The sequence below is a fragment of the Nonomuraea sp. ZG12 genome (assembly GCF_052068115.1).
GTDB lineage: Bacteria > Actinomycetota > Actinomycetes > Streptosporangiales > Streptosporangiaceae > Nonomuraea.
Genome location: NZ_JBQHCW010000005.1, coordinates 56,776 through 112,538 on the forward strand (window position 1 = coordinate 56,776; position 55,763 = coordinate 112,538).

At 71.4% G+C, this 55,763-nt stretch carries 52 protein-coding genes (2 of these 52 only partly in view); 28 read left to right on the forward strand and 24 right to left on the reverse strand.

What is annotated here, in order from left to right; translation table 11 throughout:
• Positions 1–106: the 5' portion of an ABC transporter permease gene (locus ACTMTF_RS16925; protein ID WP_441111516.1), read on the reverse strand. Its footprint begins 887 nt before the window's first position; the window shows 106 of its 993 coding nt (coding positions 1–106); its start codon is at positions 104–106; its stop codon lies beyond the left edge, outside the window.
• A complete protein-coding gene (locus ACTMTF_RS16930; protein ID WP_441111517.1) occupies positions 103–1,545 on the reverse strand; it encodes a sugar ABC transporter ATP-binding protein in 1,443 nt (480 codons plus the stop codon). Before ACTMTF_RS16930 ends, ACTMTF_RS16925 begins: the two co-directional genes overlap by 4 nt.
• A gap of 218 nt (positions 1,546–1,763) precedes the next feature.
• Between ACTMTF_RS16930 and ACTMTF_RS16935 the strand changes: the two genes are divergently transcribed.
• The 9 genes from ACTMTF_RS16935 (at position 1,764) to ACTMTF_RS16975 (ending at position 10,657) form a co-directional block, all read left to right on the forward strand.
• Positions 1,764–2,918: an ROK family protein gene (locus tag ACTMTF_RS16935; protein ID WP_441111518.1), complete on the forward strand. Its 1,155-nt coding sequence runs from the start codon at positions 1,764–1,766 to the stop codon at positions 2,916–2,918.
• Positions 2,919–3,167: 249 nt separating this feature from the next.
• A complete protein-coding gene (locus ACTMTF_RS16940; protein ID WP_441111519.1) occupies positions 3,168–4,166 on the forward strand; it encodes an inositol-3-phosphate synthase in 999 nt (332 codons plus the stop codon).
• On the forward strand, positions 4,163–5,089 hold the full coding sequence (locus ACTMTF_RS16945; RefSeq protein ID WP_441111520.1) for an SCO3242 family prenyltransferase: 927 nt from the start codon (positions 4,163–4,165) through the stop codon (positions 5,087–5,089). Before ACTMTF_RS16940 ends, ACTMTF_RS16945 begins: the two co-directional genes overlap by 4 nt.
• Entirely contained in the window at positions 5,086–5,955 is an 870-nt protein-coding gene (locus tag ACTMTF_RS16950; protein WP_441111521.1) for a sugar phosphate isomerase/epimerase family protein, read from the forward strand. The genes ACTMTF_RS16945 and ACTMTF_RS16950 overlap by 4 nt, the downstream gene beginning before the upstream one ends.
• Entirely contained in the window at positions 5,906–6,397 is a 492-nt protein-coding gene (locus ACTMTF_RS16955; RefSeq protein WP_397007008.1) for an EboA domain-containing protein, read from the forward strand. Before ACTMTF_RS16950 ends, ACTMTF_RS16955 begins: the two co-directional genes overlap by 50 nt.
• On the forward strand, positions 6,394–7,242 hold the full coding sequence (locus tag ACTMTF_RS16960; protein ID WP_441111522.1) for a TatD family hydrolase: 849 nt from the start codon (positions 6,394–6,396) through the stop codon (positions 7,240–7,242). The genes ACTMTF_RS16955 and ACTMTF_RS16960 overlap by 4 nt, the downstream gene beginning before the upstream one ends.
• A gap of 5 nt (positions 7,243–7,247) precedes the next feature.
• The gene (gene eboE / locus ACTMTF_RS16965) at positions 7,248–8,363 is read left to right on the forward strand and encodes a metabolite traffic protein EboE (RefSeq protein WP_441111523.1); all 1,116 of its coding nucleotides are present in this window, start codon (positions 7,248–7,250) and stop codon (positions 8,361–8,363) included.
• Positions 8,363–9,721: an alkaline phosphatase family protein gene (locus tag ACTMTF_RS16970; protein ID WP_441111524.1), complete on the forward strand. Its 1,359-nt coding sequence runs from the start codon at positions 8,363–8,365 to the stop codon at positions 9,719–9,721. The genes eboE and ACTMTF_RS16970 overlap by 1 nt, the downstream gene beginning before the upstream one ends.
• Positions 9,722–9,754: 33 nt before the next feature.
• Entirely contained in the window at positions 9,755–10,657 is a 903-nt protein-coding gene (locus tag ACTMTF_RS16975; protein ID WP_441111525.1) for an SDR family NAD(P)-dependent oxidoreductase, read from the forward strand.
• Between the two features lie 81 nt (positions 10,658–10,738).
• Here the strand turns inward: ACTMTF_RS16975 and ACTMTF_RS16980 are convergent, their stop codons facing one another.
• Positions 10,739–11,164 carry a MarR family winged helix-turn-helix transcriptional regulator gene (locus tag ACTMTF_RS16980; RefSeq protein ID WP_397007016.1) on the reverse strand — a complete coding sequence of 142 codons (426 nt, stop codon included), beginning with the start codon at positions 11,162–11,164 and terminating at the stop codon, positions 10,739–10,741.
• Between the two features lie 83 nt (positions 11,165–11,247).
• Here ACTMTF_RS16980 and ACTMTF_RS16985 point away from each other — a divergent pair, with 83 nt between their 5' ends.
• Positions 11,248–12,066 carry an SDR family NAD(P)-dependent oxidoreductase gene (locus ACTMTF_RS16985; protein ID WP_441111526.1) on the forward strand — a complete coding sequence of 273 codons (819 nt, stop codon included), beginning with the start codon at positions 11,248–11,250 and terminating at the stop codon, positions 12,064–12,066.
• Between the two features lie 72 nt (positions 12,067–12,138).
• On the opposite strand, the gene ACTMTF_RS16990 is transcribed toward ACTMTF_RS16985, so the two are convergent.
• Positions 12,139–13,074 (reverse strand): SDR family NAD(P)-dependent oxidoreductase, encoded by a 936-nt coding sequence (locus ACTMTF_RS16990; protein ID WP_441111527.1) that lies wholly within the window; start codon positions 13,072–13,074, stop codon positions 12,139–12,141.
• Positions 13,075–13,175: 101 nt separating this feature from the next.
• Between ACTMTF_RS16990 and ACTMTF_RS16995 the strand changes: the two genes are divergently transcribed.
• Positions 13,176–14,030: a helix-turn-helix transcriptional regulator gene (locus ACTMTF_RS16995; protein WP_441111528.1), complete on the forward strand. Its 855-nt coding sequence runs from the start codon at positions 13,176–13,178 to the stop codon at positions 14,028–14,030.
• A 23-nt stretch (positions 14,031–14,053) separates the two neighbouring features.
• Here the strand turns inward: ACTMTF_RS16995 and ACTMTF_RS17000 are convergent, their stop codons facing one another.
• The 7 genes from ACTMTF_RS17000 to ACTMTF_RS17030 are packed head-to-tail and all read right to left on the reverse strand — an operon-like array spanning position 14,054 to position 20,766.
• Positions 14,054–14,881 (reverse strand): SDR family NAD(P)-dependent oxidoreductase, encoded by an 828-nt coding sequence (locus tag ACTMTF_RS17000; protein ID WP_441111529.1) that lies wholly within the window; start codon positions 14,879–14,881, stop codon positions 14,054–14,056.
• A gap of 32 nt (positions 14,882–14,913) precedes the next feature.
• The gene (locus ACTMTF_RS17005; RefSeq protein WP_441111530.1) at positions 14,914–15,321 is read right to left on the reverse strand and encodes a MaoC/PaaZ C-terminal domain-containing protein; all 408 of its coding nucleotides are present in this window, start codon (positions 15,319–15,321) and stop codon (positions 14,914–14,916) included.
• Positions 15,322–15,783 (reverse strand): MaoC family dehydratase N-terminal domain-containing protein, encoded by a 462-nt coding sequence (locus tag ACTMTF_RS17010; RefSeq protein ID WP_441111531.1) that lies wholly within the window; start codon positions 15,781–15,783, stop codon positions 15,322–15,324.
• Positions 15,783–16,973, reverse strand: coding sequence for a lipid-transfer protein (locus ACTMTF_RS17015; protein WP_441111532.1), 1,191 nt, complete (start codon positions 16,971–16,973; stop codon positions 15,783–15,785). Before ACTMTF_RS17015 ends, ACTMTF_RS17010 begins: the two co-directional genes overlap by 1 nt.
• Before the next feature lie 10 nt (positions 16,974–16,983).
• Positions 16,984–18,075: a CaiB/BaiF CoA transferase family protein gene (locus tag ACTMTF_RS17020; RefSeq protein WP_441111533.1), complete on the reverse strand. Its 1,092-nt coding sequence runs from the start codon at positions 18,073–18,075 to the stop codon at positions 16,984–16,986.
• On the reverse strand, positions 18,068–19,591 hold the full coding sequence (locus ACTMTF_RS17025) for an AMP-binding protein (protein ID WP_441111534.1): 1,524 nt from the start codon (positions 19,589–19,591) through the stop codon (positions 18,068–18,070). Before ACTMTF_RS17025 ends, ACTMTF_RS17020 begins: the two co-directional genes overlap by 8 nt.
• Before the next feature lie 23 nt (positions 19,592–19,614).
• Entirely contained in the window at positions 19,615–20,766 is a 1,152-nt protein-coding gene (locus ACTMTF_RS17030) for an acyl-CoA dehydrogenase family protein (RefSeq protein WP_441111535.1), read from the reverse strand.
• A 154-nt stretch (positions 20,767–20,920) separates the two neighbouring features.
• On the opposite strand from ACTMTF_RS17030, the gene ACTMTF_RS17035 reads away from it, so the two are divergent.
• Entirely contained in the window at positions 20,921–22,081 is a 1,161-nt protein-coding gene (locus tag ACTMTF_RS17035) for a TetR/AcrR family transcriptional regulator (protein ID WP_441111536.1), read from the forward strand.
• A 61-nt stretch (positions 22,082–22,142) separates the two neighbouring features.
• Here ACTMTF_RS17035 and ACTMTF_RS17040 read toward each other — a convergent pair whose 3' ends face one another.
• From ACTMTF_RS17040 to ACTMTF_RS17050, 3 genes are all read right to left on the reverse strand, one after another.
• A complete protein-coding gene (locus ACTMTF_RS17040; RefSeq protein ID WP_441111537.1) occupies positions 22,143–23,036 on the reverse strand; it encodes a TIGR03564 family F420-dependent LLM class oxidoreductase in 894 nt (297 codons plus the stop codon).
• Positions 23,037–23,190: 154 nt separating this feature from the next.
• A complete protein-coding gene (locus tag ACTMTF_RS17045; RefSeq protein ID WP_441111538.1) occupies positions 23,191–23,793 on the reverse strand; it encodes a histidine phosphatase family protein in 603 nt (200 codons plus the stop codon).
• Positions 23,794–23,854: 61 nt separating this feature from the next.
• Positions 23,855–25,087 (reverse strand): PEP/pyruvate-binding domain-containing protein, encoded by a 1,233-nt coding sequence (locus ACTMTF_RS17050; RefSeq protein WP_441111539.1) that lies wholly within the window; start codon positions 25,085–25,087, stop codon positions 23,855–23,857.
• A gap of 59 nt (positions 25,088–25,146) precedes the next feature.
• Between ACTMTF_RS17050 and ACTMTF_RS17055 the strand changes: the two genes are divergently transcribed.
• Positions 25,147–25,542, forward strand: coding sequence for a DNA-binding protein (locus ACTMTF_RS17055; RefSeq protein ID WP_397007046.1), 396 nt, complete (start codon positions 25,147–25,149; stop codon positions 25,540–25,542).
• The gene (locus ACTMTF_RS17060) at positions 25,539–26,174 is read left to right on the forward strand and encodes a transcriptional regulator (RefSeq protein WP_441111540.1); all 636 of its coding nucleotides are present in this window, start codon (positions 25,539–25,541) and stop codon (positions 26,172–26,174) included. The genes ACTMTF_RS17055 and ACTMTF_RS17060 overlap by 4 nt, the downstream gene beginning before the upstream one ends.
• A gap of 18 nt (positions 26,175–26,192) precedes the next feature.
• Here the strand turns inward: ACTMTF_RS17060 and ACTMTF_RS17065 are convergent, their stop codons facing one another.
• A complete protein-coding gene (locus ACTMTF_RS17065) occupies positions 26,193–27,089 on the reverse strand; it encodes a LysR family transcriptional regulator (protein ID WP_441111541.1) in 897 nt (298 codons plus the stop codon).
• 134 nt (positions 27,090–27,223) lie between these two features.
• Here ACTMTF_RS17065 and ACTMTF_RS17070 point away from each other — a divergent pair, with 134 nt between their 5' ends.
• Together ACTMTF_RS17070 and ACTMTF_RS17075 are read left to right on the forward strand one after the other, a co-directional pair.
• Positions 27,224–28,411: a CaiB/BaiF CoA transferase family protein gene (locus ACTMTF_RS17070; RefSeq protein WP_441111542.1), complete on the forward strand. Its 1,188-nt coding sequence runs from the start codon at positions 27,224–27,226 to the stop codon at positions 28,409–28,411.
• Position 28,412: 1 nt separating this feature from the next.
• Positions 28,413–29,888, forward strand: coding sequence for an SLC13 family permease (locus tag ACTMTF_RS17075; RefSeq protein ID WP_441111543.1), 1,476 nt, complete (start codon positions 28,413–28,415; stop codon positions 29,886–29,888).
• A gap of 33 nt (positions 29,889–29,921) precedes the next feature.
• Here ACTMTF_RS17075 and ACTMTF_RS17080 read toward each other — a convergent pair whose 3' ends face one another.
• The 4 genes from ACTMTF_RS17080 to ACTMTF_RS17095 all read right to left on the reverse strand — a co-directional run bounded on the left by ACTMTF_RS17080 (position 29,922) and on the right by ACTMTF_RS17095 (position 33,032).
• Positions 29,922–30,071, reverse strand: a complete 150-nt coding sequence (locus ACTMTF_RS17080; RefSeq protein WP_441111544.1) for a hypothetical protein — start codon at positions 30,069–30,071, stop codon at positions 29,922–29,924.
• Positions 30,072–30,297: 226 nt separating this feature from the next.
• The gene (locus tag ACTMTF_RS17085) at positions 30,298–31,860 is read right to left on the reverse strand and encodes an FAD-dependent oxidoreductase (protein WP_441111545.1); all 1,563 of its coding nucleotides are present in this window, start codon (positions 31,858–31,860) and stop codon (positions 30,298–30,300) included.
• Positions 31,861–31,927: 67 nt separating this feature from the next.
• Entirely contained in the window at positions 31,928–32,563 is a 636-nt protein-coding gene (locus ACTMTF_RS17090; protein WP_441111546.1) for an acyl-CoA-like ligand-binding transcription factor, read from the reverse strand.
• Positions 32,564–32,630: 67 nt separating this feature from the next.
• Complete coding sequence (locus tag ACTMTF_RS17095; protein WP_441111547.1) at positions 32,631–33,032, reverse strand: nuclear transport factor 2 family protein; 402 nt, start codon at positions 33,030–33,032, stop codon at positions 32,631–32,633.
• 87 nt (positions 33,033–33,119) lie between these two features.
• Between ACTMTF_RS17095 and ACTMTF_RS17100 the strand changes: the two genes are divergently transcribed.
• The 5 genes from ACTMTF_RS17100 to ACTMTF_RS17120 all read left to right on the forward strand — a co-directional run bounded on the left by ACTMTF_RS17100 (position 33,120) and on the right by ACTMTF_RS17120 (position 38,025).
• A complete protein-coding gene (locus ACTMTF_RS17100; protein ID WP_441111548.1) occupies positions 33,120–33,947 on the forward strand; it encodes a helix-turn-helix domain-containing protein in 828 nt (275 codons plus the stop codon).
• Positions 33,948–33,986: 39 nt separating this feature from the next.
• Complete coding sequence (locus ACTMTF_RS17105; RefSeq protein ID WP_441111549.1) at positions 33,987–34,985, forward strand: hypothetical protein; 999 nt, start codon at positions 33,987–33,989, stop codon at positions 34,983–34,985.
• 14 nt (positions 34,986–34,999) lie between these two features.
• Positions 35,000–36,265, forward strand: a complete 1,266-nt coding sequence (locus tag ACTMTF_RS17110) for a sensor histidine kinase (RefSeq protein ID WP_441111550.1) — start codon at positions 35,000–35,002, stop codon at positions 36,263–36,265.
• Entirely contained in the window at positions 36,262–36,903 is a 642-nt protein-coding gene (locus ACTMTF_RS17115) for a response regulator (RefSeq protein WP_441111551.1), read from the forward strand. The genes ACTMTF_RS17110 and ACTMTF_RS17115 overlap by 4 nt, the downstream gene beginning before the upstream one ends.
• Before the next feature lie 129 nt (positions 36,904–37,032).
• Positions 37,033–38,025, forward strand: a complete 993-nt coding sequence (locus tag ACTMTF_RS17120; protein ID WP_441111552.1) for an aldo/keto reductase — start codon at positions 37,033–37,035, stop codon at positions 38,023–38,025.
• A gap of 35 nt (positions 38,026–38,060) precedes the next feature.
• Here ACTMTF_RS17120 and ACTMTF_RS17125 read toward each other — a convergent pair whose 3' ends face one another.
• Entirely contained in the window at positions 38,061–38,702 is a 642-nt protein-coding gene (locus tag ACTMTF_RS17125; RefSeq protein ID WP_441111553.1) for a MarR family winged helix-turn-helix transcriptional regulator, read from the reverse strand.
• Positions 38,703–38,857: 155 nt separating this feature from the next.
• Between ACTMTF_RS17125 and ACTMTF_RS17130 the strand changes: the two genes are divergently transcribed.
• Positions 38,858–39,403: a carboxymuconolactone decarboxylase family protein gene (locus ACTMTF_RS17130; protein WP_441111554.1), complete on the forward strand. Its 546-nt coding sequence runs from the start codon at positions 38,858–38,860 to the stop codon at positions 39,401–39,403.
• 111 nt (positions 39,404–39,514) lie between these two features.
• On the forward strand, positions 39,515–40,132 hold the full coding sequence (locus ACTMTF_RS17135; RefSeq protein WP_441111555.1) for a MarR family winged helix-turn-helix transcriptional regulator: 618 nt from the start codon (positions 39,515–39,517) through the stop codon (positions 40,130–40,132).
• 42 nt (positions 40,133–40,174) lie between these two features.
• On the opposite strand, the gene ACTMTF_RS17140 is transcribed toward ACTMTF_RS17135, so the two are convergent.
• Positions 40,175–40,483, reverse strand: coding sequence for a catalase-related domain-containing protein (locus ACTMTF_RS17140; RefSeq protein WP_441111556.1), 309 nt, complete (start codon positions 40,481–40,483; stop codon positions 40,175–40,177).
• Positions 40,484–40,500: 17 nt separating this feature from the next.
• Between ACTMTF_RS17140 and ACTMTF_RS17145 the strand changes: the two genes are divergently transcribed.
• The 5 genes from ACTMTF_RS17145 to ACTMTF_RS17165 all read left to right on the forward strand — a co-directional run bounded on the left by ACTMTF_RS17145 (position 40,501) and on the right by ACTMTF_RS17165 (position 44,015).
• Positions 40,501–40,722 carry a hypothetical protein gene (locus ACTMTF_RS17145; RefSeq protein ID WP_441111557.1) on the forward strand — a complete coding sequence of 74 codons (222 nt, stop codon included), beginning with the start codon at positions 40,501–40,503 and terminating at the stop codon, positions 40,720–40,722.
• The gene (locus ACTMTF_RS17150) at positions 40,719–41,435 is read left to right on the forward strand and encodes an MOSC domain-containing protein (RefSeq protein WP_441111558.1); all 717 of its coding nucleotides are present in this window, start codon (positions 40,719–40,721) and stop codon (positions 41,433–41,435) included. The genes ACTMTF_RS17145 and ACTMTF_RS17150 overlap by 4 nt, the downstream gene beginning before the upstream one ends.
• Positions 41,436–41,563: 128 nt before the next feature.
• Positions 41,564–42,094 carry a hypothetical protein gene (locus tag ACTMTF_RS17155; RefSeq protein ID WP_441111559.1) on the forward strand — a complete coding sequence of 177 codons (531 nt, stop codon included), beginning with the start codon at positions 41,564–41,566 and terminating at the stop codon, positions 42,092–42,094.
• Positions 42,095–42,197: 103 nt separating this feature from the next.
• On the forward strand, positions 42,198–42,836 hold the full coding sequence (locus tag ACTMTF_RS17160; protein ID WP_441111560.1) for a TetR/AcrR family transcriptional regulator: 639 nt from the start codon (positions 42,198–42,200) through the stop codon (positions 42,834–42,836).
• 69 nt (positions 42,837–42,905) lie between these two features.
• The gene (locus tag ACTMTF_RS17165) at positions 42,906–44,015 is read left to right on the forward strand and encodes an aldo/keto reductase (protein ID WP_441111561.1); all 1,110 of its coding nucleotides are present in this window, start codon (positions 42,906–42,908) and stop codon (positions 44,013–44,015) included.
• A gap of 61 nt (positions 44,016–44,076) precedes the next feature.
• Here ACTMTF_RS17165 and ACTMTF_RS17170 read toward each other — a convergent pair whose 3' ends face one another.
• The 3 genes from ACTMTF_RS17170 to ACTMTF_RS17180 all read right to left on the reverse strand — a co-directional run.
• The gene (locus ACTMTF_RS17170) at positions 44,077–45,141 is read right to left on the reverse strand and encodes a serine hydrolase domain-containing protein (protein ID WP_441111562.1); all 1,065 of its coding nucleotides are present in this window, start codon (positions 45,139–45,141) and stop codon (positions 44,077–44,079) included.
• A gap of 87 nt (positions 45,142–45,228) precedes the next feature.
• Positions 45,229–46,923: an ABC transporter ATP-binding protein gene (locus ACTMTF_RS17175; protein ID WP_441111563.1), complete on the reverse strand. Its 1,695-nt coding sequence runs from the start codon at positions 46,921–46,923 to the stop codon at positions 45,229–45,231.
• On the reverse strand, positions 46,916–55,763 hold the 3' portion of the coding sequence (locus ACTMTF_RS17180; RefSeq protein WP_441111564.1) for an amino acid adenylation domain-containing protein. It continues 1,841 nt past the right edge of the window; only the last 8,848 of its 10,689 coding nucleotides appear in the window; its start codon lies off the right edge, out of view; it ends in the stop codon at positions 46,916–46,918. The genes ACTMTF_RS17175 and ACTMTF_RS17180 overlap by 8 nt, the downstream gene beginning before the upstream one ends.

A 55,763-nucleotide genomic window follows, 5' to 3' on the forward strand; every position in this document is an offset into this window, starting at 1 on the left:
CCAGCACCCAGCCGATCAGGATCACCCCGGCGAGCGCCAGGAAGACCACCCGGGTCGGGTCGGTGAGCGCGGACAGCCGGGCCCCGCGTCCGGGAATCGCCGTCATGCGACCTCCCCGGCGGCCAGGTGCATGATGGCCTCCTCCGACGCGCCGGCCGGCAGGGCGCCCGCGACGCGGCCCTCCCTGAGCACGATGATCCGGTCGCTCATGCCGATGAGCTCGGGCAACTCGGAGGAGATCATCATGATCGCGGCGCCTTCCCCGGCGAGCTCGCGCATCAGATCGTGGATGGCCGCCTTGGCGCCGACGTCGATGCCGCGGGTGGGCTCGTCGAACAGCAGCACCTTCGGGGCGACGGTCATCCACTTGGCGAGGACGACCTTCTGCTGGTTCCCCCCGGAGAGGTAGCGGACCTCCTGCTCGGGGCTGGGCGGCCTGAGCTGCACCCGGTCCAGCAGCTCGCGGATGCCGTCGCGGCCGCCACCGCCGCCCACCGCGCGGGCCACCAGGAGCGCGTTGTCGCGTACGGACTGGCGGGGGGCCAGGCCCTCGGCCTTCCGGTCCTCGGTGACCAGGCCGATCCCGGCGCGCACACCCTCGCGGACCGATCGGGGGCGCACCGGCGTCATCTCGCCCCTGGTGAACGGCTCGGCGCCGAACAACGCCTTGGCCAGCTCGGAGCGGCCTGATCCCTGGAGCCCGGCGACGCCGAGGATCTCTCCCGCGCGCAACTCCAGGTCGATGTCGTGTAATCGGTCGTTGCCGCCGCCGCTGACCCGCAGGCGGGTCTGTCCGGGTGACGTGGAGCGGGGCGGGAAGTAGCTGCTGAGGTCGCGCCCGACCATGAGCCTGATCAGGTCGTCGGAGGTCACGTCGCGGGTGGGGACCGTGGTGACCAGCCTGCCGTCCTTGAGGACGCTGACGGTGCCGGCCAGGTCGAACACCTCGCGCAGCCGGTGGGAGATGTAGAGCACGGCGATGCCCCGCTCCTGTAATCGCCGCACCAGCCGGTACAGCAGCGCGACCTCGTGCTCGGCGAGCGCCGCCGTCGGTTCGTCCATCACGACGATCCGGGCGTCCAGCGACAGCGCCTTGACGATCTCGACCACCTGCTGCTGGGCCACCGACAGGCGCTTGACCGGCCGGCGGGGGCCGAAGGAGTCCTCACCGATCTCGGTGAGCAGCCGGGCGGTCGCCGCGTCCATGGCGGCCCGGTCGACGATGCCGCGCCGTACGGGTTCGCGGCCCAGGAAGACGTTCTCGGCGACGCTGCGTTCCGGCAGCAGGTTGAACTCCTGGTAGATGATCGCGACTCCGGCACGCTGGGCGTCGAGCGGGTGCCCGAACGACACGCGGCGGCCGTCGATCTCGATGGTGCCCTCGTCCGGTGCGTGGACCCCGGTGAGGATCTTCATGAGAGTTGACTTGCCCGCGCCGTTCTCTCCCACCACCGCGTGGACCTCGCCCGCGGTCACCGCGAGATTCACGCTTTCGAGCACCCGGACACCGAGAAAACTCTTTCCGATGCCGGTCATGCTCAGCATCCCGCCTCCTCCCCTGCCGAGGCAGGGGGCGAGGCGGGATGTCCGTGGAGGTGGGGGGTGTGACGGACGTATGAAATACACATCCGACGGTTATCAGCCGAATATCGGCTAATGTCCTCCATGTTTCGGGATGGTAAATCCGTCATATGACGATGGTCAAGCAAAAGTGAGTTAGAATTCGCCGTAACCCTCGACCCGCGGACGGAAAGGGGTCGGAGTTGGCAGACTCGCCAGGGGCACTGCTCTCGATCCTGCGCGACGGCCAGGCCCGCACCCGGGCCGAGCTGGTCCAGCTCACCGGCCTGGCACGATCGACCGTCTCGCAGCGGCTCGACGCGCTGTTGCTCCAGCGCTGGATCGTGCCCGCCGAAGACACGATCTCCTCGGGAGGCCGGCCCTCCACCGCGTTCGCCTTCAACCCGCTCGCCCGCATCGTGCTCGCCGCCGACCTCGGCGTCACCCACGCCCACCTCGCCATCACCGACCTGCACGGCGCGATACTCGCCGAACACGCGGGCGACCTCGCCATCGACAAGGGCCCCGAGCCCTGTCTCGGCTGGCTCCTTGAGAACTTCACCAAGCTGCTGGCCGAGTGCGGCCACGGCCTGGCCGACGTCTGCGGGCTCGGCGTCGGCCTGCCCGGTCCCGTCGACCACCAGAGCGGCCGTCCCGTCAACCCCCCGCTGATGCCCGGCTGGGACGGCTTCTCCGTCACCACCTGGCTCGGTTCCCGGATCAGCGCTCCCGTGCTGGTCGACAACGACGTGAACATCATGGCGCTCGGCGAGCACACCGCCGCCGGCCCGCAGGCCGGTCACCTGCTGTTCGCCAAGGTCGGCACCGGCATCGGCTGCGGCATCATCGCCGACGACCGCCTGCACCGCGGCGCCCGGGGTGCGGCGGGCGACATCGGGCACATCGGCGTGCCCGGGTCCGAGGTGGTGTGCCGCTGCGGCAACATCGGCTGCCTGGAGGCGGTCGCGGGCGGCGGCGCGCTGGCCGCGCGCCTGCGCGGAGAAGGGCTCCAGACGGCCGACGCGCGCGATGTCGTACGGCTGGTCAGGGCGGGCGACACGCGGGCCATCCGGCTGGTGCGACAGAGCGGCCGGGAGCTGGGCCTGGTCCTGGCCTCGATCGTCAACTTCTTCAACCCGTCCCAGATCGTGATCGGCGGCGACCTCGCCGACGCCGGCGAGCACCTGATCGCCGGGGTCCGCGAGGTGATCTACGGCCGCTCCCTCCCCCTGGCCACCCAGCGCCTCGACATCCGCCCCAGCGCTCTGGGCGCGCGAGCGGGTGTCACCGGCGCCGCCGCCATGGTCGTGGACCACGTCCTCGCCCCCGACGCCGTGGACCAGTCCGTCCAGCGCTGACCGCCGCGCCCTGCCGTTCCGCTCTCCCGCAACCGACTTTTGGCGGAAATCGGCACATGTAAGTATCTCTAACGACAAAATGCTCTTTACTTCCGGCAAAAGCGGGTCTATACACCGAATATCAACATATGTCCGGAGGTGCCCGTGACCGTTGGTGTCTGGCTTGTCGGCGCGCGCGGTTCCGTCGCGACGACCGTCGCGATCGGAGCCGCCGCCATCAGGTCGGCGTTAGTCCCGTCCCAAGGCTGTGTGACCGAGTTACCCGGCTTCCCCGGCACTCTCCCTCGCATCGCCGATCTGGTCTTGGGCGGCCACGACATCACCGACATCTCACTGCGCAAACGGGCCGAGCGGCTCAGCGAATCCGGCGTCGTCCCGGCCACCCTGCCCGCCCGGCTCGGCCGGGATCTCGACGCCGCCGACGCGGAGATCAGGCCGGGCGGCGTCCCGGTGGCCCGGCTCATCGAGGACCTCGTCGAGTTCCGCGAACGGCACCGCCTCTCCCGGATCGTCGTGATCAACGTCTCCTCTACGGAGCCTCCCGCCGTCTCCCGCCCGGAGTTCGAGGACCTGGCCCTGCTGGAGGCCGCCGGCGCCGACATCCTCCCGTCGAGCAGCCGCTACGCCTACGCCGCCTTCCGCGCGGGCTGCGGCTACGTGGAGTTCACCCCATCCCCCGGACCGACGCTCCCCGCGCTCACGGAGCTCGCCGCACGCGAGTCCGTGCCCTACGCCGGACGGGACGGCAAGACCGGCGAGACCCTGGTCAAGAGCGCGCTCGTGCCGATGTTCGCCGCCCGCTCGCTGCGGGTCCGCTCCTGGTCCGGCCTGAACCTGCTCGGCGGCGGCGACGGGGCGACCCTGGCCGACCCGGCCGCCCGCGCGAGCAAGGAGATCTCCAAGGCACGCGCCGTCCCCGCGGTGCTCGGCGAGGAGGTCGAGGGACGGACCCACATCGACTACGTCGCCGACCTCGGCGAATGGAAGACCGCCTGGGACCACGTGACCTTCGACGGCTTCCTCGGCACCCGGATGTCCTTGCAGTTCACCTGGCAGGGCTGCGACTCCGCACTCGCCGCCCCCCTCGTCCTCGACCTGGCCCGCCTGGTGGCACGGGCACACGAGAAGGGCCATGTCGGCGTGCTCCCCGACCTGGGCTACTTCTTCAAGGATCCACTCGGCTCCAGCGAGCACGGCCTGGCCACGCAGTACGAACGGCTCCGCGCGTTCGCCGGGGAGCTGACGTGAGGGCGGGACCGGACGTGCGGGCGTTGCTGGAGCTGGTACGGGCGCCGGCGGCGGTGTCGGTGCCTGGGGACACCATGGCGGGGGCGGCCAGTGCGCGGCGGCCCGCGGTGTACGGGCTGGCGCTCGCCTCGACGCTGCTGTACTGGGCCGGGATGGCGCTCAACGACTGGTCCGACCGGGAGGTCGACGCCGTCGAGCGGCCCGAGCGGCCCATCCCGTCGGAGCGGGTCACGCCCACCGCCGCGCTGGGCGTGGCGGTGGGCCTGACGGCCGGGGGCCTGGCCGCCGCCGCGCTCGCGGGCGGGCGTCGGAGCCTGACGCTCGCGGGCATGCTGGCGGGCTGCGTCTGGTCCTATGACCTGCTGTTCAAGGGGACGGCCGCCGCCCCGGCGGCGATGGCCGCCTGCCGCGCCCTCGACGTGCTGCTCGGCGCCGGGGAACGAACCCGACGGGCCGCGCCGATGGCGCTGGCGATCGGCGCGCACACGTACGGGATCAGCGTGCTCGGCCGCGCCGAGGTGAAGGGCGCCGAGCGCGGCACCGTCAACGCCGCCCTCACCGCCACCGCCACGGCCGCCACCCTCACCGCCTTCGCCTGCCTGCGCTCCCGCCAGGAGACCCGGGGGCGTGCCGGGAGGACGGTCCGCCACCAGGCGACCCGAGGCCCGGCGGAGGGTGTCGGCGCGGTGGTGGCGGGGGTGCTGCTGGCGGGGTACGCGGGGGCCGCCGCGCGTACGCAGGCGGGACTGCGCGCCGATCCGAGCCCGGAACGCGTGCGGGAGGCGGTGCGGACGGCGATCCTCGCCCTGATCCCGTTGCAGGCGGCGGTGATCGCCGGACAGGGGCGGCTCGCCCAGGCGACCGCACTGCTCGCCGCCCTCCCGGCGGGCCGCGCACTCTCCGCCCGGCTGGCGACCTCATGACCGCCCTGAACTGGTCGTACTGCACCAACGGGTTCTCCGGGCACCGGTTGCCGGAGGCGTTGGAGGTGCTCGCCGAGCTCGGGTACACCGGGGCGGCGATCACCCTGGATCACGGCCACCTCGACCCGTACGCCCCCGGCCTGCCCAGGGAGGTAGCGGCGATCGGCGAGCTCCTCGGCCGCCTGGGCATGAACGCCGTCGTCGAGACCGGCGGCCGCTACACGCTCGACCCCCGGCGCAAGCACCATCCCACGCTACTGGACGACGCCGCCGATCTCCGGATCGACTATCTGACCAGGGCGATGCGAGTCGCCGCCGATCTCGGCGCCCCGGTGGTGCACCTGTGGAGCGGCGCGAACCCGGCGGGCCTGCCCCCGGACGAGGCGTGGGCGCGGCTGGCCCGCGGCTGCGAGCGCCTGCTCCATGAGGCCGAGCGCAGCGGCGTGGTGCTCGGGTTCGAGCCCGAGCCGGGCATGCTCGTGGCCGACCTCGCGGGCTACGAACGGCTCCGCGACTCCCTCGGCGGCCCCGAAAGGCTCGGGCTGACGCTCGACATCGGGCATTGCCGCTGCGTGGAGCCGTACGACGTACCGGAGTGCGTCCGCCGTGCCCTGCCGTACCTCGTGCATGTGCAGATCGAGGACATGCGCCGGGGCGTGCACGAGCATCTGGAGTTCGGCGAGGGCGAGATCGACTTCCCGCCGGCGCTCGCCGCGCTCGACGGCTACCGGGGACAGGTCGCGGTCGAGCTGGGACGGCACGGCCACGCGGCGCCCGACGTGGCCAGCCGATCGATCGACTTCCTGAGGAGGGCGCATGAACGAATGGACCACCTGGGCCGTACGGCAGGCGCGGGAAGACCCTGAGTCGGTGCGCCGCCTGTTCCCCCAGGCCGAGCGGAAGGGCGGGCCGGAGGCGCGCCCGGCGCTGCTGGCCCTGCTGGACGCCGAGACGATCATGACGCTCTACCGGGACGGCGACGCGGGCGAACGCCTGTCGATCCTGCGCGCGCTGCCGGACCTCGATCTCGGCCCGGCCGCGCTGCCGATCGTCGAGGACGCGCTGCGTACCAACGACACCCGGCTGATCGCCGCCGCGCTGGGCCCGTACGGCTCGCGCTGGCTGGACGATCACGCGTTCCGCCAGGGCGTGCTCAAGTGCGTGTTCATGTCGATCCCCCTCGCCGAGGTGGCCGGCCTGGACCGGCGCTACGACGCCGAGCTCGCCCGGATGCTCGCCGACCACGCCGCCGAACGGCGGGCGGCGGGCCGTACAGTCCCCGAGGACGTGCTGGAGAGGCTCCGATGAGAATCTTCGACCCCCATATCCACATGACGTCACGGATCACCGACGACTACGAGCGCATGTACGCCGCGGGCGTGCGCGCCGTGGTCGAACCCGCCTTCTGGCAGGGCCAGCCGCGCACCAACGTGGGCAGCTTCCTGGACTACTTCGACGCCCTGCTGGGCTGGGAGCCGTACCGTGCGGCGCAGTACGGCATCCAGCACCGCTGCGCGCTGGCGCTCAACCCGAAGGAGGCCGGTGACCCCCGGTGCGCGGGTGTGCTGGCGGAGCTGCCGCGCTACCTGCTGAAGGACGCGGTGGTCGCGGTCGGCGAGGTCGGCTACGACTCCATGACCGCGCGCGAGGAGGAGGTCTTCGAGGCGCAGCTCACCATGGCGGCCGAGGCGGACCTGCCGGTGCTGGTGCACACGCCGCACCGGGACAAGACGGCCGGCACCCGCCGCACGCTCGACGTCGTGGCGGCCTCGGGCCTGCCGCCCGAGCGTGTCCTGGTCGATCATCTCAACGAGCTGACGGTCGGCATGGTCGCCGATTCCGGCTGCTGGATGGGTTTCTCCATCTACCCCGACACGAAGATGGACCCGGACCGCATGGTGGCGATCCTCAAGGAGTACGGCACCGCGCGGATGCTGGTGAACTCGGCCGCCGACTGGGGCCGCAGCGACCCGCTGAAGACCAGGCAGGTCGCCGACGCCATGGCGGCCGCCGGGTTCACCGCCGACGACGTCGAACGGGTGCTGTGGCACAACCCGGTCGCCTTCTACGGCCAGAGCGGCAGACTGGCTCTCGATGATCACCCTGCCGAGGCCCCCGCCGAGTACGCGGGCAACACGATCAAGCGAGGCTGACGCCGATGCGCCTGCTGCATCCGGACGGCTCGCTCGTCCATCTCGCCTACTGCACGAACGTCCATCCCGCCGAGGACCTACCCGGCATCCGTGCCCAGCTCTCCGGCTTCGCGGCACGGGTGCGCGACCTGCTCGGCGTCCAGCGGCTGGGGGTGGGGTTGTGGCTGCCGTACGACGCGGCGCACGCGCTGCTCGCCGATCGCGCCGAGCTGGTACGGCTGCGCGGCCTGCTCACCGATCTCGGGCTGGAGGTCGTGACGCTCAACGGCTTCCCCTATCGCGGCTTCCACCAGGAGGTGGTGAAATATCGGGTCTACTCCCCCGACTGGGCGTGCGCCGACCGCCTCCACTACACCCTCGCCCTGGCCGAGATCCTCGCCGCCCTGCTTCCGGACGACGTCACCGAAGGCACGATCTCCACGCTCCCCCTGGCCTGGCGTACCGGCTGGACGGACGCCAAGGCGGACACGACGGCGCGCATGCTGACGGAGCTGGCGCGCGGCCTGCGCGAGCTGTCCGAGCGGGCGGGCAAGGTGATCAGGGTCGGGTTCGAGCCGGAACCGGGCTGCATCGTGGAGACCACCGCCCAGGCCGCACGTCACCTGCGGGACGTGGACCGCGACTTCCTCGGCGTCTGCCTCGACGCCTGTCATCTCGCCGTCGGCTTCGAGGACCCGGCGGTCGAGCTGGACCTGCCGATCGTGAAGCTCCAGGTGTCGTGCGCGATCGAGGCCCCGCCCGGTACGCACGCCGCGCTGGCGTCGTTCGACGAGCCGCGCTTCCTGCACCAGTCCCGCTCCGCCTCCGGCTTCACCGACGACCTGGCCGAGGCGCTGGCGGGCGGCCTGCCGTCCGGGGAGACCTGGCGGGTGCACTTCCACATGCCGCTGCACGCCGCCGCCCCGCCGCCGCTCACCACCACCTCGCCCTATCTGCGCGGGCTTCTCGGCACGCTGCTGGGCGGTGCCACGCCGCGCACCCGGCACCTGGAGGTCGAGACCTACACCTGGTCGGTGCTGCCCGCCGAGGGCGGCGGCAACGGAAACCTCGCCGAGGGCATGGCCGCGGAGCTCGACTGGACCCGGCGGGAACTGCTCGCCCTCGGACTGAAGGAGCTTTGATGACCCCCGTCGTCGTCATCGACGTGGTCGGCCTGACGCCGCGTCTTCTCGCGCACATGCCCAACGTGTCCGCCGTCGGGGCCGCGGCCACCCTGCGGCCGGTGCTGCCCGCCGTCACCTGCTCGATGCAGACCACCCTGCTCACCGGCGCGATGCCGCGCGAGCACGGGATCGTCGGCAACGGCTGGTACTTCCGCGACCTCGGCGAGGTACTGCTGTGGCGCCAGCACAACGCCCTCGTCCAGGGCGGCCAGCTCTGGGACGCCGTCCCGGGTCTGAAGACCGCCAACGTCTGCTGGTGGTACGCGATGGGCGCGGCCAGCGACCTGCTCGTCACGCCGCGCCCGATCTACCACGCCGACGGCCGTAAGTCGCCCGACTGCTACACCCGCCCGCCGTCGCTGCACGACGACCTGGAGTCGCGTTTCGGCACGTTCCCGCTGTTCAGCTACTGGGGGCCGACCGCGGGCATCGCCTCCTCGCGGTGGATCGTCTCGGCCGCCCGGCACATCCTGCGCGAGGAGCGCCCGGGGCTGCTCATGGTCTACGTGCCGCACCTCGACTACGACCTCCAGCGGTACGGCCCCGACGGCCCCGAGGCCATCGCGGCGGCGAAGGAGGTGGACGCCGCGCTCGCGCCGCTGCTCGCCGAGGACGCCACCTTCGTGATCCTCTCCGAGTACGGCATCACCGCCGCCGCGCGGCCGGTCGACGTCAACCGGGCCCTGCGCCGGGCCGGGCTGCTGGAGGTGCACACCCAGGCCGGGATGGAGTATCTGGACCCGTGGGCCTCCCGCGCGTTCGCCGTGGCCGACCACCAGATCGCCCACGTGTACGTACGCGACCCGGCCGACGTGGACCGCGCCCGCGACGTCTTAGGAGAACTGCCCGGGGTGGACGAGGTGCTCGACGGCGGCGGGAAGGCGAGATACGGCCTGGACCACGAGCGGGCGGGGGAACTGGTCGCGGTGGCCGAGCCCGACGCCTGGTTCACCTACTACTACTGGCTCACCGACGACCGCGCGCCCGACTTCGCGCGGCTCGTGGACATCCACCGCAAGCCCGGCTACGACCCGGCCGAGCTGTTCATGGACCCCGCCGATCCACTGGTGAAGGCCCGCGCCGGGCTGGCGCTGGCCCGTAAGAAGCTCGGCTTCCGATACCTGATGAACGTGGTGCCGCTGAACCCGGCGCCCGTGCGCGGCAGCCACGGCCGCCTGCCCGACGACCCCGCCGACGGCCCGGTGCTCCTCGGCCCCTTCGACGGCGACTCCTACGCCGCGACGGAGGTGAAGGAGCTGCTCGTCACCCTGGCGAAGCAGGCGACGGCGGAGCTCGGCGCGCGGCGGATGTCCTGAGCCTCGCACCCCTCGGCGGATTCGCTTCGGGTCATGACCGCCCCCTGGGTGCTTCCGGGACTCGAAGTGTTTTACTGGGCTCGAGTCTCGAAGCATCCAACAGGAAGCGGATCGCTCATGCACGCCTACTCGAACACCACAGCCTTGGTCACCGGTGCCTCGAAGGGACTGGGCGAGGCCTACGCGCGTGAGCTCGCGCGCCGAGGTGCCGACCTGATCCTCGTCGCCCGCTCGGCCGATGTGCTCCGCGATCTTGCCGAGCAGATCCAGGCCGCGCACCACGTCAGGGTCGACGTGATCACCGCAGACCTCTCCGACCGCAACTCCCCGCAAGCAGTGGCCGATGAGATCAAGCGTCTCGGCCTGAGGGTGGACCTTTTGGTCAACAACGCCGGGCTGGGATCGCTCGGCCCTTTCATGAGCCGCCCTCTCGAACCCAATCTGCAGTCGATCGACGTGAACATCACCGCCATGGTGAGCCTGACCTACCTTCTGTGCGCCGACATGCTCAAACGCGGTCATGGCGGGGTCATCAACATCTCTTCCGCGGCCGCCTTCCAGCCCATGCCGTATCAGGCGAGTTACGCCGCCACCAAAGCGTTCGTGCTCTCGTTCACCGAGGCGCTCGCCGAAGAACTCCGGGGCACCGGCCTACGCGTGATGGCAGCGCATCCGGGGACCACCGACACCGAATTCTTCAGCCGTACGACCGCCTCCATGGACCCGAAGGCGGACACCCCGGAGAGCGTCGCGGCCAACACGCTCGACGACTTCGCCCGCGGCCGGCCCGCCTCCTATCCCGGTCGCGCCTCCCAGCGTGCCTGGACCCTGATGTCGCGCGTGCTGCCCCGGACCACGGCCGCCCGGGTCGCCGGCGACGTCAACCGCAAGTTCGGTTTCGCCGACGTCAGCGATCTCGACCCCGCCCCGTCATAGGACCGCCGGGGTCCCGGTCGGCCGGCGACGCCGGGCGAGCGGGCTCCGGCGCGAGGAGCCGGCCGGGCTCGCCGGGATCTCTCACCGCTCGGCGGGTGGGAGCGCCTTGTCCAGGAGGTTCATCAGCTGCAGCAGGTCTTCGGGGCCGAGGCGGGCGAACGGGCTCGTGGCCAGCGTCTTCGCGATCACTGCGGCCCGTGCGCGCCGCCCGCTCTCGGTCAGTGTCAGCACGCGTGAACGGCGGTCGTCGGGGTCGACGGACCGCTCGACGAACCCCCGGTCGACCAGCTGGTTCGTGACGAAGCTGAGGTTGGGCGCGTTGCAGAACAGCCGATTGGCCATCACCTTCATCGACGGCGGCGGCTCGTGCGGATCGATCATCCAGAGGGCCTGAGCGGTCGCGTGCGTCAGGCCATGTTCAGCCAGCGCGGCTTCCATCCCGTCACTGGTCAGCATGAACGTCTTGTGGTTCGCCACCACTACCGCTTCAAGGACGCTTCGGGTCATGAGCCCATCCTAACTTGGTACTTCGAGACTCGAAGTGTTAACTTGATTCGAGTATCGAAGCATTCAACAGGAAGCGACCGCTGATGCACGCCTACGCGAACACCACAGCCCTGGTCACCGGCGCCTCGAAGGGACTGGGCGAGGCCTACGCGCGCGAGCTCGCCCGCCGAGGTGCGAACCTCATCCTCGTCGCCCGCTCGGCCGATGTGCTCCGCGATCTTGCCGGGCAGATCCAGGCCGCGCACCACGTCAGGGTGGACGTGATCGCCGCCGACCTCTCGGACCGGCATTCCCCGCAGGCGGTGGCCGACGAGATCAAGCGTCTCGGCCTGGACGTCGACCTCCTGGTCAACAACGCCGGGCTGGGATCGGTCGGCCCCTTCCTGACCCGCCCTCTCGAACCCAATCTGCAGTCAGTCGACGTGAACATCACCGCACTGGTGGGCCTGACCCACCTTCTGGTCGCCGACATGCTCCAACGCGGTCAAGGCGGCGTCATCAACGTCGCTTCCTCGGCCGCCTTCCAGCCCATGCCGTATCAGGCGAGTTACGCCGCCACCAAGGCGTTCGTGCTCTCGTTCACCGAGGCGCTCGCCGAAGAACTCCGAGGTACCGGCCTGCGCGTGATGGCAGCGCATCCGGGGGCCACCGACACCGGATTCTTCAGCCGTACGACCGCCTCCATGGACCCGAAGGCGGACACCCCGGAGAGCGTCGCGGCCAACACGCTCGACGACTTCGCCCGCGGCCGGTCCGCCTCCTATCCCGGCCGCGCCTTCAACCGTGCCGGGACCTGGGCATCGCGCCTGCTGCCCCGGACCACGGTCGCCCGGATCACCGGCGGCCTCAACCGCAAGGCCGGATTCCAGGACGTCAGCGATCTCGACCCCGCCACGTCATGACACCAGAACCCGTGACGACGAGACGGTCGAACGTTTCGCGGTGACGGCGCACCAGGCCGGTCCGCCTCGGCTTCACCTTCCTCCAGGCGTGCCCGCTCTTTCGAGGAGTCGGGCGGTGGCCTCCCACAGGTGGCGTTCCCGCTCCTGGTCACGGGCGATGGGCCGTACCTCGGTCACCTTGTCGATCACCACGAACGCGCCGTCGCGCAGGTTCGCCCACTTGTCGTCGAGTGCGACCGAGGCCAGCGCGGGCCCGGAGCGTTCCGGGGTGGCCACGCCGGGCAGGCGCGCCACGCCGCGTCCGACCGCCTGGAGGGCCGGAGGCGCCTCCCGGCCCAGTCCGGTGCCGGGCATCCAGCCGGGTTCGAACACCGAGACGTTGATGCCGGACCCGGCGCGGCGCTGGAGCTCGTGAGCGTAGTAGAGGATCGCCAGCTTGGCGTTGGCGTAGGCGACGCCGGCGGCGTTGAGGCCCGGGTTCTTGTCCCCAGTCGCGGGCCGGGCGAGCTCGACGGGGTCGCGCCACTTCGCGGCGGGCACGCCCATGATCCGCCGGCCGAGGTTGGCGCTGTAGACGTTCGAGCCGAGCAGCACGATACGGGCGGGCTCGGTGAGTGAGCCGAGCAGGTCGCCGATGAGCTGGGCGTGTGCGAGGTAGTTCACCGCGAAGGTCTTCTCGTAGCCGTCGGCGGTGGCGACGCGGGTGTCGGCCGACATGTGGCCGGCATTGGCGATCAGCGCCCGTAGGGGCCGTACCGTCCGGGTGTCGAGCAGGTCCCGCACAGCCGCCGCGGCGGCCCGCACGTCGGCGAGCCGGGCCAGGTCGCAGCCGATCTCGTGGACGTTCGCCCCGCGCGCGCGGGCCTCGGCGGCGATCTCCGTGAGCGCCTTTCCGGCACGGCCCACCAGCAGCAGGTCGGGGCGTTCGCCGTCAGGGCGGTCCGCCATGGCGAGGGTGGCGGCCCGGCCCAGACCCCGGGTGGGGCCGGTGATCAGTGTGCTCGTCATGGATCGAGCTTCGGCGAACGCGGGCCGGTCAGCCAGCCGCCCTGTTGTCATAGGACCACCGGGGCCACGACAACGGGTGCATCTTCCCGCACACTGGACACGTGGAGTCGTGGGAGTTCGGCCGGATGGTGCGCCGTTGGCGTGATCGTGTGACGCCCGAGACCGTCGGCGTTCCGGTCGGCCGGCGACGCCGGGCGAGCGGGCTCCGGCGCGAGGAGCTGGCCGGGCTCGCCGGGATCTCGGCCGACTATCTGACCCGGCTGGAGCAGGGCCGGGCGACCGCGCCCTCCGCGCAGGTGGTGGAGGCGCTAGCGCAGGCGCTACGCCTGTCCGACACCGAGCGGGCCCTGCTCTACCGGCTGGCCGGGCACAGCGCGCCCGGCCCGGACGTCGTTCCGTCGCGCGTCACGCCGAGCGTGCAGCGGCTGCTCGACCGGCTGTCGCACACCCCGGTCGTCGTGTACGACGCGACCTGGACGCTCGTCCTGGCCAACGCGCCGTACGACGCGCTCATGGGCGAGACGTCCACCTGGCACGGGATCGAACGCAACGCCATCTGGCGCAACCTCCTCGGCCCCGGCACCCGCACCGTGCAGACCGCGGCGGAACAGGCCGAGCACGAGGCGCGACTCGTCGCCGACCTGCGACTGACCGCCTTCCGGTATCCCGCCGATCGAGCGCTCCGGCAGCTCATCGCGCAGCTCACGGACCAGAGCCGGCGCTTCGCCGAACTCTGGGACGCCGACGCCCCGCCTTCGCTCCCGGACCCGGGGAAACGCAAGGTCGTCGACCACCCCGCGGTCGGCCGGATCACGCTCGACTGCGACGCGCTCATCGTCGCCTTGGACGATCTCCGCATCTTGGTCTACACCGCCGAGCCCGGCACCGAGGACGCCGAGCGCCTCGCCCTCGCCATCGTTCTCGGCACCCAGACGCTGGTCGAGCCTGCCCCCTGACCGGATACGCGTCCTCCACGCCGTCAGCCCTCGAACCCGCCGCCGGTGACGATCACCTGGCCGCTGACGTAGTCCGCCTCCGGATAGGTGAACATGACGACAGAGCCGGCGGCCTCGTCCGGTGTGCCGGCGCGGCCCAGCGGGATCGCCCGGTTGAGGGTCTCCAGCAGTTGCGGGTTGACGCCGACCTTGATCTGCCGCCCCTCGACGTCGATGTACGCGTCACCGTCCGCCGTCGCTTCGGTGAGCCGGGTCTGGATGAAACCGAACGCGACACAGTTGACGTTGACGTTGTAGCGGCCCCACTCCTTGGCGAGCGTCTTGGTCAGCCCCACGATCCCGGCCTTCGCGGCCGAGTAGTTGGCCTGCCCCGCGTTGCCGAACAGACCCGCGACCGAGGAGATGTTGACGACCTTGCGGTGGACGGTCCGCCCGTCCGCCCGCTCCTTCCGCACCGCCGCGCTGATCACCGGCTGGGCGGCGCGCAGGATGTCGAACGGCGCCTTCAGGTGCAGATCGACGATGGCGTGCCACTGTTCGTCGGTCATCTTCTGCACCACGCTGTCCCAGGTGTACCCGGCGTTGTTGATGATGATGTCGACGCCGCCGAAGGTGTCAACCGCGGCGCCGACGAACGCCGGCGCGAAGCCGTCACCGGTGACGCTGCCGGGGAACGGCACCGCCGTGCCGCCGTTCTTGCGGATCTCCTCGGCCACCTCGCGGGCGGGGTCCTCGTCGAGGTCGTTCACGACGACGGCGGCGCCTTCGCTCGCGAGCTTCAGCGCGATGCTCCGGCCGATCCCCCGCCCGGCGCCGGTGACGAGGGCGGACTTGCCGTTCAGCTTTCCCATGATTGCCATCCTCAGGTTGTGCGTGCAGGGGGTCAGTCGAGCGCGATCTTGGCCTCACCGGTGAGGGTCACCGTGCCGTCGGCGAGTGCCACCGTGAGATCGAGTGTGGCGACCCGTTCGCCGTCGACGTCGTCGACGCCGGTGACCACGGCCTGGCAGGTGGGCCGGCCGTGGATCGGCGTGATGGCGGCGAACCGTACCTTGTACGACCGCAGCCGCTCCAGCGGGAAGTTGTCCGTCAGGAGCCTCGCGAGGTAGGCCATGGACAGCATGCCGTGGGCGAAGACGTCGTCCAGACCGGCCGACCTGGCCACGTCGAGGTCGATGTGGATCGGGTTGTGGTCACCGGACGCGCCCGCGAAGAGCGCGAGGGTGGTGCGGGAGATCGGGGAGACGGTCAGGTCGTCGAGCCGACTGCCCGGCTGCACGTCCAAGGCCATTCAGGAGCTCACTTCCGGCAGTGCGCGGACCACAAGGGTGTTCCGCATCGTCACGACGACCGTCCCGTCCTGGTCGCTGATCGGGAGCTCGGTCACCAGGAACCGCAGCGCGCCGCCTTTCTTCTCGTACACGTCGACGACCTTCGACGACGAGCGGAGCTCGTCACCGGCGTAGGCGAGCCGGTGGTAGGCGAACTCCTGCTCGCCGTGGAGCACCGCGCGCAGGTCGACGCCGAGCTCGGTGAGGTGACCGAACGGGTCCGGCACTTCGAGGTCGACGCCGAAGAAGAACGTCGGAGGCACGGGCAGGTCGCGGTGCCCGGCCCGCTGGGCGGCGTCGAGGTCGACGAACACCGGGTCGGTCTGTCCCGTGGCCTTGGCGAACATCCGCAGCTGGCTGCGGGTGACGAGCAGTGTGCCCCCGGCCCTTTCCGCGCCGATGAGCGACCGGTCCAGTCCCATCAGCCGCTCACCTTCTTGTACAGCGTGACGACGCAGGCGCCGCCCAGTCCCAGGTTGTGCTGCAGCGCGACGTCGACGCCGTCCACCTGACGGCCTTCCGCCCGGCCGCGCAGCTGCCACACGAGCTCGGCCGCCTGGGCGAGCCCGGTCGCGCCGAGCGGATGCCCCTTGGAGATCAGCCCGCCGGAGGGGTTGGTGACGACCTTGCCGCCGTAGGTGTTGGCTCCGTCGAGCACGAACTTCTCGGCGGTGCCTTCCGGAGTGAGGCCGAGGGCCTCGTAGGTGAGGAACTCGTTGGTCGTGAAGCAGTCATGCAGCTCCACGACCCCGATGTCCTCAGGGCCGATGCCGGACTCCTCGTAGACCTGGCGCGAGGCGGCGACCGTCATGTCGTAGCCGACCAGCTTGCGCAGGTCACCCTCGAACGTGGCCGGCTGGTCGGTGACCAGCGACTGCGCCTCGATCACGACGTCGGCGCGCAGGCCGTGCTTCCTGGCGTACTCCGGCGACACCAGCACCGCCGCCGCTGCCCCGCAGGTCGGCGGGCAGCACTGATAGCGGGTGAGCGGGCCGTAGATGTGCGGTGAGCCCAGCACGTCCTCGACCGTGAGAGGAGCACGGAACACCGCGTACGGGTTGGCCGCCGCGTGCCTGCGGGACTTCACGGTGATGTGGGCGAACGTCGCCGGGTCGATCCCGTGCTCGTCCACGTAGGCCTGGCCCGCCGCGCCGAAATAGGTGGCCGCGGGCGGCGTGCCCGGTTCCGGAACCCCTGCCACCTGGTCCCGGACCTGCGCGAAGGAGCCCAGCACGTCCGGCCGGTCGGACCACACCGAGCCGAGCGCGCCGGGGTTCATCTGCTCGAAGCCGAGCGCGAGCGCCACGTCCGCCTGCCCGCTCGCCACCGCCTGACGGGCGAGCCACAGAGCCGACGACCCGGTCGAGCAGTTGTTGTTGACGTTGACGACCGGCGCGCCGCTGTGACCCAGGTGGTAGAGCGCCCGCTGCCCCGAGGTGGAGTCACCGTAGACGAAGCCGACATAGGACTGCCGCACCGCTGGGTACTCCACGCCCGCGTCGGCGAGCGCGCGGCGTGCCGCCTCCGCGCCCATGACGTCGTAGGTATCGCTCCTCCCGGGCTTGGTGAAGGGAATCATGCCGACTCCCGCGACGATGACCTTGCCGCTCATGACGTGCTCCTCACATCTCGTACGCTGCGACAGTGGTGTGCTGCCAGGCCGCCTCGGTCACCCGCCGGGCGGCGACCGGCTCGGCCGCCGGGGTCCTGGAGAACCGTGGCGCCGGCCGGGGCTGGTCGACCCCGGCGATCGAGGTGAAGACCCCGCGCTCCACCAGGTGGGGGTTCTCCAGCGCCTCCTCGTAGGTCAGGACCGGGGTGACGCACGCGTCGGTGCCGGCGAACACCTCGGCCCACTCCGCCATGGGCCGCGTGCCGAACACGCCGGCGATGGCCTCGCGCAGCTCGTCGGCGCGCGCGTCGTCGTACTGCCCGGGGAGCGCGGCGGTGTCCAGCCCCAGGATCCGCATCATCGTCGCGAAGAACTGCGGCTCGATGCAGCCGACCGCCACACTGCGACCGTCCGCGCAGACGTAGGTGTCGTAGTACGGGCGGCTTCCGTCGAGCAGGTTCGTCCCGCGTCTGCTCGACCAGCGGCCCTCGCCGCGCAGGGACCACATCATGTGCGCCAGGACGCTGGCCCCGTCGCACATCGCCGCGTCCACGACCTGTCCCAGCCCGGAGCGTTCCCGTTCCCACAGGGCGGCGAGGACGCCGGCGACGAGGAACATCGAGCCGCCGCCGAAGTCGCCGACCAGGTTCAGCGGCGGGACCGGTCGCTCGCCGGCGCGGCCGATGCTCTCCAGGACGCCGGTCAGCGAGATGTAGTTGATGTCGTGCCCGGCGGTCTGCGCGAGGACGCCCTCCTGGCCCCAGCCGGTCATCCGGCCGTAGATCAGGCGAGGGTTGCTGACCATGCACACGTCGGGGCCGAGGCCCAGCCGTTCGGCCACACCGGGCCGGTACCCCTCGACGAGCACGTCCGCCTCGTCGGCCAGCGCCCGTACGCGGGCGACGTCCGCCGGAGCCTTCAGATCCGCCGCGACGACCCGCCTGCCGCGCAGCATGTGGTCCGTGTCCCCCACCGTCCGGGTGGGGCGCTCGACCCGGATCACGTCGGCGCCGAGGTCGGCGAAGATCATGCACGCGTGGGGGCCCGGTCCGATGCCGGCGAGCTCCAGCACCCGCAGGCCCGCGAGCGGCCCGTCAGTCACGGGCCGGCCAGTACTGCTCCCGGAGGCGCCGCTTGAACAGCTTGCCCGAGTCCTCGCGGGGCAGCCGTTCCTCGAACACCACCACCTTGGGCACCTTGTACTTGGCCAGGTTGCGCCCGACGTGCTCGCGCACCTGCTCCTCGGTCACCGTGGCGTCCGGCAGCAACTCCACATGCGCCGCCAGCGCCTCGCCGAAGTCGGCGTCCGGGATGCCGAACACCGCCACGTCGGCGACGCCGTCCAGCCCCAGCAGGGTGTTCTCGATCTCGGTGGGATAGATGTTCACCCCGCCGGAGATCACCATGTCGTTGAGCCGGTCGCTGAGGTAGAGGTACCCGTCCTCGTCGACATGGCCGACGTCGCCGATGGTGTAGAAGCCGTCGCCGGCGTCGATGGCGCGTCTCTTGGCGTCGTCGCCGAGGTAGGTGAAGTCCGGCCAGGCCGACGGGGACCGGCCGTAGACGACGCCTGTCTCACCGACCGGGACCTCGGCCATGTCGGGATCGAAGATCCTGATCGCCGCGTCGCCGACCGGCGAGCCGACCGTGCCGGGGTGGGCCAGCCACTGATCGCTCGTGCAGACGGTCCAGGCGCCGCCCTCGGATCCGCCGTAGTACTCGGTGATGATCGGACCGAACCAGTCGATCATCGCCCGTTTGACGTCCGGCGGGCAGGGCGCGGCGGAGTGCGAGACGTTCTCCAGCGAGGAGAGGTCGTACTTCGTCCGGACCTCCTGCGGCAACCGCAGGAGCCGCACGAACATGGTCGGCACCATCTGCGCGGCGGTGACCCGGTACTCCCCGACGACCCGGAGGAACTGCTCCGCGTCGAACTTCGGCATGATCACCACGTTCATCCCCATGGCCAGGGCGTAGGTCGCGGCCACGTTGGGGGCGGTGTGGTAGAGCGGCGCGGGGATCACGGCCGTGCCGCCTGGCCGGAAGCCCACCACCTGGCGCATGATCTCGGCGACCCCACCGATCTTGTCGGGGGCGATCGGGTCGCGCAGCACGCCTTTGGCCAGCCCTGTCGTGCCCGAGGTGTATATCACCGACATGGGCGGGGCGAGCACCGACTCCGTCGGCGGGTTGTTGTCCTCGATGAGCTGCTCGGCCATCGGATGGCGGCCGGTCGGCGCCACCGTGCCCAGCGCGAACTCCTCGGCCACCTCCGGCGGAACCGCGACTTCGACGATCCGCAGGTGCTCCGGTTTCCGCGCCTCCACGATCGGCACCAGGTCGGAGTGGACCACCGCCACCTTGGACTGGCTGTCGCTGAGCAGATGCCGCAGGTCCGCTCCGGTCCAGTGCCAGTTCACCGGCACGGGAACCGCCCCGATGAGCGACGCGGCGAACGTGGCCTCCAGCATGCTCGTCTCGTTGCGCATCACGATGGCGTACCTGTCGCCGGGTTCGACTCCCATCCGTCGCAGGCCCGACGCGAGGCGAGCCGCGCGTTCCTTCATCCTGGCCACCGGTAAGACGCGACGACCGGAGATGACCACTGGTTCGGTCATGTCCTTCTGCCTTTCGTTGAGGTTCAGAGGGATCGTGCGACGAGGTCCTTCATGACCTCGTTGGCTCCGCCGTAGATCTTCTGCACCCGGGCGTCCTGGTACATGCGCGCGATGGGGTACTCCCGCATGTAGCCGTAGCCGCCGTGCAGTTGCACGCATTCGTCGATCAACGTCACCTGCTGCTCGGTGAGCCACCACTTCGCCATCGCGGCCGTGGCCGTGTCGAGCCGGCCCTCAAGGTGCAGATCGACGCAGCTGTCGAGGAAGACGCGCGCGATCCGCGTCGCCGTCGCTCCCTCGGCGAGGGTGAACTTGGTGTTCTGGAAGTCCCAGATGGTCTGTCCGAACGCCTGCCGTTGCTTGACGTAGTCGACGGTCTGCTCCATCGCGGCCTCCATGCCGGCGACCGCGAGGACCGAGATGAGCAGCCGCTCCTGCGGCAGCTGGTTCATCAACTGCGCGAAGCCCTGTCCCTCCACCCCGCCGAGCAGGTGGTCCGCAGGCACCCGCGTCCGCTCGAAGGAGAACTCGGCGGTGTCGGCGCCGTGCTGACCGACCTTCTCCAGGATCCGCCCACGGACGAAACCCGGGCAGTCGGCCGTCTCGACGACGATCAGCGAGATGCCCTTCACGCCCCGGGCGGGGTCGGTCCTGGCCACCACCAGGACGAGGTCGGCCAGGTGTCCGTTGGAGATGAAGGTCTTCGCGCCGTCGATGACGTACGCCTCACCGTCGCGCACGGCTCTGGTCCGGATGCCCTGCAGGTCGGACCCGGTGCCCGGTTCGGTCATCGCGATCGCGCCGATCATCTCGCCGGCGGCGAGCCGGGGCAGCCAGCGTCGCTTCTGGTCCTCGGTGCCGTAGGCCAGCAGGTAGTGGGCGACGATGCCGCTGTGCACCATGTTGCCCCAGCTGGTCTCGCCGGCCCGGGCCTGCGCCTCGCAGACCGCGAGGTCGTGCGCGATGGTGCCCCCGCCGCCGCCGTACTGCTCGGGGATGGAGCAGCAGAGCAGTCCGAGCTCCGCCGCCCTGAGCCAGACGTCGCGGTCGACGTGGTGCTGTGCCTCCCACTTCTCCCGGTCGGGCAGAAGCTCCGACGACACGAAAGCCGAGGCGAGGTCGTACACCGCCCGCACGCTTTCGGTCTTCCACGCCGATGTGTAGGACCCGGGCATACACCCACCTCGATCCACTGCAGGAATGAACCTAACGCCGCTTGTTGACCCCTTTATCAGGGAGTCTTAACCGTGCGGCTCATCCGCGAGCTTACTCAACATTCACTTAAATGCAATGGCCGGTTTCGTCCCGGCGCCACCTACGCTGAGTCCCATGTCGACAGCCACCGTGCGACCGGCCGACGAGCCTCGACGCCGTCCACGCGACCGCAAGCAGCAGATCCTCGTGGCCGCGCGGGACCTCTTCGTCGAGCACGGCTACCCCAACGTGTCCATGTCCACGATCGCCGCGAAGGTGGGCATCCGCGCGGGCGCGCTGTACCGGCACTTCGACACCAAGGCGGTGTTGCTCGAGTCGGTCATCGCCGACAACTTCGGCTGGATCGACGAGCCGCTGAACACCACCGGCTTCGCGGAGGTCGTGGACGACGTCCTGGCGAGGGTGATCGACCGGCCCTATCTGTCGGACCTGTGGATCCACGAGGTCCGATATCTGCCCGCCGAGCAGGCGCGGCGGCTGCGGCACCGAATGCGACGGTGGACCGGCAGCCTGATCCCCCCGCTGCGGCGAGCGCGGCCAGGGCTCGACGCGGGGCAGGAGGAACTGCTCGCCTGGGCCATCCCGTCACTGACGTCCTGCGTCGGCCGGCGCGCGATCCACGCCCCTCAGTCCGTACGACTTCCCGTCGTACGCGCCGGCATCCACGCCCTGACCCGAGCCGTCCTGCCCCCGACGGGAGCGCAGACGGTGACGCCCCGGGCCGGACTGCTGCCGGTGTCGCGCCGGGAACGGCTGCTGCTCGCCGCCATCGAGCAGTTCGCCCGCAACGGATACCACGAGACGTCGATGACGAGCATCGGCGCCGCCGCCGACGTCACCGGGCCGAATCTCTACGGCTACTTCGCGAGCAAGGCCGACCTCCTGCAGGCGGTCTACGAACGCGGCACCCACACCCTGTGGCTGAGCCTCGACGAGGCCCTGACCAGCGCCGACTCCTCCGGAGAAGCGCTCACCGCCGTGGTGCGCTCGTTCGTGCGGATCGCGAGAACATGGTCAGCGATCCTGGACGACCCCACCGCCGAACCGGGAGTCGTGGCCGCGACACTCGCCGCCCAGCGGGAGTACGTGGGCGAATGGAGCACCCTGGTGGCACGCCTCCTGCCGCACCTCGACGCCCGAGCGGCCCGGCTGCGCGTACAGCTCGGCCTGTTCCTCGTCACCGACCTCTACCGTAACCCGCGAGTCTCCCGCTACGAATCCTTCCCCGAAAGCCTGACGGCGCTGGTCCTGGCGGTGCTGTGCGACGACTCCTGAGCACCGCCGAAGTGGCCCGGCCGATCCCCATCCGGCCCGATCCCCATCCGGCCAGATCTGCCTATCCGGCCAGATCGGCCAGGAGCGCGGTGGTCCGCGCCTGCTCCTCGTCCGAACCGAGAAGCACCACCACGAGCTCGGTCGCACCCGCGTCGAACAACCGGCGCAGCTGGCGTTCGACGCCCGCCTCGTCACCGATGACCACCGTGTCCTCGGGGCCGGCGGCGTGACTGCGGTCGAGCATGGCACGGTAGATGGGCACCTGCCCGACCATCCCGAAGTTCTCGGCGACCCACGCCCGGCGCTCGTCCTCGTCGGAGGTGACGCACACGATGGTGCTGGCGACCACGCGAGGCGTCCTCCCGCCCGCCGCCTTGGTGATCTCCGGCACGACATGATCGGCGAGGGAGGCCGCGGTGGCCCAGGTCGTGATCGTCCCATCGGCCAGCTCGCCGGCCACCCGCAGCATCGCCGGGCCGAGCGCGCCGACCAGCACGGACGGCGGCGTGGCCGCCGCCACGTCGACCGCGCCCACGGCCTTGAGCGTCTCCCCCTGGTAGCTGACGCTCTCGCCGCGCAGCAGCGGGGCCAGCGCGGACAGGTATTCACGCAGGTGACGGGCTGGGCGGTCGAAGGAGTACCCGTACTGGTCCTCGATGATGAACTGGTGGCTGACTCCGACGCCCAGGGTGAGCCGGTTCCCCACGGCCTCCTGAACGGTCAGCGCCTGCGCGGCCAGGGCGAGCGGGTGCCGGGGATAGGTCGGCACCACCGCCGTCCCGAGCTCGATCCCGGGCACCTGCCGGCCGGCCACCGCCAGCGTGGTCAGCGCGTCCCGGCCGGTCCGCTGAGCCAGCCACACCCCGGCGAAGCCCGCCTCGGCCGCGGCTCGGGACTGATCGATGACCGTCTCCAAAGACGGTCCCATCTCATCTACGACTAACCCGATCCGCATCGAACCACCCCGTGATTATCGACAGTGAACCTACCGACCATGCGCCCGCACCCTGTGCTCGACCAGTTCGATCTTGGCGCTATTGGCACGATACTGCGCCACCGGTCGCGACGCGCGCGGCCGAGGCGCGCCCGTTCGGGCAGGCGGAAAGCTCTCATGGCCTCGTGCCTGCGGGAAACCCGGTCCAGCGCAGGTCGGGCGGGAGGTGGCTCATGTCGTTGAACATCACGATCGTGGGCGGCAGGCCGCTTCGGTACTCGATGACCGTCAGCGCGGTGTTGGCGCTGTTCAGTCCGAGCCACCGGGACGGCGGCGCGTCCAGTGCGTGGCGCACCAGCCACGCGATCTGGTAGGCGTGCGTCACCAGGATCTCGTGGGTGTCTTCCGTGGCCGGGCCGGGGGCCTCGGCGAACCGGGCGACCAGGGCCTCGGCGAGCCTCTGGCCCGAGGCGGCCTCGGCGTCGTCGTAGCCGTCGAAGAAGCCGGCCCAGGACGGGGGTACTTCGGCCGCGCTGGGAACGTAGGGCACGTGGTCGACGAGTTCGGCGGCCTCGGCCACGGGCACGTCCGGGAGATGCCGGGCGAGTTCCTGCGCGCTCGCCACGGCGCGTGGAAGCGGAGAGTGCCACACGGCGTCGACCGGTACGCCGGCGAGCCGTTCGCCCAGAAGGACCGACTGCCGGTGCCCGATCGCGGTGAGCTGCCCGAACGCGTCGGCCGCGCCGTGGCGGGCCAGGTAGAGGTGTCGCGTCGTCATAGGTGGTCAGGGGCGGTGTCCGTACGGACCCGGTCCCCTCTCCTTTCGATCCAGTGATCAGTTACGCGTGCGTCGCCGTGACGGTGCCGGTGGTGCCGTCGATGGTGATGACGGTGGCGTCGTGGAGCCTGCGCGTCGCGTTCGCGATGCCGAGGACCGCCGGGATGGCCTGCTCGCGGGCGACGATCGCGGCGTGGGAGAGCACGCCTCCGGTCTCGGTGACGACGCCGCCGGCGATGCGCAGCAGCGGTGTCCAGGCGGGGTCGGTGAAGGGGCAGACGAGGATGTCACCCGGGCGCACGCGCGCGAAGTCGCCGGGACCGCGGACGATCCTCGCGACGCCGGTCACGGTCCCGTGACTGCCCGGCGTCCCGGTGAGCGTGGCCGCTGGGACGGCCGAGTCGCCGTCGGACGGTGCCGGGACTGCCGGTGCCGGGGCTGCCGGTGCCGGGGGTGCGGCGGTGACCGGTCGTGCCTGCAGGATCCAGGTACGGCCGCCGGCGATCGCCCACTCGATGTCCTGCGGGCCACCGAGCAGCACGGCGATCTCCTTGCCCAGCTCGGCCAGCCGGGTGGCGGTGGCGTCGTCGAGCGCCGGCCGGTTCCGGGTGTGGGTGGACGCGTCGCGTGTGACGAGCCGCGTGCCGTGCCGGTCGAGGCGGGTTCGCTTGTCCGCGATGGTGCGGCTGACCGGCCCGTCGCCGGCGACGCGGTAGGCGTCGGGAGTGACCGTTCCTCCGACGACGCTGGGGCCGAGGCCCCAGGACGCCTCGATCCGGGTGACGTCGTCCGGGCCCGAGGGGGTGAACATGACGCCGGACACCTCGGCGTCCACGTGGCGTTGGACGATGACGGCCATCAGCGGATCGACTCGGTCGTCACGGCGGTAGCCGACGGCACGCGGAGCGAACAGCGAGGCCCAGCAGGCACGTACGGCATCGGTGACGTCGCCGATGCCGTGCACGGCGAGGAAGCTCTCGTACTGACCGGCCGCCGAGGCCCGGCCGGTGTCCTCGTCCGAGGCCGATGATCGCACCGCCACGGGCGGGTCGCCGAGTTCGCCGAGTGCGCGTCCCAGCGCGTCGATCACGCTCGCGTGGACCGGGCGGGCCTCGATCCCCCGCCGCGTCGCGTTCTGCTCGCGGCGGTCCAGGTCGCGGACGGCGGCGAGGTAGGCGGCGAACGGGAGGACGAAGCCGTCAGGAACCGGCAGACCCGCGCGGAGCAGCGCGCCGAGCGCGCCGGCCTTGCCGCCGCAGGTATCGGCCGCAGCCTCCATGAGGGGTACGATCATCCACCCTGCCTTTCAACAGATTGTTGACAACATTTCGTTGATTGTGGAGCATGAGTCGCATGCCACGCAAGCAGGACACCGCTCACGCCTCGCGCGCTGACCACGTCCAAGCCCACCTCGAACGGGACGCGCGTCAGCGCCTGCTGAGCCTGGGCGCGGACACGCTCGACGCCCGTCCGTGGCGTCCCCCGCCCGCCCCGCTGTCGGCGGTCGACCTCACGCAGTTCGCCGTCTGGCGCTGGGCCGACCTGGACCAGGAGGGCATCCTGAGCGCCCTCACCCTCCTGCCCGCCGCCCGCGCCGAGGTCGACGGGATCGAGGCCGCCCTGCTGTTCACCGCCCGGAGCGCGGGACTGACCTGGGCGCAGATGGCGCACGCGATGGGGTTCAACTCTCCGCAGGCGTGCCAGCAGCGCTACACCCGCCTCACGGCACGACAGGACGCCGGCTCGTGACGCGGGACTCCGCGGCCGGCCTGCTCGTCCTGCACGCCGTGCGCATCACCGGGTACGCGGACACGCCGGTGATCGCGCATCGGTTCGGGCTCGACGCGGCCGAGACGAAAGAGCTGCTGTACGACGCCGAGGCGTACGGCTGGGTCGAGCACACCGCCTTCGCCGGCTCCGGAGGCTGGTCGTTGACCGAACGCGGCCGGGCTGAGAACGAGCGCCTGCTCGGGGCCGAGCTCGCACGCGTCGGCGGCGTCGAGGAGGTCCGTGCCGTTCACCGCGAGTTCCTCCCGCTGAACGCCCTGCTGCTACGAGCCTGCACCGACTGGCAGCTCCGGCCCACCGCCGGTGATCGGCTCGCCGTCAACGACCACTCCGATGCCGGCTGGGACGCCAGGGTTCTGCACGAGCTCGCCGACATCGACCGCGCGCTCGCGCCGCTCGTGGACCGGCTCGGGAGTGTTCTCACGCGGTTCCTCGGCTACGACAGGCGATTCACCGCGGCCCTGGCGCGCGCTCGGGCCGGCGAAAGCGCCTGGGTCGACCGTACCGACGTGGATTCCTGCCATCGTGTCTGGTTCGAGCTGCACGAAGACCTCATCGCCACGCTCGGCATCTCCCGGCACACGGAACCCTGACCTGCCACCCGGGCACGTTCACGCCTGATGTGCGCGTGCTTTCAGCTCGTCGGCCTTGGCCCGGATGAGTCTCCGTACGATGAGGGCGGACTGCGAGGGACGGCTGTCCTGACGCTGGGTCAGGCACAGGTGTACGGGGTCCGTGTCGCGGAGGGGAAGCCAGACCAGGTCGGAGATGTCGGCCGAGGTGTCGAACTGGGCGAGGATGCCGAGCCCGGCGCCCTGGCCGACCATCACCTTGACGGTGCGTGCCGACATGGCCTGGACGACGATGCCGGGACTGGCCAGGTGCCGGTGCAGCACCTCCCACATCACGGTGCCCGCCCGCATGGTGACGAGCGGCCAGGTCTCAAGGTCGCGCCACTCGACCTGGTCGCGGCCGGCGAGCGGATGGTCGGTGCGCGCGTAGACCCCGATGGGCGCCGAGACGAGCGGCACGCGGTGCAGCCCCGCCGCAGCCGGGCTCATCGGCATGGTGATCACCCCGAGGTCCAGCTCCCCGTCGAGCACGGCGGCCTCGATGTCGGCCGAGGCTCCCTCGCGGACGGTGAACCGCAGTCCGGGATGGTGTGCCCGGAGATGGCCCACCACAGGGGCGATGATCGTCTCCGCCGACACCGAGACCCCGCCGATCTGCACCCGGCCGTGGTACACCCCTCTGGCTCGCATGGCCGATTCGCGCACCGCCTCCTCGGCCGCGACCAGCTGACCCAGCGGCTCGAGAAGGGCCTGACCGGCAGGGGTCAGCCGCACCCCGCGCCGGCTGCGCGTGAGCAGGACGACGTCGAGCTCCTCCTCCAGCAGCGCGATCTGCTGGCCGATGGTGGGCTGGCTGACCCCGCACCGGTCGGCCGCCGAACGCAGCGACCCGGTCTCGACGGCGGCCAGGAAGTAGCGCGCTCGCTCCACCCGCATCGGCCCACTATAGAAGTAAAACCTTTCACCTGTGAGCTCGAATCATGCCTTCCCAGCGCTCCGACGACGGGGAGATAGTGACGTGAGTCTCATGCGAACCTGATTCGAGGTCCACGACGTGAAAGGAATACCTGGTGTCCAACGGCCCGATGAGCGGAGTACGCGTCCTAGACGTGTCGACGATCCTGGCCGGCCCGTTGGCCTCCTCGCTGCTCGGCGAGTTCGGTGCCGAGGTGATCAAGGTCGAGCATCCCGCCGAGGGCGACCCGGCACGGTCCTACCCACCGCTGGAGGACGGCGTGTCGGCCGCCTGGACGATGCTCGGCCGTACCAAGCGGAGCGTCACGATCGACCTGCACCACCCCGACGCGGCCGACCTGGTCGGCAGGCTGGCCGCGACCGCGGACATCGTGGTGACCAACTTCCGCCCGGCGACGCTGCGCCGGTTCCGCATCGACTTCGACGACCTGCGGGCGTACCGGCCCGACCTGGTGATGGTGCACGTCAGCGCCTTCGGCCGCACCGGTCCCTACGCCGAGCGACCGGGCTTCGCCCGCGTGGCGGAGGCCTTCGCCGGTCTCACCTACCGCACGGGTGACCCCGATCAACCGCCGGTCTTCGCCGGTTACCCCGTCGCCGACGGCGTCACCGGCATCTACGCCGCGTTCGCGGCCCTGCTCGCGCTGCGTCAACGGGATCTCACCGGCAAGGCCCAGCTGGCCGACATCCCCCTGTACGAGCCGTTGCTGCGGATGATGGAGGATTTCGTCGTCGAGTACGGCGCGACCGGTACGAGCCGGGAGCGTCAGGGGAACCAGAATCCGCACATCAGCCCCAACAGCCTTTATCTCACCCGCGACGGCCGCTGGCTGGCCCTGCCCGCCTCGACCGAGCAGATGTGGCGACGGCTGGTCGAGGTCATGGACGCCCCGGACCTGGCCGTCCACGACTCCATGACCGCCCGGCTGAAGCACCGCGAGGAGATCGAGGCGCGCGTCGCCGCCTTCGTCGCGGCTCACGACCTGGAACCGCTGATGGCCTTGCTGCTCCAGGCCGGCGTGGCCGCAGGACCGGTGAACTCGGCCGCGGACGTCTGCGCCGACCCGCACATCCGCGCTCGCGGGTCGGTGGTGGAGGTGGCGGACGAAGGCTCGGGACGACCACGCCTCATGCAGGCGCCGGCCGGCCGCTTCTCCGGCTTCGACGGCACCATCGGCCGGGGCGCGCCTGCTCTCGGGGAGCACACCACCGAAGTACTGCGGGATCTCGTCGGACTGACGGACCCCGAGATCGACGACCTGCGCCACCGAGGAGTGGTCTGACATGACCATGGCAGTCTTATCCATCATCGTGCTGGTCGCTCTCTTCGTGGCGACCCTGAGACCCGGGTTCGACCTCGGGCTCGCCGCCCTGTCCGCGGCGTTCATCCTCGGTCTGGCCGCCGGTGTGCCGGCGAACGAGGTGACGGGGTTCTTCCCGGCCGACTTCTTCGTGCTCATCGTCGGGGTGACCGCCCTGTTCGCCGCGGCCAAGCTCAACGGGACCCTCGACTGGCTGCTCGACCTGTTGCTGCGCCTGGTCGGCGGCCGGCTGTTGCTGGTGGCGCTGGTGCCCTTCATCGTCGGCGCCGTACTGACCGCGGTCGGCACCCTGCCCGCGGCCGCCACGGCGATCGTCGCCCCCATCGCGCTGGGCCTCGCCGCGCGGTACGGGATCTCACCGCTGCTGGCCGCCGTCCTCGGCGTCACCGGCATCATCAGCGGACTGCTCTCACCGCTCGCCGTGTACGGCGTCACCGCCCGCGAGCTGAGCACCAAACTCGGCATCGACCTTCCCGGCACGGCCCCGATGACCTTCCTGCTGGGCGGACTGCTCACCGGCCTGGCCGTATGCGCGGCCTGCCTGCTCATCGGCTCCCGCACCGGCGCCATACCAACCGGCCGAGCCCCCACCCCAACCCCACCCACCTTCGAGCCGGCTCCAGACACCATCCCGGCCCAAGCCGCCGAGCCCGCTCCAGACATCCCCGCCACCCGATCCGCCCGAAGCACCGAGCTGCACGCCACCTCGCCGGACCCGCAGGACGCGACCCGCGTATCCGGCACCACCAGCAGCACCGAAAGCTCCGGGAGCCCCGGGACCTCCGGGACCTCTGCGAGTTCTGGATCTGCGGCTGTCGTCACCACCGTGCCCGCGGCGACGGGGGCGGCGGGGAGCCGCAAGGCCCGCGTCCTCACGGTGCTCTGCCTGCTCGCCGTCGTCTCCCTCTCGGTCGGCTTCGACATGAACGTGGGCTACCTCGGCCTGACCGCGGCGATGATCCTGCAACTGGTCCTCGGCCTGAAGCCCGGCGCGATCGTCTCGATGATCCCGTGGGGCGTTGTCCTGCTGATCGGTGGTCTGCTGACGTACGTGGGCCTGATGCAGCATCTGGGCGCGTTCAAGGAGATCAGCGAGCTGCTCCAGGTCGAGGGTTCGACCGCGCTCAGCCTGCTCGTGCTGTGCTACATCGCCGGCGTCACGTCGTTCGCCGCCAGCTCCATCGCGGTGTTCGTGACCGCCATGCCGCTGTTGCCCCCGCTGGTGGCCGGCGGTCTCTCCCCGGTCGGCGGCGTGCTGGCCCTCGCCCTGGCCTCGGTGCTGGTCGACATCAACCCCCTCGGCATCACCGGAGGGCTGATCCTCGGCGCCGCCGCACCATCGGCCAGGCCCCGCCTGTTCCGCCAGCTTCTCACCTACGGCATCATCTCGATCTTCGTCGCGCCCCTCCTCGCCTGGCTCGCCTTCGCCTGGTGGTAGGCACGACGAAGGCCCGGAGGCCTGGGCTGCGGATCAGTCGACGAGTAGCTGGTCGTGTGCGAGCTCCCGATAAAGCGGGCTTTCCTTGATCAGGTCGTCGTGGCTGCCCTGTGCCAGGACCCGCCCCTCGTCGAAGACGATGATGAAGTCGGCATCCCGCACGGTGGCGAGACGGTGGGCCACGAGCACGAGGAGCCGTTGGGCGCCGCGTCCCCGTAGTCGAAGCAGACGTTGTCGAACATGTCGTCCCTCTCCGCCGGAGACGCGTGCCGCCACATCCTCACCACGTCGCGGACCCTCCTGTCGTCCAGGTAAGGATTGTCGGCCCCGGCGGCCGGCTTGGTGATCGACTGCACCGTCCAGCCGATTCCGACAAGACGGTTCAATTCAGGGCGATCGTAGGCACGCGTCAGGCTCGGGCCGGTTCGACGGCGCCGAACCACCGCTGCAAGGCTGTCCGGAGCGCTGCCAGCTCCGCAGGATCCGGCCGAGGTGAGGCCGATGCCCAGGCCACGTAGCAGTCCGGTCGAAGGAGCAGGGCCGTGGGCGCGTGGGGCTGGGGTCGGGCGGTGACGATCTCGACGCGGTCCCCCACCGGGGCGAGCGTCTCCGCGAGCGACGCGTCCTCGGTCAGGTCCAGCAGCAGCGGGCGCGCGGTCCTGGTCAGCTCGGCCAGCAGGACCGGCCCGGCCGAGGTACGCAGCTCCAGGTCCGGGGCGAACCGGCCGACCAGCGGGTGCGCCTCGGGCCCGCCCATGTCGTAGCGGACGTCGGCGCCCGCGGTGAGCTCGGCCAGGCGTCGTACGGTGTCCGGGTCGCGGAGCAGTTCGGTGAACAGTTCGCGCAGCCCGGTGACGTCGCCGCCGGGGGCGATCAGGGCCGACTGCGCCCGCGCGTTCAGGACCATGCGCTCGGCGGCCGATCGCCGCTCGGTCTCGTAGCTGTCCAGCAGTCCGGGCGGGGCGCTGCCCCGGATCTCGGCGGCGAGCTTCCAGCCGAGGTTGACCGAGTCCTGCAGGCCGAGGTTGAGGCCGGGGCCGCCTCCCGTGGCGGCGTACACGTGGGCGGCGTCACCGATCAGGAACACCCGGCCGTCGGCGAACCGTTCGGCGATCCGGGTGTTACCGCCGGTCAGCCGGCGCAGCGCGTGCGGCCCTGCGCCGTCGGGCGGACCGAGGGGCACGTCGACGCCGAGCACGCGGCGGATGCTCGCCCGTACCTCATCGAGGCTCATCGGGGCGTCGGTCGCGGGCTGGTCCCACTCCGTGACGCTGATCAGCGGCGGGTGGCCCGGCATCGGCGCGTAGGAGAACCCGCCGTGCTCGGTGCGGTGCGGCAGGAACGGCAGGACGGCGCCATGACCGGGCACGTTCAGCGCACCGGTCACGGGATCGACCCAGTCCGCCGGGACCGTCGCGTGCGCCGAGCGGAGGGTCATCCGGTCGTAGGTGACGCCGGGGAACCCGATGCCGGAGAGCTTGCGCGTGGTGCTGTGGGCTCCGTCCGCGCCGATCAGGTACCGGGCCCGCAGCCGGTACGCCTCGCCCGGACCCGTGACGTCGACGGTGACCGCGTCGCCGTCCTGCGACAGGCCGACCACCTCGTGTCCCCGCCGGATCTCCACGCCCAGCTCGATGGCGCGCTCCTGAAGGACCTGGACCAAGCGGCGCTGCGGCACCGACAGAGTGTGGATCGGGCTGTCCTCCAGCAGGCTCAGATCCAGGCCCAGCGCGCCGAACATGAAGTACGCGGAGTTCGGCCGCGGTGGCGCCGGGTTGCCGCCGAGTCGTTCGTACAGCCCGCGGCGGTCGATCATGATCACGACCTGGCCCAGCAGTCCGTTGGCCTTCGGCTCCTCGCTCGGCTCCGGCAGCCGCTCCAGCACGATCGGCCGGACTCCGGCCAGGCTCAGCTCGCAGGCCATCATCAGCCCGTTCGGACCGCCGCCGGCGATGACGACATCTCTGATCATCGGTGTTTCCTTCGTTCGCACGTTCTCGGGGACGGGTGAGCCCGCTCAGGGGACGGGGTGAGCCGGCTCAGGGGACGGGAAGGCCCGCGGTGAGCCGATCGAACACCTCGCGCAGCAGCGGCCCGAGCGGCGTCGGCCGGTCGGCGCTCAGGCAGTGCTCCACGGCCACGGCGCTGCCCGCGCCGACCACCGCCGCGACCAGCTTCGGGTAGACGTCATGGGCCACGTCGGTGCCGGTGCGCTCGGCGATCGCCTTGGCCAGCTCGTCCCGGGCGGCCACGTCCGCCTTGAGGACCTCGCCCTGCAGCGCCGGCTCGGCCAGCAGGAGCCGGAGCGCGTCGTGCCGGCGCCGGTCGGGGGGAGACCCGCCACCGTCTCCCCCACCGTCGCCCTCGCCCGGTGCGAGCTGGGCCTGCACCGCGTTCACGATCGAGTCCCACAGAGGCTCGTCGACCGGCCGCGCTCGCAGCTCGTCGGCGATCCGCAGCGCCCGCTCCAGGTGGCCGGCGGCGACCGCCTCGGCCTTGTTGGAGAAGTAGTTACGGAAGGTGCGCACGGACACGTTCGCCGCCTCGGCGATCTCCTCCACGGTCACGTTGCTCAGCCCGCGCTCAAGGCACAGGCGGATCGTGGCCCGGCTCAGCGCGGCGCGGGTCTCCCGCTTCTTGCGCTCCCGCAGCCCGATGTCGATATTTCCCGTCATGTCCTCCACCGTAGCAAATCTTGCCGAAAATGCAAAAATTCCTTTTCGGCAAGATCATCGGATGAGGTCAGCGTTCGGCGGGCTCCCACCACGTCAGATGGGCGGCCGCCTGGGACACCGGCTCGATGATCTCCCACGCCTCGGCGATCAGCCCGTCGTCGAGCCGCCAGATGTCGACGACCACGATCCCCGGCTCGGCGCCGGGCAGCCAACGCCGTGAGCGCATCACCACGTGATCACCGTCGGCGAGCACGTGCCCGATCTCGACCTGCATGCCGGCGAGCGGGATGAGCGCAGCCCCTACGGCGGCGAGCCATTCCGCCTTGGTCGAGGAGGAATCCGGCCGGTGATGGATGAAATCGTCGCTCAGCAACGGCGCGAGCGCATCGGCGTCGCCCGTCGCGACCAGTGCGGTCAGCGCTCGCTGGACGATGCTCTTGTTGTCCGTGGTCATGTTCTTCGCAGTCATGCGGAGCAGTGTTCCCGCCGTCGCGACGGCTGTCGATGAACTCGCATGTCATGGCGTCCCGCTCACCGAGGAGTAGCATCGGCGGCCATGCACACGGTGGGGGAACTGCTGCGGCAGTGGCGGCATCGCCGGGGGCTCAGCCAGCTCGATCTCGCGATCGCCGCCGACGTCTCGGCTCGTCACGTCAGCCTGGTGGAGACCGGCAAGTCCAACCCGAGCGCCGACATGATTCTCCGGCTGGCCGATCAGCTCGCCGTGCCGTTACGCGAGCGCAACCGGCTGTTGCTCGCCGCCGGCTTCGCACCCCGCTACGCCGAACGGCCGCTCGACGGGGACGCGCTGTCGGCCGCCCGGGACGCGATCGCCAAGGTGCTGCGCGCGCACGAGCCGTACCCGGCGCTGGTCATCGATCGCCGCTGGAACCTCGTGATGACCAACCGCGCCATCGACCCGTTCCTCGCGGACGTCGACCCCGACCTGCTCCGGCCGCCGATCAACCTGGTGCGGCTCGGACTGGACCCGCGCGGGCTCGCCTCCCGGATCGTCAACCTGGCCGAGGTGCGTTCGGTGCTCCGCACGCGGATCACGCGTCAGCTCGCCACGGCTCCCGACCCCGAGCTCACCACGCTCTACGAGGAGTTCCTCGCACCCGGCTCCGACGACGCGAGCCAGCCGATCGAGTCCGAGATCGCGGTCCCGATGATCTTTCGCTTCGGCGACCGAGAACTCCGGCTGTTCTCGACCACCACCACGTTCGGCACCCCGATGGACATCACCCTGGACGAGGTCTCGATCGAGTCGTACTACCCGACGGACGCGGAGAGCGCCGCCTACTTCACCGGATCCGTGCCGCCGGCGTCCACCGCGCCGGACCCGGCGTCACGACCTCCGGAGGACCCGGCCGAGACCTGGTGACGATGTGCGGGGCACCGCCTCGGCGGCAGATTGAGCCGGGTGAACACCTCTCATCCACGGATCCGCCGTACGGTCGTGATCATCTCTGTCTGGTCGGCGAGCTATCTGGTCCTCGGCCTTCTCTGGGCTCTCGGAGCACCCGGATACCCCTTCGACGCCGGTCGCGCGGGCGCGGGCAACACGCTGCTCGACCCTCATCCGGCGGCGGTCGGCGGGAGTGTGCTGGCGGTGGCGGCGGTGGCGGCCGGCGTCGTCGCCGCGCTCGCCGCCAGGGGCCGGCTCAACCGGGCCGCCGCCGTCGTGGCCGTGGTGACCGGCGTCGGCCTGGCGGTGCTGCTGCCCGACGTACGCATCATGATGACCGCAGGGTACCTGCCGGTGATGCTCGCCGCCGCGCTGGCCGGCCAGGTCGAGTTCTCGATGATCGCGTCCATGCTGACCTGGCCGAGCGTCAACCTGCTGATCCTGATGGCGGCCGGCGTCAGCCTGATCGTCCTGGGGACGCGCGCGTTGCTCGCGGGACAGGGGCGGCCCGGCAGCGCCGCCGGCGCGCTCCGGGCCGGGCGGTACGCGGTCGCCGTCGCGGTCGCCGTCCCCGTCGGGTACGCCGTCACCCGCTTCGGCTGGCTGCTGGGCGTTCCCGTGGGCGTCAGCGACGAGTTCCTCGCCTACATCGCCGAGATCACCCCGATCGGCGCCGGGCTCAGCGCACTCGGCCTCCTCGGCGCGGTCCTGACCGTCGGCCTGGTCCGGCCATGGGGTGAGACCTGGCCGCGCTGGGTGCCGTTCCTGCGCGGGCGGCCGATTCCGGCCCGCCTCCCGGCCGGTTCGGCACTGGCCGTATCCCTCCCGATCACGTCCGCCGGGCTGATGTACGTACGCAAGAAGGTCAGCGGCGAGCAGGTCGGCCCGGCCGGGGCCGGCGATGAGCTGGGCGCCTGGCTGCCGGAGATGTTGTGGCCGCTGTGGGGCGCGGCCCTGGCGGTGGCCGCCCTGGCGTACCTCGCCCGCCGCCGGAGTCTCGCTGACGGGGGCTGACCATAATGTCAGGTGTGGAAGAGTCCCCGTCTCCGGCCGAGGCCGCGGTGGATTCGTTTCTCAGCCGGCATCCGGTGAGCGGCGACGCCGTGCTCGCCGTCCTGCTCGCCCTGCCCCTGGGCCTGGTCTCGGTCGCCCTGCTCCGGGCCTCGGACAGCCCGCTGCCTCTTCGCCTGCTCGCGGGGCTCGGGCTGCTGGTGCTGCACGGCTGCGTGGTTCCGCGCCGGCTGCGCCCGCGGGCCGCGTACGGCCTGGCCGCCGCGGCGATGCTGCTGCTGGTGCTGCTGCCGCCCCTGCACGATCCGGCCGGCGCCTATTATCCGGCGGTGCTGCTGCCGAGCTCGCTGGTCTTCGGGCTGCTGCTCTATACGGCGTCCGGCCGGCTCGATCTCCTGCCCGGCCTGGCCTGCCTGGGCGTCGCCCTGGCCGGGGTGGTCCTGGTCGTGGCGCGGTTCTGGGATCCGGCCTCGTGGGGCGGCTCGTCGGGCGGCTACGACCTGGTCCCCTGGCGGATCGGGCTGTCGACCGGTCTGGTCGCCGTGACCGCGTGCCTCTGGTCGCTGGGCCGCCTAAGCCGCGTGCGGACGTTGTTCCTGGCCGAGCTCAGGGCGAAGGCGGAGCGGGCCGAGGCCGACCGCGCGCGGGAGCGGGCGGACGCGGCGCGGGCGGAGCGCGACCGGATCAGCCGCGAGATGCACGACGTGGTGTCCCACTCGCTCGCCGTCATGGTCAGCCAGGCGGAGGGCGGCAGGCTGTCCGATCCGGACGCGCCCGGGGCGGGCGTGTTCGCCACCATCGCCGGCGTCGGGCGCGACGCCCTGCGCGACATGCGCGGGCTCCTGGGCGTGCTGCGCGCCGACGGCGGCACCGCGCCGCAGCCGGGCCTCGGTGACCTCTCCGACCTGCTCGACCAGATGCGCGGTACGGGTGTCCGCGTCGCCGTACAGGAGGTCGGGGAGGCCAGGCCGCTGCGGCCGGCCGTCGACCTGACCGCCTATCGCGTCATCCAGGAGGGGCTGACCAACGTGATCAAGCACGCGGGGACGACGGCCACGGCCGACATGACGCTCGCGTGGCGCCCGGACGGACTGCACATCACCATCGCGGACGACGGCGCCGGACCGGCCGTGGAAGAGCCCGGTGTCGGGCTGACCGGGATGCGCGAACGTCTCAGCATGGTGGGCGGCACCCTGGAGGTCGGCGGGCGGCCCGGGGCGGGCTTCGTACTGTCGGCCGCCCTGCCCTATGAGCCGAGGAGTCTCCCATCATCAGGATCATGATCGTCGACGATCAGGAGCTGCTGCGCAACGGCCTGACCATGGTCGTCAGGTCCCAGCCCGACATGGAGGTGGTCGCCGAGGCCGGTGACGGGCTGGAGGCCCTGAAGGCGCTGCAGGCGCGGCGCGTCGACGTGGTGGTGATGGACATCCGCATGCCCCGGATGGACGGGGTCACCGCCACGAGGGAGATCCAGCGGCTGGACGACCCGCCGAAGGTGCTGGCGCTGACCACGTTCGACCTCGACGAGCACGCCTTGGCGGCGCTTCGCGCCGGTGCGAGCGGGTTCATGCTGAAGGACGCGTCCGGGGAGGAGATCATCGCCGCGATCCGGCACGTGCACCGGGGCGACTCGATCATCGCGCCCGCCACGACCCGGCGGCTCATCGGGCAGCTCGTGGCCAGGGCGGGGAGCGACCCGGACGCCGTGCTCAAGGTGCTCACCCAGCGTGAGCGCGAGGTCTTCCTCGGCCTGGCCCGGGGCGCCTCCAACGCCGAGATCGGGGCCGACCTGTTCCTGTCGGAGACCACGGTCAAGACGCATGTCGGGCGCATCCTGACGAAGTTCGGGCTGCGCGACCGGGTGCAGGCGGTGGTCCTGGCCTACGAGTCGGGCGTCGTCACTCCGGGTGAGCGTTAGACGCTCTGGGGCCCGTTGGCCGATAAACGAGCATAAATGGCAGTTATCGATCTTCACATGCGGCCGGGTGGACTCCAAGGTGAAGAAATCCCACCTAACACCCGCAATGGCCGCAAAAAAGGATTTTTCGTGAAATACCGTACGATCGGCAGCGACCCGAAGACCCGCCGCCGCGTCAGCGAACTCAGCCTGGGCGCCATGATGTTCGGCACCACCGTCGACGAGGCGACGTCGTTCGCCATCCTGGACCGTTTCGTCGAAGCCGGCGGCAATTTCCTCGACACCGCCAACAACTACGCCTACTGGGTCCACGGCACCCAGGGGGGCGAGAGCGAAGCACTGCTCGGCCGCTGGCGGCGCAGTCGCGACCTCACGGATGAGATCGTCATCGCCACCAAGCTCGGCGGCCGCCCCACCGCTCCCGCGACCACCCTCAGCCGCGACCTCGAAGGCCTGTCCGCCCCCGTGATCCGCGAATCCTCGGCGCGCAGCAGAGAGCGCCTCGGCGTGGAGAAACTGGACCTTCTGTACGCCCACACGTACGTCGAAGGCTCGCAGGTGCCACTAGAGGAGACCGTCGAGGCCTTCGCGGGCCTGGTCGAGGACGGCGTCGTGGGTCTGCTCGGGGCGAGCAACCACTGGGCGTGGCGGCTGGAGCGAGCCCGGAGCCTGGCGGCCTCGGCGGGACTGCCCGGTTACGAGGTCCTGCAGTATCACCACACCTACCTGCGCCCGCGCACCGATCTGCCGACGCTGCGCTCCGAGGACGGCAACCTCGGCGTGGTCGGCGGCAACCTGCTCAGCTATCTGCGGGCCGAGCCCGAGCTCACACTCGTCGCCTACTCGCCCTTGCTGGGCGGCGGATACGTACGCGAGGACAAGCCGCTCGACGGCGCGTTCGACCACGCGGGCACCCCTCGGCGGCTCGCGGCGCTGCGGGAGGTGGCGCAGGAGACCGGCGCGACGGTGAACCAGGTGGTGCTCGCCTGGCTCATGGGCGGCGAGATCCCGATGATCCCGCTGGTCGGCGCTTCCTCGGTCGAGCAGTTGGAGGAGAGCCTGGCCGCGGTGGACCTGGAGCTGACGGCGGAACAGCGGGCGAAGCTCGACGCCGCGTACTGAACGCCCCGCCGCTCCGGCGAGAGCCACGAGGGCGGTTACGCGGAGGCGAAGCGTCGCCAGGCGAGGTCCTGCTGCTCGGGTGCGGCGTCGACCTGTTCGGGGCAGTCCAGGCGCAGGTCCCGGTCCCCGAAGGCCGCGTCCAGGTAGTCGCAGTGGTGCGGGTTCACGGGGTCCGCGTGGACGCGCGGCCGGAACGAGCGGCAGGTCACGCAGATGCGTTGCGGCGGGATGTCGCCGTTCTGCTGCAACGTGCGAATCAGCTTGACCAGCGCCCGCAGCATGACGACCTGCTCGCGGGAGTCGAGCGTTTCGACGGCGCCGCTCAGGAAGTCGGGCCACTCGCTCGCCCGATCCGCCATCGATTCGCCCGCCTCGGTGAGACGCAGCGTCACGGATCGCTTGTTCGCGCCGGACTCCTTCACCACGAGCCCCTTGTCCACAAGGGTGCTCACCGCGTTGCTCGCGGTCGCGGCCGAGACGCCCAGGCGAGCGGCCAGCGCGCCGAGACTCGTCGGCCTCCCGCGCAGCGACTCCAGCGCCTGCGCCTGGGTCGGCGTCACACCAGCCGACCCGGCGCCCTTCCACGCCCGGCTCCTGAGCACCGTGCCGATCTTGGACAGGCCGCTCGTCACACGCCTCGCGACGGGCTCGCCGATCGCGTCGAAGCCCTCAGTCATATTTCGTACTCCTAACTTTGGCTTGACGTCCTGCCGCTCATCATTGATAGTACTGCTAACAGTCAATCGCGCAAGGCGCTTCACCTGCGCAGACTGCTCACATGCGGGCGAATCGTACGTTCCGCGTATCCCATGATGATGACAGGAGCACACCCATGTCCCGTGTCAAGCTGATCGACGCCCAGAGCGCCACCGGTGGGTCCAAGCCGCTGCTCGACGACATCACCGCGACCTTCGGCACGACTCCGGCCATGTTCAAGGCCGTCGCCAACTCGCCCGCCGCGCTCAAGATGATGTGGACCGGGTTCGGCGCCCTCGGCGGCGGACGCCTGGGCGCCCAGCTCGGCGAGCAGGTCGCCGTGCTCGTCGCCGACCGCAACAGCTGTGAGTACTGCCTGGCCGCGCACTCCGCCCTGGGCCGCAAGGCCGGCGTCTCAGCGGAGGACATGAGCCACGCCCAGGACGGACACTCGCACGACCCGCGCGTCAACGCCGCGCTCGAGTTCGCCGCCAAGCTGGTGGAGGACCGCGCACAGGTCACGGACTCCGACGTCGAGGCGCTGCGTACGGCCGGGTTCGACGACGAGGAGATCGTGGAGCTGCTGGCGCACGTCGCGCTCAACCTGTTCACCAACTACGTCAACGTCGCGCTGTCGGTCCCCGTCGACTTCCCGAAGGTCGCGCTGCGCAAGGCAGGCTGATCGGATGAGGGCGGGCAGCGGGCGTCTCGCCCGCTGCCCGCCCGTTCTCGTTCCTCGCGCCGCACGCGTATCATTACGGTGATTAGGAGTCCTACGCTTCAGGCGGGTGGCATGACCGAGCACATGACCGAGACCAGCGGCCCGGCCGACTTGGACCGGCGGCTCGCCGACGCGCTCGAGCGGATCGGGCACGGTATGCGCTCGCTCACCCAGCGGACCGCCCGCGAGCACGGGCTGTCTCCGCTGCAGCAGCAGACGGTGCTCGCGCTGTCCCGCCAGCCGACCGTCCGCCGCGAGGTGAGCGCGCTCGCCGCGGAGTTCGACGTCACCACGCCGACGATGTCCGACGCCGTCAGCGCGCTGGAGCGCAAGCAGCTGGTGACGCGCTCGCCGGGCGCGGACGGGCGCCGGCGGCTGCTCACCCTGACCGACAGCGGCGAGGAGGTCGCGCGCCGGCTGACGCCATGGGACGGGCCGTTGCTGGACGCGCTCGCCGGGCTGCCGGTCGAGCACCGGGCGGTGACCCTGGACAGCCTGCTGCACGTGATCGCGGAGCTGCAGCGCCGGCACGTGGTGAGCGTCTCAAGGACATGTACGACCTGTCGCTTCTTCGGGGCCCACGCGCACGCCGACCCGGCCGCACCCCATCACTGCCACCTGCTGCGGACGCCGTTGCCGCTGACGGACCTGCGGACCGACTGCCCCGAACACCAGCCGGCCACCGCCTAGCCGACCACCGGCGGCCCTGAGCGGGCCGCCGGACGTTGTCGTTCAGAGCGCGCCGATGACCTCGCAGGCCTTGCGCACGCCCGCGCCGTAGGCGGGATCGGCCTTGGCGCAGTGCGCGATGTGCCGTTCGGCGGTCTCCTTCCGGGCGCCCTTGATGGCCCGTGCGGTGTTGTCGAACAGGGCTTGCCGCCGCTCGCCGGTCATCAGGCGGAACAGGTCGCCGGCCGGCGCGCCCGCCGCCGTGGTCAGGCGGTGGCCGTACGCCTGCCGCCGGTTGTTCTGGGGGGCGCGCCTGGCAAAGTAGGTAGGACTCCTAGCAATATTGTGGCATGCTTGCTGAAGTCGGCACAACAACGGAGGAGGCCGCTATGCAGGCGGTAGTCGTCCAGCACGTCCCGTACGAAGGTCCGGCCCTGATCGCGCCGGCGCCGGCCGTGGCCGGCGCCGAGGTGCTCGTCGACCGGCATGAACCACTGCCGGAGGCGTCGCGGCTCGACGTGCTCGTGGCCCTCGGCGGGCCGATGGGCGCGCTCGACGACCGCGACCACACTCATCTGGCTGCGACCGCGTTGCCGCGGGCTCGGCGATGAGCGGCGCGAGGGTGCTCGTCGTGTCCGTCGGCGCCGTGCGACCGCTGAACTGGCGGGGCCGCGCCGTGGCGTCGGGCATCGGGAAGACCCCCGTGGACGGGCCGGTCGAGGTCGCCCGGCTCGGCCTGACCGGCGACGAACAGGGCGACCGGAAAAACCATGGCGGACCCGACAAAGCGGTCCTCCTCTACCCGAGCGAGCACTACGACGCATGGGCCCAGCGGGTCGGCCCCCTCACCCGGCCGGCGTTCGGCGAGAACCTCACCATCTCCGGGATCCTGGAGAGCGACGCCGTACTGGGCTCGGTCTACGCCATCGGCACCGTCGTGCTCCAGGTGACCCAGCCACGCCGGCCCTGCTACAAACTGGCCGCCCACCACGGCATCCCCGACATGGCCGTCATCACCCAGCAGAGCGGCAGGACCGGCTTCTACTGCCGAGTGCTGCGCCCCGGCCGCCTGCGCGCCGGCGACCGCATCGACCGGCTCTTCCGCCCCGGCCACGGCATCACCGCCGCCGAGGCGCACCGCGTGGTCAACGTCGACCGCGCCGACCGAGCCGCCGCCCTGCGCCTGCTCGACCACCCAGACGCACTGCCGGCCTCCTGGGCCGGACTGCTCCGCAAACGCCTCGACGGGCACCTCGACGACCAGACGAACCGCCTGCACGGCTCGGCCACCGTCACGCCCGACACCACGAAGGAGTCCGCATGAGCGACATCACCGGATACGACCACGCCACCGCCGAGGCCGTGGCGACGCCGCCGGGCGCCTGCTCGATCGACGGCACCTGTACGTGACCTCCCGGGGCCGGGGAACGGTACCGTTCCGTGGTGCTTGCCATGCGGATGAACGAAGCGGCGGCATCCGCCCTTCAGCCCTTGCTCCAGCCCTTTCCCGCCACCGAGCTCGGCCAGGCTCTCCTCGACAAGTTCGCGGGCGGGCTGGCGTACAACGAGGGTGCCTGGGTGTTCGCTGATCACGTCGGTCAGTGGGTGGGGATGCCGGAGTCCGCTTCGGCGGCGATCGCCACGATGGGGTGGCAGGACCTGTCCGGCTATGAGTGGTTCGTCAACGCCTTTCACCTGGAGGATTACGCGCCCGTACAGGTGACGAGCCTTGATGACCGGCCTCTGATCAGCCAGGAGGATCAGGCCGGGCTGCTGAGGCTGGGGCTGGTCGTGGCGGACAGGGTGTTCGGTCTGGTCCGGGCGCTGCCGGAGCCGGTTCCCGTTCGCTGTGTCATCGGGGCGAACGACACCAGTGTCGTGTTCCGCTTCCATCGGATCCGCCCGGGGGACGGCTGGATCGATGACGTGCTGCAGAAGCCGGATGACCCGGACATGATGGTCGTCGTCGACCGCGTTCCCTGAGCCAAGTGATCTGCACTGCCGAATCACCTCAAAGAGCCTGGCCGATGACGAGCGAGGTCGGCCTGACACCATAAAGTGGACCCAAGAGTCCAATGGAGGTTTCATGCGTTCGCTGACCAGCAAGGGAGCCGCGACGCGGCAGCGCATTCTCGAGGGCGCGGCCGCGCACATCCGCGAGCACGGCGTGCCCGCCACCACCCTCGACGACGTGCTGGCCAGGACGGCGACGAGCAAGAGCCAGCTGTTCCACTACTTCCCGGGCGGGCGGGAGGAACTGCTGCTGGCCGTGGCCCGCCTGGAAGCCGATCGTGTGCTGGAGGACCAGCAACCCCAGCTCGGCGATCTCACCTCCTGGCCCGCCTGGCAGCTGTGGCGGGACAAGGTCGTCGACCGCTATCGCAGGCAGGGCCGCCTGTGCCCGCTCAACTCCGTCATGTCACAGCTGGGCGACACGACGCCCGGCGCGCAGGCCGTGGTCACCGAGCTGACGCGCCGCTGGCAGGCCGAGATCGCCACCGGCGTACGGCACATGCAGGACATCGGCGAGATCGACCCCGGCCTCGACCCCGACCGCACGGCCGCCGCCCTGCTCGCCGGCATCCAGGGCGGCGTGCTGCTCCAGCTGTCCACCGGCCGGACCGCGCATCTGGAGGCGGCACTGGACCTGGGCCTCGCCCACCTGCGCGCCCACAGGCTCACCCCTCCGGAGCGGGGCATTTTTGGACTTGACAGTCCAATTTAGGATGCGCAAGCTGAGTGGACCGAAAGGTTCAAACGGCAAGAACGCGCCTCCGAACGGAGTAACACCCTCATGTCCCTCAACCACTACTACCTGCTCGGACGTTCCGGGCTGCGCGTCAGCCGACTGGCGCTCGGCACCATGAACTTCGGCACCGGCGGTTTCCACGCCGCCTACGGCAAGACCGAAGAGGAGGCCCGTCCCATCTTCCGCCGCTACCTCGAAGCGGGCGGCAACTTCATCGACACCGCCGACTTCTACACCGCCGGCGAGAGCGAGACCATCCTGGGCAACCTCATCGCGGAAGCCAAGGTGCGCGACCGGGTCGTGCTCACCACCAAGTTCACCAACAGCGTCGACCCCGGAGATCCGAACGCCGGGGGCAACGGCCGCAAGCACATGATCAGAGCGGTCGAGGCCTCGCTGCGCCGCCTGCGCACCGACTACATCGACCTGTTCATGCTGCACACCTGGGACCGGATCACCCCCGTCGAGGAGGTCATGCGGACCTTCGACGACCTCACCAGGGCCGGCAAGATCCGCTACGCGGGCCTGTCCGACGTGCCCAGCTGGTACGCGGCGCGGGCCCAGACCTACGCCGAGGCCCACTCCCTCGTGCCGGCGGTCAGCCTGCAGTTGCCCTACTCCCTCATCGAGCGGGCGATCGAGCTGGAGCACGTCGCGATGGGGCAGAGCCTGGGGCTCGGCATCACCGCGTGGAGCCCGCTCGGCGGCGGCTTCCTCACCGGCAAGTACCGGCAGGCCGACCGAGGCCTGGTCGGGGAGGGCCGGCTCAGCGACGGAGGCTCGGCCGGCCGCTCGTGGACGGACGAGCAGTGGCGGCTTCTGGCGACGCTGGAGAGCGTCGCCGACAGCCTCGGCGTGACGATGGCCCAGGTCGCGGTCAACTGGGTCGCCACCCAGCCCGGGGTCGCCGCCGCGATCATCGGGGCGAGCAGCGTCGCCCAGCTCGACGCCAACCTGACCGCGCTCGACTTCGACCTGCCGGCCGACCTGCGCGCCCGGCTCGACGAGGCGAGCTCGACGCCACCTCCGTCGGTCTACCGGATGTTCACGCCCGACTATCAGGCCTGGCTGATCAGCCCCGACGTCAAGGTGGCGGACAAGCCAGCCCAATACGCCCCACCGGTGCGTAACTGGGCGCATGACGGCAGCGACTGACGGCCCTCACCTCAGCGCGTGTCCATACGATCAGCCCGTACGGACACGCGCCGTCCCACGTCTAGCCTGCGGACCCGCAGAACACCTTGGTGGCGATGCCCATCACTTCCGCCGTGGAAGGGTTGCGGGTCGACGGGTTGATCGACAGGGTCAGCGACTTGCCCGAGTCCGAGCGGAACGCGAACGTCAGGTACCCGATCAGCTCGCCGCTGTGGCCCCACACCTTGCCGCACGGCAGCGGGTACGCCTGCAGGCCGAGCCCGTAGCCGAATCCGACCTTGGTGTCGACGGTCGTGCGCATGGCGCGCAGCGAGGCGGCGCTGGTCAGCTTGCCGTCCAGCAGGGCGGACATGAACCGCTCCAGGTCCGCTGTGGTCGAGATCATCTCCCCCGCCGCCCAGTCGAGCGAGGGGTTCATCCGAGTCGCGTCCACCAGGCGGGGCATCGGCTCGTACCCCTTGGCGTGCGGCGACGGCAGGCCCGCCCGATCGCCCGGCACCACCGTGTGGCGCAGCCCCAGCGGGCGCAGGATGCGGCGCCTGACCTCTTCGCCGTACGCCCTGCCCGTCACCTTCTCCACCAGCAGCCCGAGCACCACGTAGTTGGTGTTGGAGTAGTGCCACCGGCCGTCGTCGGGGAGCTTCTTGGCGAAGGCCACCTTCAGCAGCTCACGCGGCCGGTACGAACGGAACCGGGCGTCGCCGCGCCACCGGTTGGTCGAATAACCAGGTTCGCTCATGTAGTCGTACAGATGGCTGGTGTGGTTGAGGAGCGCACGGACGGTGATCTGCTCCCCGCCCGGTACGAGGCCCGGCAGGTGGCGGTCGACGGGGTCGTCGAGCCGCACCTTGCCCTCGTCCACGAGCTGGAGCACCACGGTCGCCACGAACGTCTTGGTGACGCTGCCGATCCGGAAGTGCCCGCCGGGCGAGGGCCGCCCGCCGCGCTTGACGTCGCGCACCCCCACGGCGCCGGACCAGGTACGGTTTCCGTCGCTGACCCGCGCCAGAGCGGCCGTCGCCGCGTCGCCCGCCACGATCTTCTCCAACTCGGGGCGTACGCCCGGCCCCTGGCCACCCGCCGCGACGGCCGCCGCCACCAGCACGTTCATCATCGTCTGCATCATGGGCGCAACGCTATGGAAGGCCGCCCGGTCGGCAGAATGCGGCGCCCCACCCACTTGCCCTGCGGAAAACCTCAGGTCAGGACGCGGTCACCGGGCCACGGCGAGGCAGTAGTTCTCGTCGGCGGTGAGGAGGTTGCGGTGGGTGTCCTCGGCGGTGATGACGCCGTCGTCCAGGACGAGGACCCGGTCGGCGGCGTCCAGGAGGGCCGGGCTGCTGGTGAGCACCACGGTGGTGCGGCCCCGGCGCAGTTCGGCGATGTTGCGCGCGATGAGCTGCTCGGTGACCGCGTCGACGGACGTGGTCGGGTCGTGCAGGACCAGGATGTCGGTGTCGGCGGCCAGGGCGCGGGCCAGGGACAGCCGTTGACGCTGCCCGCCGGAGAGGTTCGCGCCACGGTCGCGGACGCCGTGGTCGAGCCCTTCGCGATGGAGGGCGACGACGTCGGTCAGCATGGACGCCTCGACGGCCTCGGGGACCGTGCGGCTGACGCCCGCCGGGTCGATGTTCGTGCGGAGGGTGCCCGCGAAGATCTCCCCGTCGTACGGGTTCACCAGCATGTGCTCGCGGACCGCCTCGATCGACAGGTCCGCCAGCTCCCGCCCGCTGACCCGGACGACACCGTCGTAGGCGTCGGGCGGCACGTGCACGGCGAGGATCGAGGCGAGATCGGCCGCCGCGCGCGGCTGGTAGGCGGTGATGGCCACGAACTCGCCGGCGGACACGTGGAACTTCAGCTCGCGCAGGGTCCCGTACCGGACGCCGTCCACCTCCAGGTCGCCGCCCGGGGCCGGGCGCTCCTCCCCCGGGGTCATCACCGGCGGCGCGGCCAGCACCAGCGCCATCCGCTCGGCCGACGCGCGCGCGATCATCACGTACTTGGGCATCTCGGAGAACAGCCGGAGCGGTTCCATGATGAACTGCGCCAGCCCCACGGCCATGACGAGCTCCCCGATGGTGATCTGGCCGTTGAACGCCTGCCAGCCCGCCGTCAGGGTCACGGCGGCGGCGAGGATCGCGTTCAGGGCCAGCGCGGTGCCCGCGTACGCGCCGTTCACCCTGGCGACGGTGATCGCCTGGGTCTTGGCCTCCGTGCTGACCTTCCGGTAGGACAGGAAGGCCGCGTGGTTGCCGCCGAAGCCGTGCAGCGGGCGCAGGCCGCTGATCAGGTCGGCGACCTTGGCGCCCGCCCGCGCCACCCGGGCCTGCTGTTCGCCGGTGCTGGCGCCGATCCGCCGGGACATCACGCTCAGGATCGTCAGGATCGCGGTCGTGCCCACGATCACCAGGAGGCCGAGCTGGACGCTGGCCAGGCCCAGCGCGATCGCCGTGATCAGCACCGCGACGAGTGAGCTGATCAGCAGCGGCACCACCTCGATGATGTCGGCGGTCTGGTCGGCGTCCTCGGTGGCGATGGTCAGGACCTCGCCGGACTTGAGGTCGACGTTCCTGGCCACCGGCTGGAGCCCGCAGGCCGCGACCAGCACCCGCCAGCGGTGCGCCTCGGTCGTGTTGGCCTTCTGCAGGATCCGCATCCCGAACCGCCACGACAGCGACACGGTCGTGATGATCACCGCCAGCGCGGCGATCGACAGGCCGAGCGAGCCGAGGCTGCGGTCCGCCAGCGTGTGCTCGACGATCAGGCCGAGCGCGATGGGAAAGGCCGTCTCCCCCGCCTGGTACATGCCCATGAGGGCGGTGCCCCCGGCCATGGGGCCCGCGTTGCGCCGCAGTGCGGTCCAGAGGATGTCGGACCCCTTACGGGGCCGCCGCTCGTCAGTCATCGAGGTGCCGGGCAATCGCTTCCGGGGTGCGCAGGGTGAACAGGTCGCGGACGGTGATCCTGGGACCGTACTCGCGGCGGAGCAGCCCGATCAGCCGCACCGCCAGCATGGAGTGTCCCCCGAGGGACATGAAGTCGCTCACCGCGCTCACCTCGTCATCATCCAGGTCCAGCGCCTCGGCGAAGAACTCGCACACCACGGTCTCGGTCTCGGTCGCCGGGCCGCGCTCGCCCGCCGTGGTCAGCGCGCCCAGCGGCTTGGCCTCCGGCAGCGCCTCGGTGTCCGCCTTCCCGTTCACGGTCAGCGGGATGGTGTCGACCTGGGCGTAGTGCGTGGGGCGCAGGTAGTCCGGCAGCCCCGTGCCCACCTCGGTGGCGACCGTCGCCAGGTCGGAGCCGTCCAGCACGAGGTACGCGGCCAGCCGGTACGCCCCGTCGACCTGCGGGTCCGGCTGGGCGACCGCGGCGGCGAACCGGACCGCCGGGTGCGCCGCGAACACGGCCTCGACCTCGCCCAGCTCGACCCGGTGACCCCGGATCTTGACCTGCTGGTCGGTGCGGCCCAGGTACATCAGGTTCGCGTCGGGCCGCCGGATCACCAGGTCCCCGGTGCGGTACATGCGCTCGCCCGGTTCGCCGAACGGGCACGCGACGAACCGGTGCGCGGTCTGGGCGGGCTGCCCGAGGTAGCCGCGCGCGATGCCGACACCCGACACGTACAGCTCGCCGGGCACCCCGTCCGGCACCGGCCGCAGCCACGGGTCCAGCACGTACACGTCGGTGTTGTCGATCGCCACGCCCACCACCGGGTCCTCGCACTCGAAGGTGCCGACGCCGAGGGTGTTGATGGTGTACTCGGTGGGTCCGTACAGGTTGTAGCCGACCGTCCCCTCGGTCTCGGTGAGCCGCTGCCACAACGTCGGGGTGACCGCCTCACCGCCCAGCAGCACCAGCGCGGGCCGCCGCGCGGGGTCGTCGAGCAGCCCCTCGGCGACCAGCTGCTGCGCGTACGTGGGGGTCACGTTGATGACGTCGATCCCGTGCTCAAGGCAGTACTCCACCAGCCGGGACGCGTCGCGGCGCAGCTCCTCGTCGCAGATGTGCACCTCGTGGCCGTCGGCCAGCCACAGCAGCTCCTCCCACGACATGTCGAACGCGAACGACACGGTGTGCGCGATCCGGAAGACCCGGTGGTCGTGCTCCGCCAGCACCGGCTCGAAGATCCGGCGCTGATGGTTGATCAGCATGTTGGTGAGCCCGGCGTACTCGGTGACCACGCCCTTGGGCTTCCCGGTCGAGCCGGAGGTGTAGATCGTGTACGCGGGGTGGCGCAGCCGGTCCGGGTCGTCCGGCGCGAACGTCACGAACGGCTCCGCCTCCGGCAGCGGGCGGTCCAGCTCGATCAGGTCGCCGGTCAGCCGGGGCGAGACGGCGCTCACGGTGAGGATCACGTCCGGCCGGGCGTCCGCGACGATCGCGGCGATCCGCTCGTCCGGGTGGTCCAGCTCCAGCGGCACGTACGCGGCGCCGACGCGCAGCACGGCGAACAGCGCCACGATCGAGTCGAGCGAACGCGGGATCGCCAGCCCCACGGTCATCTCCGGGCCGATGCCGCGCCGGGCGAGCACCCCCGCCACCGCGCGACTGCGCTCCCGGAGCTGGGCGAACGTCATGGTCCGGCCGTGGGCGACGAGCGCCACCCGCTCCGGGCCCCGCTCGGCCGCCTGGTCGAACCGGTCGACCACGGTGTCCGTGCCCACCTCCGTGCGCTCGCCCGGCTCGGGCTCCGGACCCAGCCCGCGCAGCGCGCCCACCGGCCCGGTCCAGCGGGCCAGGTCGTCGAGCACGCGCAGGTAGTCGTCCAGGAGCCGGCGGGCGCCGTCGGTGTCGTCGTCGCGGTACTCCAGCTTGACGGTGAGCCGGTCGCCGGGCGTCACGACCCAGGTGAACGGGTAGTGCGTGGAGTCGTCGGCCCGCACCGACGTGATGCCGTGCCTGCTGTTCATCTCGGCGAACGCGTCCATGTCCAGGAAGTTCTGCAGCACGAACAGGTTGTCGAACAGGGTGTCGTGCCCGCTGGCCCGCTGGATCTCGCCGAGCCCCAGGTGCTCGTGCTCCATCGCGGCGACCCTGGCCGCCTGCACGGTCGACAGGTACTCGCGTACGGTGTCGTCCGGCCGGGCCCGGGTCCACATGGGCACGGTGTTGAGCAGCACGCCGACGATGTCCGCCAGCCCTGCGCCCTCCCGGCCGGAGACGGTCACGCCGAACACCGCGTCACTCCGGCCCGTGTGCGCGCCCAGCAGCAGGCCGAACGCGCCGGTCAGCACCGCGTTCAGGGTGACGCCGTGCGCCTTGGCCGCCTCCCGCAGCAGCTCCGACCGCCCGGCGGAGAGCGTGTGCACGAGCGTGCGCGGCAGCGCGTCGGTGAGCGACGGTGCCGGCCCGGCGAGCAACGTCGGCCCCGGAAGGCCGGTCAGGTGCTCCGCCCAGAAGCGCTCGGACGCGGCGAAATCCTTGGCGTCGAGCGCGCGGGCGTAGTCCTCGAAGCTGGGCGTGGCCGGGACCGGATCCAGCGGCTCGCCCGCGACGGCGGCCTGATAGGCGTCGAACAGGTCCCGCAGCACGATCTCGCGCGACCAGCCGTCCCACAGCAGCAGGTGGTAGCTGAGCAGCAGGCCGTCGCGGCCGCCGGGCAGCCGCACCACGGTCAACCGGATCAGCGGCGGCTCGTCCGGGTCGAAGCCCGTGTCACGGTCCCGGGCGCGCAGAGCCTCGACCTCAGCGTCCGCTCTCGCGTCCGCCTCAGCGTCAGTCCTCCCGTCCGTCCCCGTCGATAACTCGACCGTACGGACCTCGACGCGCCGGCCCGCCCCGAGGACCTGCACCGGGTTTCCGTCGGCGTCGGTGGCGAACCCGGCGCCTGCGACCGGGTGCCGCGCGATCACGTACGCCATCGCCTCGGCCAGGGAGTCGGTGTCCAGGCGGCGGTCGAAGGTGAAGTAGCTCTGCGCGACGTAGTGTCCGGCCGAGCCTGCCAGCTGGGCCTGGAAGAACAGGCCCTTCTGGAGCGGGGTCACCGGCGCCGTCCGCTCGGCGGTCGAGGCGGCGTCCGCGATCTGCTCCAGGGCGCGCCGCCAGTGCTCGGTGAGCTCGTCGGGGATGCCGTCAGCGAGGGTGAAGACCGCGCGCAGGCTCCCGGCGTCGATCCACGCGTTGACCTCGACGGCGTACGGGCGGCCCGGGTCGCCGCCGGTGATGCTCACGGCCTGGGATTCGCTGCCCCGGCCGAGGTAGTTGAACAGCACCTGCGGGCGCGCGTTCAGCAGGGGGGCCGTCTGCGGGTTGAGGTACCTGAGCCGGCCGTAGGCGACGTGTCCGCGCTCGTCCGGCTGGCGCTCGGCGACCTCGCGCGCCGCCGCGACGGGGTCGGTGTGCGCCGTGAGCCGTACGGGCGCGATGGCGGTGAACCAGCCGACCGTGCGGGTGTAGTCGTGCTGTTCGAGCACCGGGACCCGGCCGTGCCGCTCCAGTTCGACGGCGAGATCGGTGGGCGACGGCTGGATGTGCGTCAGCGCGGCCCGCAGCGCGCCGCACAGCAGCTCGGTGAGGCCGACGCCGAGCGCGGTGGGCGCGGTACGGGTCACGAGGGCGGTCACGTCGGCCCCGACCTCCACCATGATCTCGCGCACCGCGACTTCACGCGCCGCGCTCTCGCGCACCGATGTGTCGCGCGGCTCTTCCAGCGTCGGCAGCAGCGCGGGTGCGTCGAGCGTGGTGATCCAGTGCTCCAGGTCGTCGATCTCCTGGGCCGCTTGGGCGGCCAGTGCTTCGGCGTAGTCGGCGTACGACGTGGTCGGTGGCGCCAGGGGCGCCCCGCGCAAGGCGGCGGCCAGGTCGTCCAGCAGGATCAACCAGGACACCGCGTCGACGGCGAGGTGGTGCGCGGTGATCACCAGGGTCCGGCTCGCCGCCAGCCACGAGAACGCGATCATCTCCCCGGCCTCGGGATCGAGCCGCCCGGCGGCCTCGTTCGCCGCCGTCGTCGCGTCGGCCGCGTCCGAGCGGACGACGGTGACCTCGCGGGCGGGCTCGGTGCGCAGCGCCCACACCCCGTGCTCGACGCGCAGCCGCAGCCGGAGGGCCGGGTGCGCGGCGACGACGGCGTTCGCGGCGCGCTCGGCGTCGGCGAACCCGGCGCCCTCGGCCGCCACCAGCGTCCTGGCCTGGGCGAACCGGGCGAGAGAGCCGCCCAGCTCCCGCTGCCGCAGGATGATCGGCGTCGGGGGCAGCGGGCCGTCCTCGCGGCGGACGGGCGTCGGGCCGTCCTCCCGGCGGACGGGCGTGGCCGCCGGCTCCAGCGCGGCGTGCGTCCCCAGGTGCTGGGCGAGCGCGCGCGGCGTCCTGTGCAGGAACACGTCGCGCGGGGCGAGCGGCAGGCCGAGCGACCTGGCCCGGTTGACCACGGTGATGGCGACGATACTGTCGCCCCCGGCCCTGAAGAAGTCGGTGTCGCCATGGGCGTCCGAGCCGGGCAGCGTCTCGGCGAAAATGCCGACCAGCGCGGCGAGCGTGGCCGCCGCCGGGGTGTCGTCCTGGGCGGCGCGGTCGGTCAGGGCCTTGCGGTCGAGCTTGCCGTTGACCGTCAGCGGCAGGGCGTCGACCGGCAGCACCCGGCCGGGCACCATGTGCGCGGGCAGCTTCGCCGACAGCCGGCCGGCGAAGTCGCCGGGCACCCGGCCCACGACGTGCGCGACCAGGTGATCGCCACCGTCGACCACTCCGTCCGCCACGGTGACGGCCACGTCGACCACGCCGTCGAGCTCCCTGATCGCGGCCTCCACCTCGCCGAGCTCGATGCGGAACCCCTTGAGCTGCACCTGGTCGTCGGCACGGCCGGCGAACTCCAGCTCGCCGTCGAGCGTGCGGCGGGCCAGGTCGCCCGTGTGGTACATACGGCAGCCGTCGCCCGCGAACGGGTTCGCCACGAACCGGCTCGCGGTGAGCCCGGCTCGGCCCAGGTAGCCGAGCGACACCTGATCGCCGGCGACGTAGATGGCGCCCACCCGGCCGGGCGGCACCGGCCGGAGCCGGTCGTCGAGCAGGTAGGTGGCCAGGCCGGGGATCGGGCCGCCGATCGGGCTGACGTCGTCGCCGGAGGCGAAGTCCGCGCCGGTCAGCACCCGGTGCGTGACGTGGACGGTGGTCTCGGTGATGCCGTACATGTTGACCAGCTCGGGCGAGCCGGTGCCGTGCCGCTCGACCCAGCCGCGCAGCCGCCCGAGGTCCAGCGCCTCGCCGCCGAAGATGATCCGGCGCAGCGAGGTGACCGGCTCGCCCGCGTGCCGGTCCGCCTCGATGAACTGGTAGAACGCCGACGGGGTCTGGTTGAGCACGGTCACTCCGCGCTCGCGGACCAGCCGGTGGAAGTCGACCGGGGACCGGGTCAGCCCGTACTCCGGCACCAGCAGCTCACCACCGTACGCCAGCGCGCCCCACAGCTCCCACACCGCGAAGTCGAAGGAGTAGGAGTGGAACTGGACCCACACGTCGTGGGGGCCGAAGTCCATGTCCGGCTGGGTGTTCGCGAGCAGCGACACCACGCTGGAGTGCGGGACGACGACCCCCTTGGGCCGGCCCGTCGATCCGGAGGTGTAGATCACGTACGCCGGGTCGTGCGGGCCGGCCTCGGGCGCGATGGTGTCCATCGGCAGCTCGCGCCCCTGCGGCTCGTCTCCCTGCAGCTCGTCCCCCCGCACGAGCACGCGGGCGGCCACGCCCGCCCTGGCCGCCAGCTCGGTGAAGCGGTCCCGCTGGTCCCGGTCCACGAGCACGACCTGCGGGGCGGCGTCGGCGAGGATGTACGCCAGCCGCTCGTCCGGGTACGCCAGATCCAGCGGCACGTACGCGCCACCCGCGCTGACGATCGCGACCAGGGCGACGACCTGCTCCAGCGAGCGCGGGACGGCGACGGCGACCCGCCGGCCGGGTCCGACCCCGGCCGCGCGCAGCGCCGAGGCGAGCTCGTCCTTCGCGCCCGCCAGTTCGCCGTAGGTCAGTGACCGGCCGCCGCCGTCGAGACCGCACTGGGTGACGGCGGTGGCGGCCGGGTCGCGCTTCGCGGCGGCGTCGAACAGGTTGCCCAGGGTCGTCGGGATGACCCGGGCGGGGCGTCGATCGCCGCCGGGCAGCAGGTCGGGCCGCAGGTCGCCGACCAGGTCGTCCGGCCGGGTGAGCAGGCCGGTCAGGATCCGGTCGAAGGTGCGCAGGATCGCCCGGGCGCTCGTCTCCCGCAGCAGCTCGCTGTCGTAGATCAGGTTGAAGCGCGGGCGGCCGTCGAGCGCGCGCTCCACCACCAGCGTCAGCGGGTAGTGCGGAGCGCCCTCGTTCACGATCCCGGTGATGACGAGCTCGTCGCCTGGCCTGCGCAGGGCGGCGACATCGGTCGCGACGTCGAACACCACCAGCGTGTCGAACAGCGGGCCGCTGCCGGTCAGGCGGCCGATCCTGGTCAGCGAGACGTGCTGGTGCGGCAGCACCGCGCTCTGGTGCTCCCGCACCGAGGCGAGCAGCTCACGCGCCGTCGTGGTCGCGGCCCATCGGGCGCGTACGGGGATCGTGTTGATGAGCAGGCCCACCATGTCCTCGATGCCGGGCACGTCCGCGTCCCGCCCGGACACGGTGGAACCGAACACCACGTCGTCACCGTGCACGAGGCCGCCCAGCGTCACCGCCCACGCGCTGTGCACCGCGACGCTCAGCGGCACGCCCGCCGCCCGGACAGCGGCGTCGATGTCGATGTCGTCGTCCGGCTGCACGGCGGTGTCGGCGAACCGGTCGGAGGGGGTGTGCCCCTCGGCGACCAGCGAGGGGCCGGGGAGACCGGCGAGCTGGTCGCGCCACACCCGGTCGCTCTCGTCCTCGTCGCGCCCGGCGAGCCGCCGCACGTAGTCGGGGAAGCCGCCGCGTGGGTACGCGGTCCCCGGCGCGTGGTACTCGGTCAGCAGCGCGCGCAGCATCGGGGGCACCGACCAGCCGTCGGCGATGATGTGGTGCACGGTCTGCACCAGGACGTTCCGGTCGCCCGCGCGGATCAGCGTGTACCTCATCAGCGGGCCGGTAGCCAGGTCGAACCCGGCGCGGCGGTCCTGCTCGGCGTGGTCGCGGATCTCCTCGTCGGTGATGCCGGGGCGGTCCAGCGTGGTGAAGGGCGCCGCCACCCCGCGCTCCAGCACCGAGACCACGCGGCCGTCGGCGAGGGCCACGAACCGCGCGGCCAGGTTCGGGTACAGCGTGAGCAACCGGGTGGCCGCCGCCGCGAGCCGGTCGGCGTCCACCTCGCCGTCCAGCGTCAGCAGCTGCTGCTCGACGTAGCTGCCGGCCGAGTCGTCGTCGAAGACCGAGTGGAAGTACAGGCCCTCCTGCAACGGGGTCAGCGGCAGGATGTCCCGCAGCGCCGGGCCGTCCAGGGCGTCGACGTCGGCCTGGGTGAGGGACACCGCGCCGAAGTCGCTGGGTGAGTGCCCGCCCTGGTCGAGCGCGGCCAGCCCGGTCAGGGCCGTGCGGAAGTACGCGCTGATCGTCGTGATGTCCTCGTCGGTGAACACCCCGGCCGGCCACGAGACGGTGGTGACCAACTCGTACTCGCCGGTCGGGCCGGGCTCGGCGATGGCGTTGAACTCCAGGGCGCGCGGCAGGCGCATCTTCGGGTCGCGCTTCTCGCCCAGTTGCCCGGTGGCGCCCGCGAGCTGCCAGTCCCCGGCCCCGCCCGCGTCGAAACGGCCCAGGTAGTTGAAGAGCACCTGCGGCGCGGACGTGTCGAACTCGACGCCCGCCAGGTAGCGCAGGGCGCCGTAGGAGACGCCGTTGCCCGGCACCTGGGCGAGGTCTTCCTTGACCGCCTTGAGCGCGGCGGTCAGGTACTCGGGGGCGGTGGGGTCGGCCGCCGCGCCGGGGTCCACGGTGACCGGGAACAGTGTGGTGAACCAGCCCACGGTCCGCGACAGCTCCGGCTCGAAGCCGGCGGCGCCCGCCACGAACCGTCCTTCGCGGCCGTGGCCTTCGAGCTCGATGTGCGCGAACGTCTGATCTTGCCCGAGGTCGCGCCGCCACCGGGCGAGGGCGACGGCGAGCGCGGTCAGCAGCACGTCGTTGACGCCCGCGTGGAACCGCGCGGGAACCTCTCCCAGCAGCGCCGCCGTGACCTCGGGGTCGACCGGGACGGCCCGCACCCTCTCGGACGCGACGGTGTCGGCTTCGGACAGGGGACGCCTGCCCACCGGGCCGTCCGGCCCCGGCAGGGGACGCTGGAAGTAGCCGGGGTCCGCGTCGAGCGCCGCGCGCTCCAGCACCTGCGTCCAGCGCCGGAACGACGTGCCCACCGGAGGCAGCTCGATCGGTGTGCCCGAGGTGAGCTGCCGCCATGCCGTGGCCAGGTCGTCCATCAGGACCCGCCAGGACACGCCGTCGATCACCACGTGGTGGGCGACCAGGACCAGTTGCCGTGCCTCGCGCCGCCAGACGGCACGCAGCATCACGCCGCGGTCCGGGTCCAGCGCGTCGGTGGCGAGCGCGACGCATTCGCCGAGCGGCCGGTCGCTCTCCTGCCATCCTGCGACGGCCTGGTCCGGCTCCGGGATGTCGAAGCTCCAGCGGTCGCCGCGCACCAGCTTGGCGCGGAGCATGTCATGCCGCCTGACCAGGGCGGCGAGGATGTCGTCGAGGGTATCGGCGGTCAGGCCGGCCGGGGTGTTCAGCACCACCGACTGCACGAAGCCGTCGATCGCGTCCGTGGTCTCGCCGAGCCAGCGCACGATGGGCGACCCGGCGACGGAGCCGGTC

What these genes read in the sequence shown, in the direction of transcription:
- ACTMTF_RS16930 (WP_441111517.1), bottom strand. Translation starts at nt 1,545, where the DNA reads ATGCTGAGCATGACCGGCATCGGAAAGAGTTTTCTCGGTGTCCGGGTG.
- ACTMTF_RS16950 (WP_441111521.1), top strand. Translation starts at nt 5,086, where the DNA reads ATGACCGCCCTGAACTGGTCGTACTGCACCAACGGGTTCTCCGGGCAC.
- ACTMTF_RS16955 (WP_397007008.1), top strand. Translation starts at nt 5,906, where the DNA reads ATGAACGAATGGACCACCTGGGCCGTACGGCAGGCGCGGGAAGACCCT.
- ACTMTF_RS16960 (WP_441111522.1), top strand. Translation starts at nt 6,394, where the DNA reads ATGAGAATCTTCGACCCCCATATCCACATGACGTCACGGATCACCGAC.
- eboE (WP_441111523.1), top strand. Translation starts at nt 7,248, where the DNA reads ATGCGCCTGCTGCATCCGGACGGCTCGCTCGTCCATCTCGCCTACTGC.
- ACTMTF_RS16970 (WP_441111524.1), top strand. Translation starts at nt 8,363, where the DNA reads ATGACCCCCGTCGTCGTCATCGACGTGGTCGGCCTGACGCCGCGTCTT.
- ACTMTF_RS16975 (WP_441111525.1), top strand. Translation starts at nt 9,755, where the DNA reads ATGACCGCCCCCTGGGTGCTTCCGGGACTCGAAGTGTTTTACTGGGCT.
- ACTMTF_RS16980 (WP_397007016.1), bottom strand. Translation starts at nt 11,164, where the DNA reads ATGACCCGAAGCGTCCTTGAAGCGGTAGTGGTGGCGAACCACAAGACG.
- ACTMTF_RS16985 (WP_441111526.1), top strand. Translation starts at nt 11,248, where the DNA reads ATGCACGCCTACGCGAACACCACAGCCCTGGTCACCGGCGCCTCGAAG.
- ACTMTF_RS16990 (WP_441111527.1), bottom strand. Translation starts at nt 13,074, where the DNA reads ATGACGAGCACACTGATCACCGGCCCCACCCGGGGTCTGGGCCGGGCC.
- ACTMTF_RS17000 (WP_441111529.1), bottom strand. Translation starts at nt 14,881, where the DNA reads ATGGGAAAGCTGAACGGCAAGTCCGCCCTCGTCACCGGCGCCGGGCGG.
- ACTMTF_RS17005 (WP_441111530.1), bottom strand. Translation starts at nt 15,321, where the DNA reads ATGGCCTTGGACGTGCAGCCGGGCAGTCGGCTCGACGACCTGACCGTC.
- ACTMTF_RS17010 (WP_441111531.1), bottom strand. Translation starts at nt 15,783, where the DNA reads ATGGGACTGGACCGGTCGCTCATCGGCGCGGAAAGGGCCGGGGGCACA.
- ACTMTF_RS17015 (WP_441111532.1), bottom strand. Translation starts at nt 16,973, where the DNA reads ATGAGCGGCAAGGTCATCGTCGCGGGAGTCGGCATGATTCCCTTCACC.
- ACTMTF_RS17025 (WP_441111534.1), bottom strand. Translation starts at nt 19,591, where the DNA reads ATGACCGAACCAGTGGTCATCTCCGGTCGTCGCGTCTTACCGGTGGCC.
- ACTMTF_RS17030 (WP_441111535.1), bottom strand. Translation starts at nt 20,766, where the DNA reads ATGCCCGGGTCCTACACATCGGCGTGGAAGACCGAAAGCGTGCGGGCG.
- ACTMTF_RS17035 (WP_441111536.1), top strand. Translation starts at nt 20,921, where the DNA reads ATGTCGACAGCCACCGTGCGACCGGCCGACGAGCCTCGACGCCGTCCA.
- ACTMTF_RS17040 (WP_441111537.1), bottom strand. Translation starts at nt 23,036, where the DNA reads ATGCGGATCGGGTTAGTCGTAGATGAGATGGGACCGTCTTTGGAGACG.
- ACTMTF_RS17045 (WP_441111538.1), bottom strand. Translation starts at nt 23,793, where the DNA reads ATGACGACGCGACACCTCTACCTGGCCCGCCACGGCGCGGCCGACGCG.
- ACTMTF_RS17050 (WP_441111539.1), bottom strand. Translation starts at nt 25,087, where the DNA reads ATGATCGTACCCCTCATGGAGGCTGCGGCCGATACCTGCGGCGGCAAG.
- ACTMTF_RS17055 (WP_397007046.1), top strand. Translation starts at nt 25,147, where the DNA reads ATGCCACGCAAGCAGGACACCGCTCACGCCTCGCGCGCTGACCACGTC.
- ACTMTF_RS17065 (WP_441111541.1), bottom strand. Translation starts at nt 27,089, where the DNA reads ATGCGGGTGGAGCGAGCGCGCTACTTCCTGGCCGCCGTCGAGACCGGG.
- ACTMTF_RS17075 (WP_441111543.1), top strand. Translation starts at nt 28,413, where the DNA reads ATGACCATGGCAGTCTTATCCATCATCGTGCTGGTCGCTCTCTTCGTG.
- ACTMTF_RS17085 (WP_441111545.1), bottom strand. Translation starts at nt 31,860, where the DNA reads ATGATCAGAGATGTCGTCATCGCCGGCGGCGGTCCGAACGGGCTGATG.
- ACTMTF_RS17090 (WP_441111546.1), bottom strand. Translation starts at nt 32,563, where the DNA reads ATGACGGGAAATATCGACATCGGGCTGCGGGAGCGCAAGAAGCGGGAG.
- ACTMTF_RS17095 (WP_441111547.1), bottom strand. Translation starts at nt 33,032, where the DNA reads ATGACTGCGAAGAACATGACCACGGACAACAAGAGCATCGTCCAGCGA.
- ACTMTF_RS17100 (WP_441111548.1), top strand. Translation starts at nt 33,120, where the DNA reads ATGCACACGGTGGGGGAACTGCTGCGGCAGTGGCGGCATCGCCGGGGG.
- ACTMTF_RS17115 (WP_441111551.1), top strand. Translation starts at nt 36,262, where the DNA reads ATGATCGTCGACGATCAGGAGCTGCTGCGCAACGGCCTGACCATGGTC.
- ACTMTF_RS17125 (WP_441111553.1), bottom strand. Translation starts at nt 38,702, where the DNA reads ATGACTGAGGGCTTCGACGCGATCGGCGAGCCCGTCGCGAGGCGTGTG.
- ACTMTF_RS17130 (WP_441111554.1), top strand. Translation starts at nt 38,858, where the DNA reads ATGTCCCGTGTCAAGCTGATCGACGCCCAGAGCGCCACCGGTGGGTCC.
- ACTMTF_RS17135 (WP_441111555.1), top strand. Translation starts at nt 39,515, where the DNA reads ATGACCGAGCACATGACCGAGACCAGCGGCCCGGCCGACTTGGACCGG.
- ACTMTF_RS17145 (WP_441111557.1), top strand. Translation starts at nt 40,501, where the DNA reads ATGCAGGCGGTAGTCGTCCAGCACGTCCCGTACGAAGGTCCGGCCCTG.
- ACTMTF_RS17150 (WP_441111558.1), top strand. Translation starts at nt 40,719, where the DNA reads ATGAGCGGCGCGAGGGTGCTCGTCGTGTCCGTCGGCGCCGTGCGACCG.
- ACTMTF_RS17155 (WP_441111559.1), top strand. Translation starts at nt 41,564, where the DNA reads ATGCGGATGAACGAAGCGGCGGCATCCGCCCTTCAGCCCTTGCTCCAG.
- ACTMTF_RS17160 (WP_441111560.1), top strand. Translation starts at nt 42,198, where the DNA reads ATGCGTTCGCTGACCAGCAAGGGAGCCGCGACGCGGCAGCGCATTCTC.
- ACTMTF_RS17165 (WP_441111561.1), top strand. Translation starts at nt 42,906, where the DNA reads ATGTCCCTCAACCACTACTACCTGCTCGGACGTTCCGGGCTGCGCGTC.
- ACTMTF_RS17170 (WP_441111562.1), bottom strand. Translation starts at nt 45,141, where the DNA reads ATGATGCAGACGATGATGAACGTGCTGGTGGCGGCGGCCGTCGCGGCG.
- ACTMTF_RS17175 (WP_441111563.1), bottom strand. Translation starts at nt 46,923, where the DNA reads ATGACTGACGAGCGGCGGCCCCGTAAGGGGTCCGACATCCTCTGGACC.